Raw genomic sequence first — 57,671 nt, 5'->3', positions numbered from 1 at the left:
TGCTATCAGGTTCCCTCGCTTGTTCTGGACGGCCTCACGGTCGTGGTTTCGCCGCTCATTTCGCTGATGAAAGATCAGGTGGACCAGCTGCTGGCAAACGGCGTGGCCGCGGCCTGTATTAACTCCACTCAAACGCGCGAACAGCAGCAAGAGGTGATGGCAGGTTGTCGTAACGGACAAATTCGCCTGCTCTATATCGCTCCAGAGCGCCTGATGCTGGACAACTTCCTTGAGCATTTAGCGCACTGGAATCCGGTATTGCTGGCGGTGGACGAGGCGCACTGTATCTCCCAATGGGGCCACGATTTCCGTCCGGAATACGCCGCGCTCGGCCAGCTTCGTCAGCGTTTCCCGGCGTTGCCATTTATGGCGCTCACCGCCACGGCGGACGACACCACGCGTCTGGATATTGTGCGGCTGCTGGGTCTGAACGATCCGTTTATTCAGGTCAGCAGTTTTGACCGCCCCAACATCCGCTACATGCTGATGGAAAAATTCAAGCCGACGGACCAGCTGCTGCGTTATGTGCAGGAGCAGCGCGGCAAATCCGGCATTATTTACTGCAACAGCCGCGCGAAAGTGGAAGACACCGCCGCGCGTCTGCAAAATCGCGGCTTTAGCGCGGCGGCCTATCACGCCGGTTTAGAAAACCACATCCGCGCCGACGTGCAGGAAAAATTCCAGCGCGATGACCTGCAAATCGTGGTCGCGACGGTGGCGTTCGGGATGGGGATCAACAAACCGAACGTGCGCTTTGTGGTGCACTTCGACATCCCGCGCAATATCGAATCCTATTACCAGGAAACCGGCCGCGCCGGGCGTGATGGCCTGCCTGCTGAAGCGATGCTGTTTTACGATCCGGCGGATATGGCGTGGTTGCGCCGCTGTCTGGAAGAAAAACCCGCCGGGCAACTGCTGGATATCGAACGCCACAAACTTAACGCGATGGGGGCCTTTGCCGAAGCGCAAACCTGCCGACGTCTGGTGCTGCTCAATTATTTTGGCGAAGGACGCCAGGAGCCGTGCGGCAACTGCGATATCTGCCTCGATCCGCCTAAGCAGTACGATGGCCTGATGGATGCGCGTAAGGCGCTCTCAACCATTTACCGTGTGAATCAGCGCTTTGGTATGGGCTACGTGGTGGAAGTGCTGCGCGGGGCAAATAATCAACGTATCCGCGAAATGGGGCACGACAAGCTGCCGGTTTACGGCATTGGTCGTGAACAGAGCCACGAACACTGGGTGAGTATTATCCGCCAGCTGATTCACCTCGGTTTCGCTACGCAAAATATCGCCCAGCACTCCGCGCTTCAGCTCACTGAGGCGGCGCGACCGGTGCTGCGCGGTGATTTGGCGTTACAGCTTGCCGTTCCGCGCGTTGTCGCGCTCAAACCGCGTGTGATGCAAAAATCCTACGGCGGCAACTACGACCGCAAGCTGTTTGCCAAACTGCGCAAGCTGCGTAAAGCGATTGCCGACGAAGAGAATATCCCGCCGTATGTCGTGTTCAACGATGCCACGCTTATCGAGATGGCCGAGCAGACGCCGCTCAGCGCGGGCGAAATGCTCAGTATCAACGGCGTCGGCACGCGTAAGCTTGAGCGCTTTGGTAAAGAATTCATGGCACTGATTCGTTCTCATGTTGACGGCGATGATGAGGAGTAGTCAGCCAGACTAAAAAGTGCCAGGATGGTCACTCACTGAATAATTTCCCCGCGAGTTAATTATGTTAATGCTATTTCTCACTGTGGCGTTGGTGCACATCGTTGCGCTGATGAGCCCTGGCCCTGACTTTTTCTTCGTTTCTCAGACTGCTGTCAGCCGCTCTCGCAAAGAGGCGATGATGGGGGTGCTCGGTATTACCATGGGCGTCATGGTGTGGGCTGCCGTCGCGCTGCTTGGCCTGAATCTTATCCTCGCGAAGATGGCGTGGCTGCATAACATTATTATGGTCGGCGGTGGCCTGTATCTGTTGTGGATGGGTTATCAGATGCTGCGTGGGGCTTTCAGGAAAGAAGAGACAACCGCACCGGAGCCAAAGGTTGAACTGGCCACGGGCGGACGTAGTTTTATTAAAGGGTTGCTGACCAACCTCGCCAATCCGAAAGCGATTATTTACTTCGGCTCGGTATTCTCACTGTTCGTGGGTGATGATGTGGGCGCTGGCGCGCGCTGGGGAATTTTCCTGCTGATCGTCGTCGAAACCTTCGCGTGGTTCACCATCGTGGCAAGCCTGTTTGCCCTGCCATCCATGCGTCGCGGTTATCAGCGTCTGGCGAAGTGGATCGACGGCTTTGCCGGCGCATTGTTCGCCGGCTTCGGTATTCATCTCATCATTTCTCGTTAAGCATGACGCGCTGACGCTAACAGCGCGCCAACCAGCATAAACAACGAACCAAAGATTTTATTCAGGGCCTTCATCTGTTTAGGCCCTTTAATCCACGCCGCAATCCGCTGTGCCAGCGTCGCATAACCAATCATCACGATAATATCGACAACGATCGTCGTTGTGCCCAACACCACGTACTGCATCACCTGCGGCTGATGCGGAACGATAAACTGCGGGAACAGGGCGGCCAGAAAAACGATGCTTTTGGGGTTGGTCAGGTTCACGAAAACCGCGCGCTTAAACAGGCGACCGCGTGTTTGCGTATGCGCGAGGGTGTTCAGATCAATCGAGCCTGCCGCACGCCACTGCTGGATGCCCAGCCAAATCAGATACGCCGCGCCCGCCCATTTGAGCACTTCAAACGCCAGCACCGAACGCGAGAACAGCGTACCCAGTCCGATCCCCACCAGCACGATGTGAATTCCCAGCCCAGTCTGCAATCCGGCAATAGAGGCGGCCGCGCCGCGATAGCCATGGTTGATGGACGTGGTCATGGTATTAATCGCGCCAGAGCCGGGTGAAAGGCTCAGGATGATGGATGTCAGCAGGTAGGCGAACCACCACTCGAAGGTCATTTGAAACTCCCGAATCGTCTATTTTTATGCCACAATACGCTATTGTTGCGTCATTGTGTGATGCGGCTTGAAAAAACGATATTCCTTGGCTTACAGGGGTGGAAACCCGATGTTTCAGCAGAAAAAGGACTGGGAAACACGCGAGAACGCATTTGCTGCTTTCTCCATGGGGCCGCTGACCGATTTCTGGCGTCAGCGCGAAGAAGCCGAGATTACCGGTGTGGACAACGTGCCGGTGCGCTTTGTGCGTTTCCATGATGAAAAAAACGATCGCGTGATCGTGGTTTGCCCTGGCCGTATTGAAAGTTACGTCAAATACGCTGAACTGGCGTACGACCTTTTCCATCTGGGTTTTGATGTGTTGATTATCGACCATCGCGGGCAGGGTCGCTCCGGGCGGTTGTTATCGGATTCACACCGTGGACACGTGGTGAATTTCAGCGATTATGTCGACGATCTCGCCGCGTTCTGGCAGCAGGAAGTGGCACCGGGCCCCTGGCGTAAGCGCTATATTCTGGCGCACTCCATGGGCGGAGCCATCGCCACGCTGTTTTTACAGCGTCATCCCCATCAGTGCGATGCCATTGCGTTAAGCGCGCCGATGTTTGGCATTGTGATGCGTTTCCCCGACTGGATGGTGCGCCATATTCTTGACTGGGCTGAGGGCCATCAGCGCATTCGTGAAGGCTACGCTATCGGAACCGGGCGCTGGCGCGCATTGCCATTTGCCATTAACGTGCTGACCCATAGCCGGCAACGGTATCGCCGCAACCTGCGTTTTTATGCTGATGAACCGCGGTTGCGCGTGGGCGGACCCACGTACCACTGGGTCCGAGAAGGCATCCGTGCCGGAGAATCGGCGCTGGCAGGGACGGTTAAAAATGATACGCCGACATTACTGATTCAGGCGGAAGAAGAGCGTGTGGTCGACAACCGCATGCATGACCGCTTTTGCGAACTGCGCGCCGCCGCCGGGCATCCCTGTGAAGGGGGAAAACCGTTGGTCATAAAGGGCGCGTACCATGAGATCCTTTTTGAAAAGGACACCATGCGCTCAGTCGCGCTAAACGCCATTGTTGAATTTTTCGACAGGCATAACTGATATTCTATTGAGGTTAAATTTCCCTATGTACCAGGTTGTTGCATCTGACTTAGATGGCACGCTGCTCTCCCCCGACCACACCCTGTCGCCTTATGCGAAAGAGACCTTAAAACTCCTGACCGCTCGTGGTGTGAACTTTGTGTTCGCGACCGGCCGCCACCACGTAGATGTGGGGCAGATCCGCGATAATCTGGACATCAAAGCGTACATGATCACCTCCAACGGCGCGCGCGTGCACGATACCGATGGCAATCTGATCTTCACGCACGATCTCGATCGTGACATCGCCGCCGACTTGTTTGGCGTGATGCATAATAATCCGGAAATCATCACCAACGTTTACCGTAACGACGACTGGTTTATGAACCGTCATCGCCCGGACGAGATGCGTTTCTTTAAAGAAGCGGTCTTCAACTATTCGCTGTACGAGCCGGGCTTGCTTGAGCCTGAAGGCATCAGCAAAGTGTTCTTCACCTGCGCAAGCCATGAAGAGTTACTTCCGCTGGAGCAGGCGATTAATGCGCGCTGGGGCGATCGTGTGAACGTGAGTTTCTCCACGCTGACCTGTCTGGAAGTGATGGCTGGCGGTGTCTCTAAAGGCCACGCGCTGGAAGCAGTGGCAAAACGTATGGGCTACGAGCTGAAAGATTGCATCGCGTTTGGCGACGGCATGAATGATGCTGAAATGCTCTCCATGGCGGGTAAAGGCTGCATTATGGAAAATGCGCACCAGCGTCTGAAAGACATGCACCCGGAGCTGGAAGTCATTGGCACCAACGCCGACAACGCGGTGCCGAACTATCTGCGCAAGCTGTATCTCGATCAGGCGTAATGGACTTAATAAGGGTTTCCTTTTTAGTCAGGAAACCCTTTAGTCATTTTCGTTAACACGCAGCGTTATCAAAGACTTATTTAATCTGCTCGCTTCCGGCACGGGATGATGATTTTCCATCCGTTAACCGCCAATTACCCCCAGTCCAACACCTGCTAAATATCGCTCTTTAACCCTATCCAGGAATTGATAGTCGATATGATTACAGGGGGAGATCACCATCGTTTTCATGGGCATCGAGGGAGTAGCCAGCAGAACTGGACGTAAATCACTGATGTCACTGCCGGGAAACGACTGGAATGGTTCATGCCTTTTCTCGCCTTATAAACTGGGGCAGAAATAGAAATTTAAGAAAAGAACCCGCCCCTTTATCCGAAAAATTAGGAAATTAGTTAAAAAATTGAATAAGAGTATTAAATTAACGTGACTAATATTTTTGAAAGGTTTCGTTATGCTAGATAGTAATGGTTTTTTAACATATAAATTCAGCGCCAGATATACTCAATCACAGTGCGTGAGGCTATTCCCCTCAAATACTTTTCAGCTTAGTTATTCATGTGTTTCACTCATGAAATCGTATGAAAAACTATACAAACTACCGTACTGGGATCAAAACGGGAAATTAATTTCAGAATATAAAAAAGGCGCTACAATCGGCTATGGGCATTTAATTTCCAGTGAAAAAGAATTCGCTAAGTATAAAAAAGGGATAACGGAGTCCCAGGCTGTCATTCTTTTTAAGAATGATATCTACAGTTTTATTCAGACTGTACGTTATGAGATAAAAGAAAAAATAACCCAAAACGAATTTGATGCACTAGTGATGCTTGCATTTAACATCGGTATTTACGCCTTTAAAATCTCATCGATACTCAGGATAATCAACGGTGAATTTTCAGGGGATTTGAAAGAAGCATGGAAATCATACAAGTATACTCAAGGCCGTATCAGTCGAGGTTTAATCAACAGAAGGGATGCCGAAATTAATGTATTTTTTAATGGGGTTTACTTTAAAAAATGAAGATGATTATATTCGTCATGATTTTGTGTTTTCCTTTTTTTTCATACTCAAGTGAAAATTACAGCATAGTTTTAAAAAATGAAAATATGTTAATTATTCTTGATATGAAATGTTCGCCATGTGATATAGAGTGCAACAATATACATTATCGATTGTTTGACATAAAAAAGGGCAATCAAATATCAGGGAAAGCCGAATCAATGAATTCAGGGATAAACAGGAATTTTGTGGGCTATAGATTATTATCAACAAATAAGCGATCTTATCGTTTAAGTGCAAATGCGATTGGCCATTCGTGGGAAATATACACAGAGCATAATTTTGACACGATAGCAGAGGAAAAAATTGATACTGTTTTTGGCGACGGTACATGCCAGCAATGAATTTGGCCGAGAAGAGAGAGTCAACCCGTGTTAAACGCTCTTTATTTACTCAGTTGTCAACCGTCGAGTCCGCTACAATGGAGGCTTATCCTCCTGAGAGAGTCTCATCGTGGCATTACTCATTATCACCACTATCCTGTGGGCGTTTTCCTTCAGCCTGATCGGTGAATATCTTGCCGGACACGTCGACAGCTACTTCTCTGTGCTCATGCGCGTAGGGCTGGCGGCGCTGGTGTTCCTACCGTTCCTGCGCCTGCGTGGGCAAACGCTGAAAACCATTCTGCTGTACATGCTGGTGGGCGCAATGCAGCTCGGCATCATGTATCTGTTCAGCTTCCGCGCTTATGTCTACCTGTCGGTGTCGGAGTTCCTGCTGTTTACGGTGCTGACGCCGCTTTATATCACGCTGATTTACGACCTGCTCAGTAAACGTCGATTACGCTGGGGATATGTGTTGAGCGCGCTGCTGGCGGTGGCGGGCGCGGCGATTATTCGCTACGACAAAGTGAGCGATCACTTCTGGACCGGATTGATGTTCGTCCAGCTCGCGAACATCAGCTTTGCCATCGGGATGGTGGGATATAAACGCCTGATGGAAATCCATCCGATGCCGCAGCATAACGCGTTCGCCTGGTTTTACATGGGGGCGTTCATCGTGGCCGTGGTGGCCTGGTTTATGCTCGGCAACCCGCAAAAACTGCCAACCACAACGCTGCAATGGGGCGTTCTGATCTGGCTGGGCGTGGTCGCCTCGGGGCTGGGATACTTTATGTGGAACTACGGCGCGACGCAGGTTGACGCCGGTACGCTGGGCATCATGAACAACGTTCACGTGCCCGCGGGTCTGTTGGTCAATCTCGCCATCTGGCAGGAGCAACCGCACTGGCCGAGCTTTATTATTGGGGGAACGGTGATCCTGGCTTCGCTATGGGTGCATCGCCATTGGGTCGCTCCGCGCTCCGCACAAACGGAAGATGGTCGCAAGCGTGATTCCGCGTTGAGCGAATAAACGCTTCCGTCACCGGCTGACGCTGCTCGCCATCGCGCACGGCGGCGTACAGTCGGCTCCACAGTCCTTCACCCAGGGTTTTGGTCACCACCAGACCCTGGCGTTCAAAACTTTCCACCACCCAGTGCGGCAGGGCCGCTATGCCCATATTGGCTGCCACCATCTGAATCAACAGTAAGGTGTTATCGACGCTTTTAAGATTCGGGCTGATGCCTGCCGGTTGCAGGAAGTGACGCCAGATATCCAGGCGGCTGCGTTGCACCGGATAGATCAGCAGCGTTTCGCTCGCCAAATCTTCCGGCGTGATACGCGTCTTGACCGCCAGCGGATGATCCGGGGCCAGCACCAGGCGCACTTCATAATCAAACATCGGCGAATAGTGCAGGCCGCTGCGCGGTAAAATATCGGAGGTCATCACCAGATCCAGCTCGCCCTGCTGAAGCGAAGGCTGCGGGTCAAATGTCACGCCCGATTTAAAATCCATCTCAACCTGTGGCCAGTGCTGGCGGAAATTTTCAAGTGCGGGCGTTAGCCACTGAATACAGCTATGGCACTCAATGGCGATGCGCAGGCGCGTTTGCTGCGGCTCATTACAGGACTGTAACGCGCTGGCTATCTGCGGTAAGACCTGATTTGCCAGCTGCAACAAAATCTCGCCCTGCGGCGTAAAGCGCAGCGGCTGACTTTTACGCACAAACAGACGAAAGCCAAGGCGTTGTTCCAGATCGCTGAACTGGTGAGAAAGGGCGGATTGCGTCTGATGCAGGGTAGCCGCAGCCGCTGCGAGTGAACCGCAGTTCCGCAACGCTTGTAGCGTTTTCAGGTGTTTTATCTCGATCATGAAAGTCCTTCACTTCGCCATGAACAATTTGCGCTTGTGGATCATACAGTACATTCACATTATGGATGTGTAAACATCTGGATGGCTAAATAACGAATTCATAAGAGGCAGCGACATGACAATTATTAACCACACCCTCGGTTTTCCTCGCGTTGGCCTTCGCCGCGAGCTGAAAAAAGCACAAGAAAGCTACTGGGCGGGCAACTCCACCCGTGAAGAGCTGCTGGCCGTTGGGTGCGAACTGCGCGCTCGTCACTGGGACCAGCAAAAACAGGCCGGCGTGGATCTGCTGCCGGTGGGCGATTTCGCCTGGTACGACCATGTTCTGACTACCAGCCTGCTGCTTGGCAACGTGCCGGCTCGTCATCAGAACAACGATGGATCGGTAGATATCGACACCCTGTTCCGCCTGGGTCGCGGTCGCGCACCGACCGGCGAGCCAGCGGCAGCCGCAGAAATGACCAAATGGTTTAACACCAACTACCACTACATGGTGCCGGAGTTCGTGAAAGGCCAGCAGTTCAAACTGACCTGGACCCAGATTCTGGATGAAGTAGACGAAGCGCTGGCGCTGGGCCACAAAATTAAACCTGTTCTGCTCGGCCCGGTGACATATCTGTGGCTGGGTAAAGTGAAAGGCGAACAGTTTGACCGTCTCAGCCTGCTGAAAGATATCCTGCCTGTGTATCAGCAGGTTCTGGCGGAACTGGCTAAACGCGGTATTGAGTGGGTGCAAATTGATGAGCCAGCGCTGGTTCTCGAATTGCCGCAGGCGTGGCTGGACGCGTTCAAACCGGCTTACGATGCCCTGCAAGGTCAGGTGAAATTACTGCTGACCACCTATTTTGAAGGCGTCACGCCAAACCTCGACACCATCACCGCGCTGCCGGTACAGGGTCTGCACGTTGACCTGGTTCACGGCAAAGATAATGTGGCTGAGCTGCACACACGCCTGCCTTCTGACTGGCTGCTGTCGGCGGGTCTGGTGAACGGACGTAACGTCTGGCGTGCTGATTTGACCGAAAAATACTCGCAAATCAAAGATATCGTTGGCAAACGTGACCTGTGGGTCGCTTCTTCTTGCTCGCTGTTGCATAGCCCGATTGATCTGAGCGTGGAAACGCGCCTGGATGCGGAAGTGAAAAGCTGGTTTGCCTTCGCCCTGCAAAAATGTGAAGAGCTGGCTCTGCTGCGCGATGCGTTGAACAGCGGTGACACGGCAAAACTGGTTGAATGGAGCGCTCCGATTCAGGCGCGTCGTCACTCTACCCGCGTACACAACGCGGCGGTAGAGAAACGTCTGGCGGCGATCACCGCGAAGGACAGCCAGCGTGAGAACGCCTATGAAGTCCGCGCAGAAGCACAGCGTGCGCGCTTTAATCTGCCTGCGTGGCCAACCACGACAATCGGTTCATTCCCGCAGACCACCGAAATTCGCGGCCTGCGTCTGGACTTTAAAAAGGGCAACCTTGATGCCAGCAACTATCGCACCGGCATCGCTGAACATATCAAACAGGCCATTGTGGAGCAGGAACGTCTGGGCCTCGATGTGCTGGTTCACGGCGAAGCCGAGCGTAACGACATGGTGGAATATTTTGGTGAACACCTGGATGGTTTCGTCTTTACCCAGAACGGCTGGGTGCAGAGCTACGGCTCTCGCTGCGTGAAGCCACCGGTGGTGATTGGCGATGTCAGCCGTCCGGAGGCCATTACCGTTGAGTGGGCGAAGTACGCCCAGTCTCTGACCGACAAGCCGGTAAAAGGCATGTTGACCGGTCCGGTGACCATTCTTTGCTGGTCGTTCCCGCGTGAAGACGTGACGCGTGAAACTATCGCTAAGCAGATTGCACTGGCGCTGCGTGATGAAGTGGAGGATCTGGAAGCGGCAGGCATTGGCATCATTCAGATTGACGAGCCGGCTCTGCGTGAAGGCCTGCCGCTGCGTCGCAGCGACTGGGCAGCGTATCTGGAGTGGGGCGTGGAAGCGTTCCGTATCAATGCCGCTGTGGCAAAGAACGACACCCAGATTCACACGCACATGTGTTATTGCGAATTTAACGACATCATGGATTCCATCGCTGCGCTGGATGCGGACGTGATCACCATCGAAACGTCGCGTTCAGACATGGAACTGCTGGAGTCGTTCGAAGAGTTCGAATACCCGAACGAAATCGGCCCGGGCGTGTACGACATTCACTCCCCGAACGTGCCAAGCGTTGAGTGGATTGAAGCGCTGCTGCAAAAAGCCGCTCAGCGTATTCCGGCAGAGCGTCTGTGGGTCAACCCGGACTGCGGCCTGAAAACGCGCGGCTGGCCAGAAACCCGTGCCGCACTGGCGAACATGGTGAAAGCCGCGCAGAACCTGCGTCAGGCGTAATCGAAAAAGGCCGGGCAATTGCCCGGCCTATGCATGGCCTTCCATTAACCGGCTGATGTGAATACTCAACCACGTCAGTTCATCTTTTGGCAGCGTAAGCTGATATTTATCCTGCACATAATCCCGAATCACCCAGGCAACAGTCATCGCATCAGGGCGATGGCGCATCAACTCCTGATAAAAATCCTCGGTCTCGGTCACCACGATTTTCCCGGCTAATACCCGTTCGGCGAAGTAGCGTAGATGGGTGATAAAACGCATGTAGTTCACCGACTGGGTATCAATTGCTTTGCTAAGTTTATAGCGCACGATTTCCGCAATACGGTTAACCAGTTCGACCTGTTGATGGGCGGTGCTGTCATCATGCTGGCTGCTGGCGTTAATCAGATGGAAGGCAATATTCACGGCTTCGTCTTCCGGCAGCGTAACCGCAAACTGCGCATTCACTTTTTCCCGCGCCTGCATCCCGACGCTGTACTCCTGCGGGTAGTAACGCTTCACTTCCCAGCTCAGTTTATTCAGGATCACCTGCCCGCTGCGGCTGCGCTCCACGGCGAAATGCAAATGTTCGGCGAGGGTAAAAAGCAGTACGGAATTGAGTTTGTCACCGCACTGGCTGCGGGCAAGGGTGAGAATCTCGTGGCTGATATCGAAGAATGCCGCAGGAATCGTATCCGTCAGGGATAAAAAATGGCGGGATTTCAGATCGCTCAGCGGCAGGAACACTTTTTCCACCTGCGCCAGGTCGATCTGCGTGCCGGGTTTGGCGCCAAAGCCAATCCCTTTGCCAAACAGGATCATCTCCCGCTGGTCGTTATCCACCAGCAGCATGCTGTTATTGAGCGATTTTTTTATCGTAATCACGGTTATTCCTGCGGCCTTGCCGGTTAGCTCATGTCAGCGCCATTGCTGGCAATCACTCTCTGGTACCACCAGAAGGAGTCCTTTTTCAGGCGTTCCAATGTGCCGTTGCCCTCGTCATCCTGATCGACATAAATAAAGCCGTAGCGTTTCGACATTTGCGAGGTGCCTGCGCTGATAATATCGATACAGCCCCAGGTGGTGAATCCCATCACATCCACCCCTTCATTAATAGCTGCCAAAGTTTGCTCGAAGTGAGCACGGAAATAGTCGATGCGATAGCTGTCGTGGATTTTGCCGTTCTCGACTGTATCTTTCGCTCCCAGACCGTTTTCAACAATGAAGAGCGGTTTCTGGTAGCGATCGTAAAGCTCAAGCAACGAGATTTTTAACCCTACCGGGTCGATCTGCCAGCCCCACTCTGACGCAGGCAGGTACGGGTTTTTCACACCGAGAATGGTATTACCTGCGGTGCGCTCAACGTCGGCCTGTGTCGATTCGGTCAACGACATGTAGTAGCTGAACGAGACGAAATCGACGGTATGATCTTTTAAAATCTGCTGATCGTCCGCCTGCATCTCGATCTGAATATCCCGGCTCGCCAGATCGCGCAGGATCAGCGGCGGATATTCGCCAAACACCTGCACATCGGCATAGAAATAGTTTTCGAGATTTTTCTTCAGTGTGGCTTCTACGTCTTGCGGACGGCAGCTGTGCGGATAGGTGGTGAGCTTCGTGAGCATGCAACCCACCTGGCTGCCGGGGATTTTAGCGTGGCAATCACGCGTCACCAGCGCGGAAGCGACAAACTGGTGGTGCAGCCCCTGATAAATATCCTGTTTCGCCCGGCCTGGCAGGCTTTTCTCTTCGCGGATACCGGCGGTGGTAAACGGATGGCGATGAATACTGTCGATCTCGTTAAAGGTCAGCCAGTAGCGAACCAGATCTTTATAGCGGTCAAAACAGACGTTACTGAAGCGCACAAACGCGTCGACCACGTTGCGATGCACCCAGCCGTTGTACTTCTCGCTGAGGGCCAGCGGCATTTCGTAATGGGAGAGCGTCACTAACGGTTCGATGTTGTGGCGGCGCAGCTCGCGGAACATCTCCTCATAAAACTGCAGTCCGGCTTCGTCTGGGGCGTCATCTTCTCCGTTGGGGAAAATACGTGACCAGGCGATGGAAATACGCAGCACCTTAAAGCCCATTTCGGCAAAGAGAGCGATATCCTCTTTATAGCGGTGATAAAAATCAATGCCGCGACGCTTTGGGTACAGCTCGTCGTGCCGACCTTCAAAGGCATCCTGAATATTTTCATCTGTCAGTGCCATATGGCCGTCATAATCTTTTAACGACAGATTCGGTTTCCAGGTGATGGCGTCTGCCACTGACGGCCCTTTGCCGTCAACGTTCCATGCCCCTTCGGCCTGATTTGCGGCAATCGCGCCGCCCCATAAAAAACCTTGCGGAAACGGGTGGGATTTATCCATTACACGGACTCCTTAAGCGTCATGATGATATGAGGATGAGGGTTCTTTTCGTCGTTACTGCCTGGTGTCAGCGAGAATCGTTCGCCATTTGTGACAACCATCATCACCACCGGATCGAGTCCGGCAGCGGTGATGGTGTCGAGAGAAAATTCAATCAGCGTGTCGCCGCACTTGACGTGCTGGCCTTCTTTTACCTGTGGCTGGAAACCTTTGCCCTGTAAGGTGATCGTGTCGATGCCAATATGGAAGATCAGTTCCACACCTGCATCGGTGAGGAGACTCAGCGCGTGGCCGCTTTCAAAGACATTCACGACCGTGCCGTCCGCCGGGGCGCGAAGCACACCCTGTGAAGGGATAATGGCGACACCATCGCCCATAATTTTGCGAGAGAACACATCGTCATTGACGTTTTCCAGTGGCACGATCTGCCCCTCAACAGGGCGGGTAAAAGTGAGCTGTGAGTCCATTTCAGGTGCTTTGTCGCGCCACAGAAGCAAGGCGCTAAGAAAAGCGATCGCGAAAGAGAGCCCCGCCCCGGCAAACGCCCAGACGATATTCAGGGGATTATCCGGCGAGACAAACATTGAGATACTGGCAAGGCCCGGCCCAACCAGCGCAAAGGCCTCAATCGCCATCCAGCCGATAAACGCGCCGCCGACCACGCTTCCCAAAATCACGCTGTAAAGCGCCTTTTTGTTCAGCAGCGTGACGCCATAAAGCGCAGGCTCAGTAATGCCAAACAGCGCGGAGATGCCCGCCGAGAACGCGGTGGACTTTAAGACTTTGTCTTTACTTTTTAACGCGATAGCCAGGCAAGCGCCGGATTCAGCAATATTGTGCGCCAGCGAGGCGGGTAAATAGAGCATCTCGCGCCCAAACTGGCTCATCGACGCGACCGCATAAGGCAGCATCGGCTTATGCATTCCGGCGGCGACCATAAACGGCAGCGCTGCGGCGAGCAGTCCCGTCGCCACAAATCCCAGTTTGCCGTAGAGCCACAGAATCACCGTTGCCAGCCCGGCGCCGAGTTCATAGCCCAGCGGGCCCAGAATCAGCAGCGTCACCGGCACTGTCACCAGCAGGGAAAGCATAGGGGAAAGGAAAATCCTCAGCGCGCCGGGAGAGTAGCGATTGAACAGTTTCTCGGTCTGCGCATAAAACAGTACGCAGAGAATGGCTGGGAAGACCTGCGAGGCATACGCCACGTTGCGCAGGTCGAACGACATAAACTCCGCGCCTTCAGCGAGTTGCTTTGTCATCGCCGGTAGCACCATCACCGCCACGGCGGAGACGGCAACCAGTACGTTCACTTTAAGCTTGGTTGCAGTGGTAATCGCCACCAGAATCGGCAGGAAATAGAGCGGGGCGGAGCCAATATTATCCAGCACTTTATAGGTGGAACTCTCGCGGCTTAACCAGCCCAGCACATCCAGCAACAGCAGTAATGATTTCAGGACGCCACCGCCGGCAATGGCCGGAACCAGCGGCTGGAACACGCTAATCACAAAGTCGACGATTTGTGCGCCACGACTGACTTTTGCCGTCGACGTCTGCGAATGGCTCTGCGGTGACCCCACCAGAGATCGCACCGCTTCGTACACCTGAACGACCTCATGCCCGATGATGACCTGACATTGCACATTAATGCGCACGCCCAGCACGCCGTCAATTTTTGCCAGTGCCGCCTCGTTGACTTTGCCGTTGTCATACAGACTGAGTCTTAATCGGGTCGAGCAGTGCTCAATATGTTCAATATTCTCAGCGCCACCGACCTGGGCGATGATGTCCAGTGCTGCCTGCAAATGATTCATGTCTGGCCCCTGTCTCCAGAGCAAAAAAAAAGACCTGAAGCCCATCTCACCCCGGAAGGAGAGATGGGCTTCAGGTCTTGCCTACGGATCGTAGTTACACGCCTGTGCTTTTTATATCGACTAAATTGTGTTTAAAAGTCAAACAGCCGCGCTGCTTCTTGCGCCAATTTGTGAGCGGCTTAACTCTTTTTGGCGCCATATTGCCTGAACCATGCCAGCATACGCTGCCAGCCATCTTTGGCCGATTCTTGATGGTAACTGGGGCGATAATCGGCATTAAAGGCATGGCCTGCCTCGGGATAAACCACAATTTCGGTCTTCGCATTGGCAGCCCGAAGCGCCTGACGCATCGTCTCTACACTCTCCTGCGAAATGCTGGTGTCCTGTCCACCGTAAAGTCCGAGCACCGGCGCATTGAGATCGGTAGCGATATCAACCGGGTGTTTGGGCGAGTTCAGCGTTTTCTCGCCCACCAATTTTCCATACCATGCCACGGCAGCTTTGAGCTGCGGATTGTGCGCGGCATAAAGCCAGCTGATTCGTCCACCCCAGCAAAAGCCGGTCACCAGCAGGCGATGCGGGTCGCCGCCGTTACGGGCGGCCCAACTGGCGACATGATCGAGATCGGCGAGCACCTGGGCGTCCGGCACTTTGCTGACCAGATTGCTGAACAGTGTCGGTATATCGTGGTAGTCATTCGGGTCGCCCTGACGAAAGTACAGTTCTGGCGCAACGGCCAGATACCCTTCCAGCGCGAGGCGACGGCAAACATCGCGAATATGTTCGTGAACGCCAAAAATTTCCTGGACCACGATGACGATCGGCAGCGAACCTTCCGCTTCTTTCGGGCGAGCGTGGTACGCAGGCATATTGTCACCCTGCGAGGGGATCGAGGTTTCGCCAGCCAGTATGGCCTCTTCAGAAGTGGAGACGATGGTCGATGCGAGAGGAGCTGCAGCAGGTGCAAAATGGGTCTTTTGTGTCATGGTATTCTCCGTACCCGTTAGCGCAAAGGTAAATATAGACCTCAAGTTAACAACTCACAGTGCCCGAAACGGGCTATCTTTTGTGCAGCAGCGAACGATATAACTTGTTAATGTGATGTAAATCACTATTTTGTGGTAATTAACTGCAACCATTTTCATTCATGGTGAGGTGTGTCACGAAAATGAGCGTGTTGCTTCTGTAAAGTACCGTTTTACTTCTTCTGACTAACCGACCCACAGAGGAGTCACCTATGTCCAAGTCTGATGTTTTTCATCTCGGCCTCACTAAAAATGATTTACAAGGGGCTACGCTGGCTATCGTCCCTGGCGATCCAGAGCGTGTGGAAAAGATCGCCGCGCTGATGGATAAGCCGGTAAAACTGGCCGCTCATCGTGAATTCACGACCTGGCGCGCAGAGCTGGATGGTAAAGCGGTTATCGTGTGTTCTACCGGTATCGGCGGCCCGTCTACCTCTATCGCTGTCGAAGAGCTGGCGCAGCTGGGCATTCGCACCTTCCTGCGTATCGGCACCACTGGCGCTATTCAGCCGCATATCAACGTCGGCGACGTGCTGGTCACCACGGCCTCTGTACGCCTGGACGGTGCAAGCCTGCACTTTGCACCAATGGAATTCCCGGCAGTAGCGGATTTCGAATGTACTACCGCACTGGTTGAAGCCGCAAAATCTATCGGCGCAACCACGCACATTGGCGTAACCGCTTCTTCAGATACCTTCTACCCGGGCCAGGAGCGTTACGACACCTTCTCTGGTCGCGTCGTGAGCCGTTTCAAAGGCTCAATGGAAGAGTGGCAGTCAATGGGCGTAATGAACTACGAAATGGAATCGGCAACGCTTCTGACCATGTGCGCAAGCCAGGGTCTGCGTGCGGGTATGGTGGCGGGCGTTATCGTTAACCGCACCCAGCAGGAGATCCCGAACGCCGAAACCATGAAGCAGACCGAAAGCCACGCGGTGAAAATCGTGGTCGAAGCGGCTCGCCGCCTGATCTAATCTCCCCTCATTCTGTTAAAGGCCGACACGTTCGGCCTTTTCTTTTTGCGTAGCGCCTCGCAGGAAAACCCTTTCAAACTGGACGTTTATACAGCACAATTCTATTTTGTGCTGGTAATGATTTGATGCAGGGGGCGTAGTGGATATCTCTATCCTGATTTATGCGGTAATTGCACTGGTTGGTGCGGGTATGGGCTGGCTGGCGGCAAGCTATCAGCATGCGCAGCATAAGGCCGATCAACTGGCAGAACGTGAAGAGATCGTTTCAGAGTTAAGCGCGACAAAACAACAGTTTGCTCAGAGCAGTCACTGGCGTGATGAGTGTGAATTACTTAATAATGAACTGCGTAATCTGCGGGATATTAACACCTCATTAGAAGCGGATCTGCGCGAAGTGACCACCCGCCTTGAATCCACCCAACTGCATGCAGAAGATAAAATTCGCCAGATGATCAACAGCGAACAGCGTCTGAGTGAGCAGTTCGAAAATCTCGCCAACCGCATTTTTGAGCACAGCAATCGCCGCGTCGATGAACAAAACCGCCAAAGCCTGAATAGCTTGTTAACGCCGCTGCGTGAACAGCTGGACGGTTTCCGTCGCCAGGTGCAGGACAGCTTTGGTCAGGAGGCGCGCGAGCGCCACACGCTGGCGCATGAAATCCGGAATCTCCAGCAGTTGAATGCGCAAATGGCGCAGGAGGCGGTCAACCTGACGCGCGCCCTGAAAGGCGACAATAAAACGCAGGGGAACTGGGGCGAAGTGGTGCTGACCCGGGTTCTTGAGGCTTCTGGTCTGCGCGAAGGCTACGAGTACGAAACGCAGGTCAGTATCGAAACCGAGACCCGTTCGCGCATGCAACCGGATGTCATCGTGCGTCTGCCGCAGGGTAAGGACGTGGTGATCGATGCCAAAATGACGCTGGTGGCCTACGAGCGTTACTTCAACGCCGAAGATGACTACACCCGCGAATCCGCGCTGCAGGAACACATTGCATCCGTGCGCAACCATATCCGTCTGCTGGGCCGTAAGGATTATCAGCAGTTGCCCGGTCTGCGTTCGCTGGACTATGTGCTGATGTTTATTCCGATGGAACCGGCATTTTTACTGGCGCTTGACCGGCAGCCAGAGCTGATCACCGAAGCGCTGAAAAACAATATCATGCTGGTGAGCCCCACCACGTTGCTGGTGGCGCTGCGCACCATTGCTAATCTGTGGCGCTACGAGCATCAAAGTCGTAACGCGCAGCAAATTGCCGATCGCGCCAGCAAGCTGTACGACAAAATGCGTCTGTTCGTGGATGATATGTCTTCCGTAGGGCAGAGCCTGGATCGCGCGCAAGACAACTACCGTCAGGCGATGAAAAAACTCTCCTCTGGGCGCGGCAACTTGCTGGCGCAGGCTGAGGCATTTCGCACGCTGGGCGTGGAGGTCAAACGCGAGATTAATCCGGAATTGGCTGAACAGGCCACGACTCAGGACGAGGAGTATCGTCTGCGCGATGGCGTAAACGAACATCATTCGGGCCGTGAAGACAATGATTTAGCGGCGAAAGCCTCGCCCGAAATGCAGGCGGAACGATTCTTTCAGGGTGGTTGAATCGTAGGGCAAATGCGCCCAATCTGTTACACTTCACGGACATTTGACTGATTAGCAGGCACTGAGATGGTTGAAGATTCACAAGAAACAACGCACTTTGGCTTTCAGACTGTCGCCAAAGAGCAGAAAGCGGACATGGTGGCCCACGTATTTCATTCCGTGGCGGCAAAGTACGATGTGATGAATGACCTGATGTCATTCGGTATTCATCGCTTGTGGAAGCGTTTCACTATCGACTGCAGCGGCGTTCGCCGTGGTCAAACCGTGCTTGATTTAGCCGGTGGCACAGGTGATTTGACGGCAAAATTCTCCCGTATGGTAGGAGAGACCGGTCGTGTGGTGCTGGCGGATATCAACGATTCCATGCTGAAGATGGGCCGCGAAAAGCTGCGTAACATCGGCGTTGTCGGTAATGTGGAATATGTTCAGGCTAACGCCGAAGCGCTGCCATTCCCGGATAACACCTTCGACTGCATCACCATCTCTTTTGGTCTGCGTAATGTGACCGATAAAGAAAAAGCGCTGCGTTCCATGTATCGCGTATTGAAACCGGGCGGGCGTTTGCTGGTCCTGGAGTTCTCTAAACCGGTTATCGACCCCCTGAGCAAAGCCTACGATGCTTATTCCTTCCACATTTTGCCGCGCATCGGTGAACTGGTGGCAAACGACGCGGAAAGCTATCGCTACCTGGCGGAGTCTATCCGTATGCATCCGGATCAGGATACCTTAAAAGCGATGATGCAGGATGCAGGCCTTGAAAACGTTGAGTATTTCAACCTGACGGCGGGTGTTGTTGCCTTGCATCGTGGCTATAAGTTCTGAGTGGAGGCCTCCATGCCTTTTAAACCCTTAGTCACCGCTGGCATTGAGAATGTCCTTAACGCCTTTTTGTATCGCACGCCTGCGCTCAAAGCAGCCAGGCAGCGACTGAATGGCAAAGTTCTGCGTATCGTGTTGAAAGAGTTTTCGGCACCGCTGGTACTGGTCTTCAGCGAGCGTCAGCTTGATGTGCTGGGCGAGTGGGAAGGTGAGGCTGACTGCTCGGTGATTACTCATATGAGCGTGCTGCCTAAGCTACGTGACCGTCAGCAGTTGACGGCGCTGATTCGCAGCGGCGAGCTGGAAGTTGAGGGCGATATTCAGGTGGTGCAAAACTTCGTCTCGCTGGCCGATCTCGCTGAGTTCGACCCTGCGGAGTTGCTGGCACCGTACATCGGTGATATCGCCGCCGAGGGTATCGGCAAGTTTCTGCGTGGTGGTTCGTCATTTTTGCGCAAAGGCATGCAGCGTCAGCAGCGTTATGCTGCTGAAGTGCTTACCGAAGAGTGGCGCATGGCGCCAGGGCCGCTGGAAGTTGCCTGGTTTGCAGAAGAAACCGCTGCCGTTGAACGTGCGGTTGACGCGCTGTCCAAACGGCTGGAAAAACTGGAGGGCAAATGACGCCTGGTGAAATTCGGCGCCTCTACTTTATTGTTCGCACCTTTTTGAGTTACGGGCTCGATGAGCTTATCCCCAAAATGCGTATCACGCTGCCGCTACGATTTGGGCGGCGGATGTTGTTCTGGATGCCAAATCGTCATACAGAACAGCCGCTGGGCGAGCGCTTGCGTCTGGCGTTGCAGGAACTCGGTCCGGTATGGATTAAATTCGGACAAATGCTCTCTACCCGACGCGACCTCTTTCCGCCGCAAATCGCGGACCAACTGGCCTTACTACAGGATCGTGTTGCCCCCTTTGACGGAGCGCGTGCAAAAAAGCAGATTGAAGAGGCGATGGGAAATATTCCTGTCGAAACATGGTTCGACGACTTTGAGATCAAACCTCTGGCGTCAGCCTCCATTGCTCAGGTGCATACCGCGCGTCTCAAGGAGAACGGCAAAGAAGTTGTGATCAAGGTGATTCGCCCGGATATTCTGCCGGTCATTAAAGCTGATATGAAGCTCATATACCGTCTGGCGCGATGGGTTCCTCGCTTGTTGCCGGATGGTCGTCGCCTGCGCCCGATGGAAGTGGTGCGTGAATATGAGAAAACGCTGATCGATGAGCTGAACCTGCTACGCGAATCGGCAAACGCCATCCAGCTGCGTCGTAACTTCGAAAACAGCCCAATGCTGTATGTACCAGAAGTTTATTCTGACTACTGCAGTGAGAACATGATGGTAATGGAGCGTATCTACGGAATACCGGTGTCGGATGTTGTGGCTCTGGAAAAACAGGGCACTAACATGAAACTGCTGGCCGAACGTGGCGTGCAGGTCTTCTTCACCCAGGTATTCCGCGACAGCTTCTTCCACGCCGATATGCATCCCGGCAATATCTTTGTGAGCTATGAACACCCGGAAGATCCCAAATATATCGGTATCGACTGCGGCATTGTCGGCTCTCTGAACAAAGAGGATAAACGTTATCTGGCGGAAAACTTTATCGCGTTCTTTAACCGTGATTATCGCAAGGTTGCAGAGCTACACGTCGACTCCGGCTGGGTTCCACCTGATACCAACGTCGAAGAGTTCGAGTTTGCTATCCGTACCGTCTGCGAGCCGATTTTTGAGAAGCCTTTGTCAGAAATCTCATTTGGTCATGTTCTGCTGAATCTGTTTAACACCGCTCGACGTTTCAATATGGAAGTACAACCTCAATTAGTTTTACTTCAGAAAACATTACTTTACGTCGAGGGCGTAGGCCGCCAGCTCTATCCTCAGTTAGACTTATGGAAAACAGCGAAACCTTTCCTTGAGTCGTGGATAAAGGATCAGGTTGGTATTCCTGCGCTGGTGCGTTCTTTAAAAGAGAAAGCGCCGTTCTGGATCGAAAAAATGCCGGAGATTCCTGAACTGGTTTACGACAGTTTGCGACAGAGCAAGAATCTTCAGCACAGCATGGATAAAATCACCCGCGAGCTGCAGTCCAACCGCGTGCGGCAAGGGCAGTCGCGCTATCTCTTTGGGATCGGTGCAACGTTGTTGCTGAGCGGCACGCTGCTGCTTATCAATCGTCCGGACTGGGAAATGATGCCCGCCTGGGTGATGGCCGGAGGGCTGGTGGTTTGGCTGATCGGCTGGAGAAAAACGCGCTGAATTTGCGTCGCTATCGCCGGGTTGCATAACGTATAATGCAACCTGATTAATTAATCATCTATCGAGGATGTTGTATGGGTGGTATCAGTATCTGGCAATTGTTAATCATTGCCGTTATCGTCGTGCTGCTGTTTGGCACCAAAAAGCTCGGTTCTATTGGTTCCGATCTCGGCGCGTCCATCAAAGGCTTTAAGAAAGCGATCAGCGATGATGAAGATAAGCAGGAAAAATCCAGCCAGGATGCGGATTTCACGGCTAAATCTCTCGCGGATAAACAAGAAGAAGCCAAAAAGGAAGACGCTAAACGCCACGATAAAGAGCAGGTGTAATTCGTGTTCGACATTGGTTTTGGTGAACTGCTTCTGGTATTTGTGATTGGCCTGATTGTTCTGGGTCCGCAGCGTTTGCCAGTAGCAGTAAAAACCGTCGCGGGTTGGGTGCGCGCGCTGCGTTCCCTGGCGACGACGGTTCAAAATGAACTGGCGCAGGAACTTAAGCTTCAGGAGTTTCAGGACAGCCTGAAAAAGGTTGAGAAGGCGAGTATGGACAATCTGTCGCCGGAGCTGAAAGCCTCAATGGATGAACTGCGTGAGGCCGCAGAGTCGATGAAGCGTTCTTACAGCGTCAACGATCCTGAAAAAGCGAGCGATGAAGCGAACACCATCCGTAATCCGCTGGTGAAAGATAACGAAGCTCAGCGCGAAGGCGTGACGCCTGCCGATGCAGAGCATCAGGCCAGTGCGCCATCGCAAGCCCCTGATCTGCAAGAGCCCGTGCCTGCACAAGAGCCTGTGGTAAAGCATAAAGCCGCAGAAGCAAAAGCCGCCGCGCCCGTTTCCGAATCATCCCCCTCGTCGAGTGATAAAGCGTAAACATGGCTGTAGATGATACTCAACCACTTATTACGCACCTCATTGAGCTGCGTAAGCGTTTGTTAAACTGCATTATTGCGGTTTTCTTGATTTTCTTATGCCTGGTCTATTTTGCTAACGATATCTATCAGGTTGTCTCCGCGCCGTTGATTAAGCAGATGCCGCTGGGCGCCACGATGATTGCCACCGATGTGGCGTCGCCGTTCTTCACCCCGATCAAGCTGACCTTCTGGGTCTCACTCATTGCTTCCGCCCCGGTAATTTTGTACCAGGTTTGGGCGTTTGTGGCGCCTGCGCTGTACAAACATGAGCGTAAGCTGGTGATCCCGCTGCTGGTTTCCAGCTCGTTGCTGTTTTACATCGGCATGGCTTTTGCCTATTTCGTCGTCTTCCCACTCGCCTTTGGCTTCCTGACGCATACCGCGCCGGAAGGGGTTCAGGTGTCGACGGATATCGCCAGCTATCTCAGCTTTGTGATGGCGCTGTTTATGGCGTTCGGCGTGGCCTTCGAAGTGCCTGTTGCGATTGTCTTGCTCTGCTGGATGGGCGTGACCACGCCAGAAGATCTGCGTAAAAAGCGCCCATATATGTTGGTCGGCGCCTTTGTCGTGGGTATGTTGCTGACGCCGCCGGATGTTTTCTCGCAAACGCTACTGGCCATACCGATGTATTGCCTGTTTGAGGTGGGCGTGTTCTTCTCGCGTTTCTATGTAGGCAAACGACGCTCACGGGATGACGAAGAAGATGAGCCTGAAAAGCCGACAGAAGAATAAAACCAGCCGCCCGACAGGGCGGTTGTCATATGGGAGAAAGCATGTTTGATATCGGACTCAACCTGACCAGTTCTCAGTTTGATAAAGACAGAGATGAGGTTGTGGCGCGCGCATTGGCTGCGGGAGTTAACGGGCTCTTGCTGACGGGAACCAACCTCCAGGAAAGTCAGGATGCTCAACGGCTGGCACACACTTTTGATTGCTGCTGGTCAACGGCAGGTGTTCACCCTCACGACAGTAGTCACTGGAACCATGACAGTGCAGAAGTCCTGTATGCACTGGCGAAAACCCCTGAAGTCGTTGCGATAGGTGAATGCGGTCTCGATTTTAACCGCAACTTTTCCACTCCGGACGAGCAGGAAAAGGCGTTTACCGCCCAACTCGCCCTGGCTGCTGAACTGGGAATGCCGGTATTTATGCACTGCCGCGATGCTCATGAGCGTTTTGTTGCATTGCTTGAACCCTGGCTGGATAAACTGCCTGGCGCGGTATTGCACTGTTTTACTGGCTCGCGACAGGACGCTCTGGACTGCCTGAATCGTGGTTTGTATCTGGGGATCACCGGCTGGGTTTGCGATGAACGACGCGGTCTGGAGTTGCGCGATCTGTTACCGGTCATTCCCGCCGATCGGCTGTTAGTCGAAACGGATGCACCGTATCTTTTGCCACGCGATATGCGGCCAAAACCGGCGTCACGACGTAACGAACCGGCTTACCTCGGCCATATCGTTGAACGGATCGCTCACTGGCGTGGCGAAGAGAGACAGTGGCTTGAAGCGCAGACCGATGAAAATGTTCGTCGTCTGTTTGGGGTGGCGTTTTAAACTTTACGGAATTCGGTGTTCTTGACGCTTTGGAGCACCTGCTTATTCAAAAAATTCAGCAATAGCATCGAACGCGCTTCGCCATCTGGCTCTGAAAATATCGCCTGAAATCCCTCGAATGCGCCTTCGGTGATAACGACACTGTCGCCGGGGAAAGGCGTCTCTGGATCGGTGATATCTTCTGGCTGCTTATAGACAGAAAGCTGATGAATCACCGTAGACGGCACCGTTGCCGGATGCGCGCCGAAGCGAACGAAGTGGCTGACACCTCGGGTGGCATTGATGGTGGTGGTGTGGATCACTTCCGGGTCGAACTCAACAAACAGGTAGTTTGGAAACAGCGGTTCGCTGACCATCGTGCGCTTGCCGCGCAGCATTTTTTCAAGCGTAATAACCGGCATCAGACAATTGACTGCCTGACGCTCAAGATGTTCCTGCGCGCGTTGAAGCTGCCCACGTTTGCAATACAGTAAATACCAGGCTTGCATAATCACTCTTCCCTTGGTTTGCGGCGCAAGCATATCAAAACCCTGGCGGGATCGCTAAGGTGATTATAATGGCCTAAAGAAGAAGATGACGTGGAAGTTCACGCTAATTTAACAAAATTACAGCGTCATGATGACGAACGCCGTATAATGAAGCGCTTACAGAGAGGCCATGACTAACTGCATGAAATACCACGATCTACGCGACTTCCTGGCGCTGCTTGAAAAGCAGGGCGAACTCAAACGCATTACGCTTCCTGTTGATCCTTATCTGGAAATGACAGAAATCGCCGACCGCACGTTACGTGCCGGTGGCCCCGCGCTGCTGTTTGAAAATCCGAAAGGTTACTCCATGCCGGTGCTCTGCAACCTGTTCGGCACACCTAAGCGTGTGGCGATGGGTATGGGGCAGGAAGATGTCAGTGCGCTACGTGAAGTGGGTAAACTGCTGGCCTTTCTGAAGGAGCCTGAACCGCCAAAAGGCTTCCGCGATCTGTTCGATAAACTGCCGCAGTTTAAGCAAGTATTAAACATGCCGACTAAACGTCTGCGTGGCGCGCCTTGTCAGCAAAAGATCTTCGAAGGGGATGCCGTCGATCTGACGCGCATTCCGATTATGCAGTGCTGGCCAGAAGATGCTGCGCCGCTGATCACCTGGGGGCTGACCGTCACCCGGGGTCCACACAAAGAGCGTCAGAACCTGGGGATTTACCGTCAGCAGTTGATTGGCAAGAACAAGCTGATCATGCGCTGGCTGTCTCATCGCGGCGGCGCGCTTGATTTCCAGGAGTGGTGTGCTGCGCATCCGGGTGAGCGATTCCCGGTTTCCGTTGCGCTGGGTGCCGATCCGGCGACCATTCTCGGCGCGGTGACCCCAGTCCCGGATACGCTTTCCGAATACGCCTTTGCTGGTTTGCTGCGCGGTACCAAAACCGAAGTGGTGAAATGTATCTCCAACGACCTGGAAGTGCCTGCCAGCGCGGAAATCGTGCTCGAAGGCTATCTTGAACAGGGCGAGCTGGCACCGGAAGGGCCTTATGGAGATCATACGGGATACTACAATGAAATTGATAATTTCCCGGTCTTTACCGTTACCCATATCACGCAGCGCGAAGATGCGATCTATCATTCGACGTATACCGGCCGTCCGCCGGATGAACCTGCTGTATTAGGGGTGGCGTTGAATGAAGTCTTTGTGCCCATTCTGCAAAAACAGTTTCCGGAAATTGTTGATTTCTACCTGCCGCCAGAGGGCTGTTCTTATCGCCTGGCAGTGGTCACCATTAAGAAACAATATGCTGGTCATGCCAAACGCGTGATGATGGGCGTCTGGTCTTTCCTGCGTCAGTTTATGTACACCAAATTTGTTATCGTGTGCGATGACGACGTTAACGCCCGCGACTGGAATGATGTGATTTGGGCCATTACGACGCGTATGGATCCGGCCCGTGACACTGTGTTAGTTGAAAATACACCGATTGATTATCTGGATTTTGCCTCGCCGGTTTCCGGTCTTGGCTCAAAGATGGGACTGGATGCCACCAACAAATGGCCCGGCGAAACTGAGCGTGAATGGGGTCGCCCGATTAAAAAAGATCCTGAAGTGACCGCGCGAATTGACGCAATATGGGACGACCTGGCCATATTGAATAACGGTAAGCCAGAGTCTGACCGTTAAGCCCTATAGACTTCCCGACAGAGAGAGCGAATGACAACCTTAAGCTGTAAAGTGACCTCGGTAGATGCTATCACCGACACCGTATATCGCGTCCGTTTGGTTCCAGAAGCGGCGTTCTCTTTCCGCGCTGGCCAGTATTTGATGGTGGTGATGGATGAGCGCGATAAGCGTCCTTTCTCTATGGCGTCTACGCCTGCAGAGCAGGAATTTATTGAGCTGCATATCGGTGCGTCAGAGCTTAATTTGTATGCCATGGCAGTCATGGATCGCATTCTGAAAGAACGTGAGATTGAGGTGGACATTCCGCACGGTGAAGCGTGGTTGCGTGAAGACGAAAACCGTCCGCTGGTGCTGATTGCGGGCGGGACGGGTTTTTCCTACGTACGCTCCATTCTGCTAACTGCGCTGGCGCGCAATCCAGACCGCGATATCACCATCTACTGGGGCGGGCGTGAAGAGAAACACCTTTACGATCTCTCCGAGCTGGAAGCGCTCAGTGTGACCCATCCCAATCTGCGCGTTGAGCCCGTCGTGGAGCAGCCAGAAGAGGGGTGGCGTGGACGTTCAGGTACGGTTTTGACGGCGGTGTTACAGGATTACGGTACGCTGGCAGAGCATGATATTTATATCGCCGGTCGCTTTGAAATGGCGAAGATAGCCCGCGATCTGTTCTGCAATGAACGTCAGGCGCGTGAAGACCGTCTGTTCGGCGATGCGTTTGCGTTTATCTAAGGTGCGGCTTTTTTTCCTCACTTTAGTCCTCTCCCAAAAGGGGTGAGGGAGCCAATAAAAAACCCGCCCCTGACAGGCGGGAAAAACGGCAACTAAATCATCTATTCTTTTACAGGCCGGGCAGGCGAAATGCCCCCGGCCCACGCATTACACCCGCTCAAATACTGTCGCAATCCCCTGACCCAGGCCGATACACATCGTTGCCAGTCCAAACTGGGCATCTTTGCGTTCCATCAGGTTGATAAGCGTGGTGCTGATACGCGCACCGGAACAACCCAGCGGATGACCTAATGCGATCGCGCCACCGTTGAGGTTGATCTTCTCGTCAATCTGCTCCATCAGCCCCAGATCTTTAATGCATGGCAGGATCTGCGCGGCGAACGCTTCGTTCATTTCAAACAGGTCGATATCGCTGGCCGTCAGACCGGCCTTTTTCAGCGCCAGTTTTGACGCCGGAACCGGACCATAGCCCATAATCGACGGATCGCACCCAACCACCGCCATTGAGCGAATGCGGGCGCGGGGTTGTAAACCTAATTCACGGGCCCGGCTTTCACTCATCACCAGCATGGCTGCTGCGCCGTCGGAAAGGGCGGAAGAGGTCCCCGCCGTTACCGTGCCGGTGACCGGATCAAACGCCGGACGCAGTGCCGCGAGCGCGTCGACCGTGGTTTCCGGACGGATCACTTCATCGTAATAAAACTGTTTAAGAACGCCGTCCGCGTCGTGGCCGCCGGTCGGGAGGATTTCATTTTTAAAGGCGCCCGATTGTGTGGCAGCCCAGGCCCGCGCGTGAGAGCGTGCTGCAAAGGCATCCTGCATTTCGCGGCTGATACCGTGCAGGCGCGAAAGCATTTCGGCGGTCAGCCCCATCATGCCGGCCGCTTTTGCCACGTTGCGGCTCAGGCCTGGATGGAAATCGACGCCGTGATTCATCGGCACATGGCCCATGTGTTCCACGCCGCCAATCATGCAGACCTGCGCATCGCCGGTCATGATCATACGGGCCGCGTCATGCAGCGCCTGCATGGAAGAGCCACACAGACGGTTCACGGTGACAGCCGGAACCGAATGCGGAATTTCCGCCAGCAGTGACGCGTTGCGGGCGATATTAAAACCTTGCTCCAGGGTTTGCTGCACACAGCCCCAGTAGATATCGTCAATCGCTGCCGCTTCGAGCGCCGGATTACGCGACAGCAGACTTCGCATCAGATGGGCGGAGAGATCTTCCGCACGCACGTGACGAAATGCGCCGCCCTTTGAACGGCCCATCGGGGTGCGAATTGCATCGACAATGACAACCTGTTCCATTGTGACTCCTTAAGCCGTTTTCAGCTCGCCGACCGGACGGGCTGGCTCAACTGGTGGATAGTACGGTTCGTTATGGCGTGCTTTCTGACGCAGACCTTCCGGGACCTCATACAGCGCCCCGAGGTGCTGGTAATGCTGAGCCATATCGAGATATTTCGCGCTGCCAACCGTATCGAGCCAGCGGAATGCGCCGCCGTGGAACGGAGGGAATCCGAGACCGTAGACCAGCGCCATATCGGCTTCTGCGGGACTGGCGATGATGCCTTCTTCCAGACAACGCACCACTTCGTTGACCATCGGGATCATCATGCGGGCGATTATCTCTTCGTCGCTGAAATCACGTTTTGCCTGGCTAACGCCAGCCAGCAGATCTTCAACGGCAGCATCGTCCTCTTTCTTCGGCTTGCCTTTGCTGTCTTCTTTATAACGCCAGAAGCCCAGGCCGTTTTTCTGCCCAAAGCGACTGGCGTCGAACAGCGCGTCGATGGCGTCGCGATAATCTTTCTGCATCCGCTGCGGGAAACCAGCGGCCATTACGGCCTGCGCGTGGTGCGCTGTATCAATGCCGACCACGTCCAGCAGATACGCCGGGCCCATTGGCCAGCCAAATACTTTTTCCATCACTTTATCGACTTTGCGGAAATCCGCGCCGTCGCGCAGCAGCTGGCTAAATCCGGCAAAGTAAGGGAACAGCACGCGGTTGACGAAGAAGCCCGGGCAGTCGTTCACCACAATCGGGGTTTTGCCCATTTTGCTGGCCCACGCCACTACTTTGGCGATGGTTTCATCGGAGGTTTTTTCCCCGCGAATCACTTCGACCAGCGGCATACGATGCACCGGGTTAAAGAAGTGCATGCCGCAGAAGTTTTCCGGGCGCTTCAGGACGCTTGCCAGTTCGCCGATCGGAATGGTCGAGGTGTTGGACGCCAGAACCGTATCCGGGCGCACTTTCTCTTCCGTTTCCGCCAGTACCGCTTTTTTCACTTTCGGGTTTTCGACAACCGCTTCGACCACCACGTCCACGCGATCAAAGCCGGTATATTCCAGCGTTGGCTGAATGGTGGATATCACGCCTGCCAGTTTCAAACCGTCAATCTTGCCACGCTCAAGCTGTTTATTGAGCAGTTTGGCCGCTTCGTTCATGCCCAGCGTCAGGGATTTCTCGTTGATATCTTTCATCACTACCGGCACGCCTTTCCAGGCGGACTGATAGGCAATCCCACCGCCCATAATGCCAGCGCCGAGCACCGCCGCGTGTTTTGGCGTCTCAACGTTTTTGGTCAACTGTTTTGCTTTGCCTTTGACGAACTGATCGTTAAGGAAAATGCCAACCAGCGCGCGAGCTTCATTGGTGTGTGCCAGAGGGACAAAGCTTTGATTTTCTAATTTCAGCGCCTCTTCGCGACCAAAGCGCGCAGCGGCTTCGATTGTTTTGACGGCGGTGATCGGTGCCGGATAGTGTTTTCCGGCGGTCTGCATCACCATGCCTTTGGCAATGGTAAAGCTCATGGTGGCTTCGATTTTGCTGAGTTTCAGCGGCTCAAGCTTCGGCTGACGTTTGGCTTTCCAGTCGAGATCGCCATTGATGGCCTGACGCAGAAGACTAATCGCACCGTCGCGCAGTTTTTCCGGCTTCACGATACCGTCAATCAGGCCGATTTTCAGGGCTTGTTCCGCGCTAACATCTTTACCTGCCGCGATGATTTCCAGCGCACTGTCAGCGCCCAGCATACGTGGCATCCGCACTGAACCACCAAAGCCCGGCATGATGCCGAGCCTGGTTTCCGGCAGGCCGATACGCAGATCCGGCGTGGCAAGGCGATAGTCCGTCGCCAGCACGCATTCGCAGCCGCCGCCCAGCGCGTAGCCGTTGACGGCTGAAACCGTTGGAACCGGCAGATCTTCCAGGCGGTTGAACACGCTGTTGGCAAAGTGCAGCCATTGACTGAGCTGTTCTTCGGGCACCTGGAATAATGAAAGGAATTCGGTGATATCAGCGCCGACAATAAAAGCGGCTTTTTCGGAGCGCAGCAGCAGCCCTTTCAAATCAGATTGTTTTTCGAGGACGTCGAGCGCATGGCCAAGACTGGCCACCGTCGCGGTGTCGAGCTTGTTGACTGAGCCGGGGGCATCGAACACCAGTTCGGCGATGCCATCTTCCAGCCAGTCTACGTACAGGGTGTCGCCTTTGTAGAGCATGTCAGTCTCCTGAATCCAGCAATTGGATCTGGTCATACCAGATGAAACCGAGTGTGGGATTTATGTTAATAAAATGCAAATTTATGATTAAGAAATTGCTGCATTGATCACGCTCGGTGGAAATCACGCAGTCGAATTCAGGTGTGCTAAGATGCGAAGATTCGAGGTCAATAAAACGAAAGGAATAACGATGGACTCACTGGCTGCACTTTATAAGAATCATATTGTTACTTTACAGGAACGTACTCGTGATGTGCTGGCGCGCTTTAAACTCGATGCGCTGCTTATCCACTCCGGCGAGCTGGTGAATGTCTTCCTGGATGACCATCCGTATCCTTTCAAGGTAAATCCGCAGTTTAAAGCGTGGGTGCCGGTGACGCAGGTTCCCAACTGCTGGCTGCTGGTGGATGGCGTGAACAAGCCGAAACTGTGGTTCTATCTGCCGGTCGATTACTGGCACAACGTTGAACCGCTGCCGACGAGCTTCTGGACGGAAGAAGTGGATGTTATTGCTCTGCCGAAAGCCGATGGCATTGGCAGCCAGTTGCCTGCTACGCGTGGCAATATCGGGTATATCGGCCCGGTGCCGGAACGGGCGCGGGGTCTGGATATTCCAGCGGATAACATCAACCCGAAAGGCGTGATTGATTATCTGCATTACTACCGTTCATATAAGACCGACTATGAACTTTCCTGCATGCGCGAAGCGCAAAAAACGGCAGTTAATGGCCATCAGGCTGCGCATGAAGCGTTTCTGTCCGGGATGAGTGAGTTTGATATTAACCAGGCTTACCTCACCGCGACCGGCCATCGCGATACCGATGTGCCTTACAGCAATATTGTGGCGCTGAATGAGCATGCCTCTGTGCTGCACTATACAAAGCTGGATCACCGCGTACCGGCCGAGATGCGCAGTTTCCTGCTGGATGCTGGCGCTGAATACAACGGTTATGCCGCCGATTTGACCCGTACCTGGGCGGCGAATGCCGATACGGATTTTGCGCAGCTGATTAAAGACGTGAATGACGAACAACTGTCATTGATCAGCACCCTGAAAGCCGGTACAAGCTACGTCGATTATCACATTCAGTTCCATCAGCGCATCGCGAAGCTGCTGCGTAAGCATCAGATTGTGACGGACATGAGTGAAGAAGCGATGGTCGAAAACGATCTGACCGGGCCATTTATGCCGCACGGTATCGGTCATCCTCTGGGTCTGCAGGTCCACGATGTGGCTGGCTTTATGCAGGATGATACCGGCACGCATTTGGCCGCACCGTCCAAATATCCTTACCTGCGCTGCACGCGCGTGCTGCAACCGCGTATGGTTCTGACCATTGAGCCGGGAATTTACTTTATTGATTCTCTGCTGCAGCCATGGCGTGAAGGGCAGTTCAGCAAGCACTTCAACTGGCAAAAAATCGAAGCGCTGAAGCCGTATGGTGGCATCCGTATTGAAGATAACGTGGTGATTCACGAAAACAGCATTGAGAACATGACGCGAGATCAAAAACTGGCGTGATGGACAGCTGGCTGATACCGGCTGCGCCGGTCATCTTCGTTGAGGAAATCAAGAAAAGCCGCTTTATCACGCTGTTGGCGCATACCGACGGCGTGGAGGCGGCTAAAGCGTTTGTCGAATCGGTTCGGAGCGATCATCCCGATGCCCGCCATCACTGCGTGGCCTGGGTTGCGGGAGCCCCGAATGATTCGCAACAGTTAGGGTTTTCTGACGATGGTGAGCCCGCGGGAACGGCGGGTAAACCGATGCTCTCTCAGTTGATGGGAAGTGGCGTGGGTGAAATCACGGCCGTCGTGGTTCGTTACTACGGCGGCATATTATTAGGAACCGGTGGGCTGGTGAAAGCCTACGGTGGGGGAGTCCAGCAGGCGCTCAATCTGCTTACCACTCTCCGCAAAACGCCACTCACCGAATATACTTTGCTGTGTGATTACGCTCAGTTGTCCGGTATTGAATCGCTGCTGAAACAGTTTAACGGCGTCATTGTCCACAGCGATTATCAGGCGACGGTGCAATTGCGAGTGGCGCTTCCTCAGGCGGAACTGGCGGCTTTTTCAGCAAAACTGGCTGATTTTAGTCGCGGTGCGTTGCAATTACTGCCGATTGAAGAATAATCCCCACCTTACTTTTTGAATACCAAAGGAAACGGCAGAGATGCATTTTCGTGCCATAACCCGAATCGTTGGACTGCTGGTCATACTCTTTTCCGGGACGATGATTCTCCCCGGGCTGGTAGCGCTTATCTATCGGGACGGCGCGGGGCGTGCGTTTACGCAGACCTTTTTCGCTGCGCTGGTGATCGGCTCGATACTGTGGTGGCCAAACCGCCGTGAGAAAGGGGAGCTAAAGTCTCGTGAGGGATTTCTGATTGTCGTCCTGTTCTGGACCGTGCTGGGGAGCGTGGGGGCACTGCCGTTTATCTTTGCTGAACAGCCGAACCTGACTATCACCGATGCCTTCTTTGAATCCTTCTCCGGATTAACAACCACCGGAGCGACAACGCTGGTGGGGCTGGACTCTTTACCGCATGCGATCCTCTTTTATCGCCAAATGTTGCAGTGGTTCGGCGGTATGGGGATCATCGTCCTGGCCGTCGCGATTCTGCCTATACTGGGCGTCGGTGGGATGCAGCTCTACCGGGCGGAGATGCCGGGTCCTCTGAAAGACAACAAGATGCGCCCGCGTATCGCTGAGACGGCAAAAACGCTCTGGTTCATCTATGTGTTGCTGACAGTCGCCTGCGCGCTGGCATTGTGGTTTGCCGGGATGCCCGCGTTTGATGCGATTGGGCACAGCTTCTCGACGATCGCGATCGGCGGTTTCTCAACGCATGATGCCAGTGTGGGTTACTTTGATAGCCCAACCATTAACACCATTATTGCCGTCTTCCTGCTGATTTCCGGTTGTAACTATGGTCTGCACTTCTCTTTATTAAGCGGACGTAGTCTGAAGGTTTACTGGCGTGACCCTGAGTTCAGAATGTTTATTGGGGTGCAGCTGACGCTGGTGGTGGTCTGCACGTCGGTGTTATGGCTCCACGATGTTTACAGCTCGGCAGTGACGACCGTCAATCAGGCTTTCTTCCAGGTAGTGTCCATGGCGACGACGGCAGGGTTTACCACTGACAGCATCGCCCGCTGGCCGTTATTCCTGCCAGTACTGTTGTTGTGCTCTGCATTTATCGGCGGCTGCGCAGGGTCAACGGGTGGGGGATTGAAGGTGATCCGTATTCTGCTGCTGTTCAAGCAGGGCAACCGTGAACTGAAACGTCTGGTACACCCGAATGCGGTTTACAGCATTAAGCTTGGCAACCGTGCGCTGCCGGAACGTATTCTTGAAGCTGTGTGGGGTTTCTTTTCGGCCTACGCACTGGTCTTTATCGTCAGTATGCTGGCGATCATTGCCACTGGCGTTGATGATTTCTCGGCGTTTGCTTCTGTTGTCGCAACGCTCAATAACCTTGGGCCGGGGCTTGGGGTGGTGGCGGATAACTTCGCCAGCATGAATCCGGTAGCGAAGTGGATCTTAATTGCCAACATGCTGTTTGGGCGTCTTGAGGTCTTTACGCTGCTGGTGCTGTTTACCCCAACATTCTGGCGTGAGTAAGGACGTATCTGGTGAAGACTTTAATTTTATTCTCCACGCGTGACGGACAGACACGTGAGATTGCCTCTTATCTGGCCTCTGAATTAAAAGAGCAGGGCATTTATGCCGATGTGGTGAATCTCAATCGTACTGAAGAGATTACCTGGCAGGATTACGATCGCGTGGTGATTGGTGCTTCTATACGTTACGGTCATTTCCATCCGGCGCTCGACCGCTTTGTGAAAAAGCATATGGCTACGCTGAATAGTCTGCCCGGTGCATTCTTTTCCGTGAACCTGGTGGCGCGTAAGCCAGAGAAGCGCACGCCGCAGACGAACAGCTATACGCGCAAGTTTTTGCTGAACTCTCCCTGGCAGCCGGCACTGTGCGCCGTCTTCGCGGGAGCCCTGCGTTATCCACGCTATCGCTGGTTTGACCGCTTTATGATTCGCTTAATTATGAAGATTACGGGCGGAGAAACGGATACCCGTAAAGAAGTGGTCTATACCGACTGGGCTCAGGTGGCCGGTTTTGCACGAGAAATCGCGCAATTAACGGGCGATTCGCGGATTTAATAAACGTAAAGTTTGAAAAATAAGCGAACGAAAACTTTTTTGAAATTTATACTTGTCACCGTCAGAGAACTCCCTATAATGCGCCTCCACTGACACGGAACAACGGCAAGCAAGCCGCCGGGGCAGAAGGGGTTCAGCGATGAACGCCGACAGAGAAAAGCGAAAATAAACGCTTGACTCTGAATGAGGAAAACGTATTATACGGGACCTCGCAACGGTGAGCGAAAGCCGCGTTGCACTGCTCTTTAACAATTTATCAGACAATCTGTGTGGGCACTCAAAGTGACATGGATTCTAAACGTCGAAAGACGCTAAATGAATACCCAAGTCTCTGAGTGAACATACGTAATTCATTACGAAGTTTAATTCACGAGCATCAAACTTAAATTGAAGAGTTTGATCATGGCTCAGATTGAACGCTGGCGGCAGGCCTAACACATGCAAGTCGAGCGGTAGCACAGAGAGCTTGCTCTCGGGTGACGAGCGGCGGACGGGTGAGTAATGTCTGGGAAACTGCCTGATGGAGGGGGATAACTACTGGAAACGGTAGCTAATACCGCATAACGTCGCAAGACCAAAGAGGGGGACCTTCGGGCCTCTTGCCATCAGATGTGCCCAGATGGGATTAGCTAGTAGGTGGGGTAACGGCTCACCTAGGCGACGATCCCTAGCTGGTCTGAGAGGATGACCAGCCACACTGGAACTGAGACACGGTCCAGACTCCTACGGGAGGCAGCAGTGGGGAATATTGCACAATGGGCGCAAGCCTGATGCAGCCATGCCGCGTGTATGAAGAAGGCCTTCGGGTTGTAAAGTACTTTCAGCGAGGAGGAAGGCATTGTGGTTAATAACCACAGTGATTGACGTTACTCGCAGAAGAAGCACCGGCTAACTCCGTGCCAGCAGCCGCGGTAATACGGAGGGTGCAAGCGTTAATCGGAATTACTGGGCGTAAAGCGCACGCAGGCGGTCTGTCAAGTCGGATGTGAAATCCCCGGGCTCAACCTGGGAACTGCATTCGAAACTGGCAGGCTAGAGTCTTGTAGAGGGGGGTAGAATTCCAGGTGTAGCGGTGAAATGCGTAGAGATCTGGAGGAATACCGGTGGCGAAGGCGGCCCCCTGGACAAAGACTGACGCTCAGGTGCGAAAGCGTGGGGAGCAAACAGGATTAGATACCCTGGTAGTCCACGCCGTAAACGATGTCGACTTGGAGGTTGTTCCCTTGAGGAGTGGCTTCCGGAGCTAACGCGTTAAGTCGACCGCCTGGGGAGTACGGCCGCAAGGTTAAAACTCAAATGAATTGACGGGGGCCCGCACAAGCGGTGGAGCATGTGGTTTAATTCGATGCAACGCGAAGAACCTTACCTACTCTTGACATCCACGGAATTTAGCAGAGATGCTTTAGTGCCTTCGGGAACCGTGAGACAGGTGCTGCATGGCTGTCGTCAGCTCGTGTTGTGAAATGTTGGGTTAAGTCCCGCAACGAGCGCAACCCTTATCCTTTGTTGCCAGCGGTTCGGCCGGGAACTCAAAGGAGACTGCCAGTGATAAACTGGAGGAAGGTGGGGATGACGTCAAGTCATCATGGCCCTTACGAGTAGGGCTACACACGTGCTACAATGGCGCATACAAAGAGAAGCGACCTCGCGAGAGCAAGCGGACCTCATAAAGTGCGTCGTAGTCCGGATTGGAGTCTGCAACTCGACTCCATGAAGTCGGAATCGCTAGTAATCGTAGATCAGAATGCTACGGTGAATACGTTCCCGGGCCTTGTACACACCGCCCGTCACACCATGGGAGTGGGTTGCAAAAGAAGTAGGTAGCTTAACCTTCGGGAGGGCGCTTACCACTTTGTGATTCATGACTGGGGTGAAGTCGTAACAAGGTAACCGTAGGGGAACCTGCGGTTGGATCACCTCCTTACCTGAAAGAACCTGCCTTTGTAGTGCTCACACAGATTGTCTGATGAAAAATAAGCAGTAAAAAATCTCTGCAGGCTTGTAGCTCAGGTGGTTAGAGCGCACCCCTGATAAGGGTGAGGTCGGTGGTTCAAGTCCACTCAGGCCTACCAAATTTATCCTGATACTGCGTTGTGAAAAGACTCGCATACTTCAGTATGCTTCGTCATTCCACGCCTTGTCTCAGTCTAAATTACCGGTAATGAGATTTAGTCTTTGCGATGGGGTTATAGCTCAGCTGGGAGAGCGCCTGCCTTGCACGCAGGAGGTCTGCGGTTCGATCCCGCATAGCTCCACCATCCTTTTACTGCTGAAAACAAGAAAACTTCAGAGTGTACCTGAAAAGGTTCACTGCGAAGTTTTGCTCTTTAAAAATCTGGATCAAGCTGAAAATTGAAACGACACACTGTGTCTGTTCTCCGTAATAAGAACAGACAGGCGGTGTGTTCGAGTCTCTCAAATTTTCGCAACACGACGATGTTTTACGAAACATCTTCGGGTTGTGAGGTTAAGCGACTAAGCGTACACGGTGGATGCCCTGGCAGTCAGAGGCGATGAAGGGCGTGCTAATCTGCGATAAGCGTCGGCGAGGTGATATGAACCTTTGACCCGGCGATACCCGAATGGGGAAACCCAGTGTGTTTCGACACACTATCATGTCATGAATACATAGTGGCATGAGGCGAACCGGGGGAACTGAAACATCTAAGTACCCCGAGGAAAAGAAATCAACCGAGATTCCCCCAGTAGCGGCGAGCGAACGGGGAGGAGCCCAGAGTCTGAATCAGCGCGCGTGTTAGTGGAACGGTCTGGAAAGTCCGACGGTACAGGGTGATAGTCCCGTACACAAAAATGCACGCGTTGTGAACTCGAAGAGTAGGGCGGGACACGTGGTATCCTGTCTGAATATGGGGGGACCATCCTCCAAGGCTAAATACTCCTGACTGACCGATAGTGAACCAGTACCGTGAGGGAAAGGCGAAAAGAACCCCGGCGAGGGGAGTGAAAAAGAACCTGAAACCGTGTACGTACAAGCAGTGGGAGCCTACTTGTTAGGTGACTGCGTACCTTTTGTATAATGGGTCAGCGACTTATATTCTGTAGCAAGGTTAACCGTATAGGGGAGCCGAAGGGAAACCGAGTCTTAACTGGGCGTTAAGTTGCAGGGTATAGACCCGAAACCCGGTGATCTAGCCATGGGCAGGTTGAAGGTTGGGTAACACTAACTGGAGGACCGAACCGACTAATGTTGAAAAATTAGCGGATGACTTGTGGCTGGGGGTGAAAGGCCAATCAAACCGGGAGATAGCTGGTTCTCCCCGAAAGCTATTTAGGTAGCGCCTCGTGAACTCATCTTCGGGGGTAGAGCACTGTTTCGGCTAGGGGGCCATCCCGGCTTACCAACCCGATGCAAACTACGAATACCGAAGAATGTTATCACGGGAGACACACGGCGGGTGCTAACGTCCGTCGTGAAGAGGGAAACAACCCAGACCGCCAGCTAAGGTCCCAAAGTCATGGTTAAGTGGGAAACGATGTGGGAAGGCACAGACAGCCAGGATGTTGGCTTAGAAGCAGCCATCATTTAAAGAAAGCGTAATAGCTCACTGGTCGAGTCGGCCTGCGCGGAAGATGTAACGGGGCTAAACCATGCACCGAAGCTGCGGCAGCGACGCTTAGGCGTTGTTGGGTAGGGGAGCGTTCTGTAAGCCGTTGAAGGTGAACTGTGAGGTTTGCTGGAGGTATCAGAAGTGCGAATGCTGACATAAGTAACGATAAAGCGGGTGAAAAGCCCGCTCGCCGGAAGACCAAGGGTTCCTGTCCAACGTTAATCGGGGCAGGGTGAGTCGACCCCTAAGGCGAGGCCGAAAGGCGTAGTCGATGGGAAACAGGTTAATATTCCTGTACTCGGTGTTACTGCGAAGGGGGGACGGAGAAGGCTATGTTAGCCGGGCGACGGTTGTCCCGGTTTAAGCATGTAGGCGGAGAGTTTAGGTAAATCCGGACTCTTATCCAACGCTGAGGTGTGATGACGAGGCACTACGGTGCTGAAGTAACAAATGCCCTGCTTCCAGGAAAAGCCTCTAAGCATCAGGTAACATCAAATCGTACCCCAAACCGACACAGGTGGTCAGGTAGAGAATACCAAGGCGCTTGAGAGAACTCGGGTGAAGGAACTAGGCAAAATGGTGCCGTAACTTCGGGAGAAGGCACGCTGGTGTGTAGGTGAAGTCCCTGCGGACGGAGCTGAAACCAGTCGAAGATACCAGCTGGCTGCAACTGTTTATTAAAAACACAGCACTGTGCAAACACGAAAGTGGACGTATACGGTGTGACGCCTGCCCGGTGCCGGAAGGTTAATTGATGGGGTTAGCCGCAAGGCGAAGCTCTTGATCGAAGCCCCGGTAAACGGCGGCCGTAACTATAACGGTCCTAAGGTAGCGAAATTCCTTGTCGGGTAAGTTCCGACCTGCACGAATGGCGTAATGATGGCCAGGCTGTCTCCACCCGAGACTCAGTGAAATTGAACTCGCTGTGAAGATGCAGTGTACCCGCGGCAAGACGGAAAGACCCCGTGAACCTTTACTATAGCTTGACACTGAACACTGGTCCTTGATGTGTAGGATAGGTGGGAGGCTTTGAAGCGTGGACGCCAGTCTGCGTGGAGCCAACCTTGAAATACCACCCTTTAATGGCTGGTGTTCTAACGTAGACCCGTAATCCGGGTTGCGGACAGTGTCTGGTGGGTAGTTTGACTGGGGCGGTCTCCTCCTAAAGAGTAACGGAGGAGCACGAAGGTTAGCTAATCCTGGTCGGACATCAGGAGGTTAGTGCAATGGCATAAGCTAGCTTGACTGCGAGAGTGACGGCTCGAGCAGGTGCGAAAGCAGGTCATAGTGATCCGGTGGTTCTGAATGGAAGGGCCATCGCTCAACGGATAAAAGGTACTCCGGGGATAACAGGCTGATACCGCCCAAGAGTTCATATCGACGGCGGTGTTTGGCACCTCGATGTCGGCTCATCACATCCTGGGGCTGAAGTAGGTCCCAAGGGTACGGCTGTTCGCCGTTTAAAGTGGTACGCGAGCTGGGTTTAGAACGTCGTGAGACAGTTCGGTCCCTATCTGCCGTGGGCGCTGGAGAATTGAGGGGGGCTGCTCCTAGTACGAGAGGACCGGAGTGGACGCATCACTGGTGTTCGGGTTGTCATGCCAATGGCATTGCCCGGTAGCTAAATGCGGAAAAGATAAGTGCTGAAAGCATCTAAGCACGAAACTTGCCCCGAGATGAGTTCTCCCTGACTCTTTAAGAGTCCTGAAGGAACGTTGAAGACTACGACGTTGATAGGTCGGGTGTGTAAGTGCAGCGATGCATTGAGCTAACCGATACTAATGAACCGTGAGGCTTAACCTTACAACGCCGAAGATGTTTTGGCGAAAGAGACGATATTCAGCTTGATACAGATTAACTGACGCGCGGAGAAGCGTGTCGGTAACAGAATTTGCCTGGCGGCTTTAGCGCGGTGGTCCCACCTGACCCCATGCCGAACTCAGAAGTGAAACGCCGTAGCGCCGATGGTAGTGTGGGGTCTCCCCATGTGAGAGTAGGGAACTGCCAGGCATTAATTAAGTGAAAAGGCCATCCGAAAGGATGGCCTTTTTGCGTTTTTGTCATTTATAAGATCTCTCTGCACAGATGCCAAACTAATCCCCTATCGCCCTACATATACGGTAAACTATCTCCGATTTTGCATCAGGATAGCGTCTATGAATCACACCCTTAAGCCCTGGAATACCTTTGGCATTCAACGCAATGCTAATCACATCGTACGTGCTGAAAATACTCAGCAACTGCTTGATGCGTGGAAAAACGCCACTGAAAATAATGAGCCCGTCCTGATTCTCGGCGAGGGAAGTAACGTTCTTTTCCTTGATGATTTTGCGGGCACGGTCATTATTAACCGCATTATGGGTAAAGATATCAGTGAGACAGACGACAGCTGGCATTTGCACATTGGCGCAGGTGAGAGCTGGCACGGGCTGGTGCAATTCACTCTTGAGAAAGGGATGGCTGGACTAGAAAATCTGGCACTCATTCCCGGTTGTGCAGGATCGTCCCCGATTCAAAATATCGGTGCCTATGGCATTGAATTAAAAAACGTTTGTGAGTATGTCGATTGTATCGAGCTGGCGAGCGGCAAACCCAGTCGACTGACAGCGGAACAATGCCGTTTTGGCTATCGTGACAGTATCTTCAAACATGAATATCAGGATCGCTACGTCATCGTTGCAGTGGGTCTGCGTCTGGCAAAACAGTGGCAACCGATCCTCACATACGGTGATTTGATCCGGCTTGATCCCCAAACGGTGACAGCGCGTGAAGTTTTCGACGCAGTATGTCACATGCGGATGACCAAACTCCCCGACCCCAAAGTGAATGGCAACGCCGGTAGTTTCTTCAAAAACCCGGTGGTGAGCCGCGAGACGGCAACAACGCTGCTCGCAGAATGGCCAAACGCACCGCATTATCCGCAGGCTGATGGCAACGTCAAACTGGCTGCTGGCTGGCTTATCGATCAATGTCAGCTGAAAGGGACAGTGAAAGGGGGCGCTGCGGTTCATCGCCAGCAGGCACTGGTATTAATTAACGAAAACAATGCGACCAGTGAAGATGTGGTCAATCTGGCACATCATGTCCGCCAGCGCGTGGGCGATAAATTTAATGTCTGGCTTGAGCCAGAGGTCCGCTTTATCGGTCGTACTGGTGAAGTAAACGCCGTGGAGACGATTGCGTGAAAGATAACACCGTTCCATTAACCCTGATTAGTATTCTTGCTGACGGCGAATTTCACTCTGGCGAACAGCTGGGTGAACGCCTGGGTATGAGTCGTGCGGCGATTAATAAACACATCCAGACGCTGCGCGACTGGGGTGTTGATGTTTTTACCGTACCGGGAAAAGGCTACAGCCTGCCAGAACCCATTCAGTTACTGGATGAAGAGGTGATTTGCGGTCAGCTTAACCAGGGAAAAGTGACGGTGTTGCCCGTAATCGACTCCACGAATCAGTATTTGTTAGATCGTATTCCGGAGCTCCACTCTGGGGATTGTTGCGTTGCTGAGTATCAGCAGGCGGGGCGTGGACGCCGCGGTCGTAAATGGTTTTCCCCTTTTGGCGCAAATCTCTATCTCTCGATGTTCTGGAGGCTTGAGCAAGGGCCCGCTGCCGCGATCGGTTTAAGCCTGGTGATCGGTATCGTCATGGCTGAAGTTCTCCACGATCTCGGCGCAAATCACGTTCGCGTAAAATGGCCGAACGATCTCTATCTCAAGGATCGTAAACTGGCTGGCATCTTAGTCGAACTAACCGGTAAAACCGGCGATGCAGCGCAAATCGTGATCGGTGCAGGTCTCAATATGGTTATGCGTCAGGTACAGCCGGATATCATTAATCAGGGCTGGATCACCCTGCAGGAAGCGGGCGTCACTATCGATCGTAATACGCTCGCCGTTCGTTTGATTAAAGAACTACGCGACTCGCTGATGCTCTTCGAGCAGGAAGGACTTACACCTTTCCTGCCCCGGTGGGAGAAGCTGGACAACTTTATTAATCGTCCGGTGAAACTGATTATTGGTGATAAGGAAATTTTCGGGATTTCACGCGGTATTAACGCACAAGGTGCGCTCATGCTGGAGCAAGATGGCATTCTGAAGCCATGGGTTGGCGGTGAGATTTCGCTACGAAGTGCCGAATAATTTAAAGCGCCAGGCAGAGGGCTACGTTGCTGTAGTCCTCTCGGATACGTTCACCTTTTCAGTGATTTCACAGAAATCTGGAACGTAAGATTGACAGAATAACCGCTAAAGCCGCATGTGCCTTCCCTCCTCCAGTGGAAGAGGGAAGGCAATGTATCGATGAAACCGTTACTGCGGATACGGCACCCAATCCCCGCCGTTCAGGCGAACATACGGCTTATCCTGGTACTGAATCACTACCGCATTCGCATTCTCTGAGACTTCTGCCGTCTGCGGAAGACCGCTGGTGAGCTGATTCCAGTTCACACTGTCTTCAACAAACAACTTACCGTCCACTGCGCGAGCCACCAGTTCGGAAATCGCCAGATAGCTGCTTGGCTGGGTGATTTCGACAGGCGCACCCTGATGCGGCGTTTTCATGCCGAAGAATTTGATGCCAGCCGGGACGTTGGTGATCGACGGGCTTGGAATATCGCGCAGACCAGAAACCTGCATTCTGTCTCCTTTCAGCGCGCCACCGTGTTCAGGCACAACCACCACCATCACTCTCCGGCCCGACTTCTCAAGCTCGGTGAAGAAGGCATCCAGTTCATCGAAGAATTTCTGCGCCCGGACTTTGTAATCCGCCGTTTTACTCACTCCCGGGTAGTGGTTACCGTCGTGCAGCGGCAACGTATTATAGAACGTTGCGCTGCGCGAATTGTCCTCTTTGCCGACCGTTTGCAGCCAGCGTTGCAACACCGCGGTGTCGTCATAGACCGGCGAGCCGTCGAAGCCCAGCAGCGGAACCGGCAGACCGGTCTGGTCCATCAGCGGCGCATGCATCCCGCCATTTTCACGGACTTCTTTCAGGAAGCCGCCAAAGATGCCGTTGTGGCCGAGCATCAGGTGCTGAGTGAAGCCCAGTTTTTCAAGGTTATCGAACAGATAGCACTGATTACCCGCCGGCTGGTACAGATTCTTATGCGACGGCTGACCACAGCTGGCGCGCAGCAAACGGATCGCCGCCGGGCCACTGTATGAGGTGGCCGAGTTGAAATCTTTGAACTGAATATCAAAATGCGACCACAGCGGATGCGACATCAATCCGGCGGCATCGACGTCGGCCCATGAGAGGGAACAGATGTTAATCACCAGCAGTTCAAAGGGCTGCGCATCGGCAGGGAGCGCAGCCGGGAATTTCGTCTGGCGCTTATCTTCTGCGTTATAGAAGCTCGACAGCCAGGCATTGAGATTGGTGGTGGTCGGTGGCGCGGTCTGCGCCGGAATATCGCCAATGACGGTCGTGGCTCCCGCCGTTGCGACAGTCGGTGCCGCTGTGCCCCCGGTAGTCGTTACGGTATCGGTCGGTTGACCCGCAGGCCACAGGGAGAAACTTGGGCCAGCCAGCGTGAGTACGTTCAGCCAAATCATAATGGCCACCACAAACACCGTCACACGAATCCATTGTGACAGGAAAAGCCACGCAATCAGCAATACGAAAATTGCCCCGATCATCTGCCAGTTAATAAACCGCTCGGTGAGATCGAGAAGATAGCCGCTGCTAAAGCCCGCCACCTGCGAGCCCTGGCTCATCATGCTTTCCGGGCCAGGCAGCCAGGTATCATGCCAGAACAGCGCAAAACCGATCGGCAACGCCGCCCAGTGGCGCAGACGGTGCAGTTTCACGTTGGGAATGGGCATCAACAAAAATGCCATAAACACCAGGTTGAGCAGCGGATGGAAATTCAGGTAGCCCGCCCAGAGCAGACCAAATTTCACCAGAAAATAGAAGTTCCAGCCGGAAAGGCCGCGCCAGTATTGCCAAAGTGGCGAAGGGGCTGAGGCGGTATAGGTAGAATTAGTCATGTTTTCGGTTTGCCTTGACGTGTGAAGCCCGTTTCAATGTTCCGGCTGGTTTAACGTAGCGAGGTTTTGCAAACAGCAATCTCACCGTATCGCGGGTACGGCGTAATGAATGGCGCGCATAGTAGCCAAGCGGGAAGAAGATAATCGCACACAGGATCACCAGCTGAATGATATCGCTATTATTCATGATGACGCTCTCTCCTCGGCATCACTCAGTAAACGAAGCGGCTCCGGCACCCGGCGCCAGGTATGCCCGTCGTGAGTGGCGTTAAGCACCGGTTTTGCATCGCTCGCCTTCAGCAGCGGTTTGCCCCATTGTTCGGGTTCGAGCATCCGCATCTGCACGATTTCAGCGCTGATCAGGTTGTCTTCAAACCAGACCATACGGTTAGAGAAAATATCGCCCGTCGGTAACGGGAAGATGTGGTTAAGGGCGGTATCGAGATCGTTAACCCGGCAGAATGATAAAAACAGCACCAGCCGATTATCGCCAATAGTCATGATATCCCCGGTCCGGTTCGGACGGCATAACGTCAGCGCCTGTTCGATACGTATTCCCGGAACCGGCCGTAACGCGACCATCACCCCTTTACCATTTTCCGGTAACAGCGTGTTGTTCATCATATTGCCGACCGCCTCGCAGAAGGTATCCCATTTCTGGAAGCCGCGCAGTTTCATCGGTTGGGTCATGGAGAGCAAAGTGGAAATGTCCTCAGGCACATGACGATTAAACTGTTGGCCCTGGATGCTCTCTATCAGCGTCAGGCAGCGGGAGAGCGGTGCGTTCCAGGGAATCACCATATTTGCCCCGCATCCCAGCAGCAGACGTTCATCCGTGGCGCGCAGACTGGTGGTATTCTCGCGAACCACTATCTTCAATGCGCTACCGCGCTGACGGCGCAGGGTATGGATCTGCCGGGCAATGGCTTCAATTTGATTATTCTGGGTGAGCGAAAAAACAAGCGTGGCGGCTTGCGTCGTGCGAGCTTCATTAAACAAACTTTCGTTGGTATCAAACAAAGACCAATATTCAGAAAGGGCAGGGGCGCCTTCTAATACTGCGACGTGGCTCAGGATCCTTTTTTCATCGTTGCGCGGCTGAACCACCGTTTCTTCCTGATGCGCTAAATGCCACTCGTCGTCAATATGCCTGAGCGAGAGCTGCTGTCGCGCACTGACGCCTTTTTCATTGCACCAGAAAGCGATATCGTAAAGATGGCTGTCGGCCTGGTAGCGGATACTGGCAAGACCAAAGAGGGAACGATATTCGCTCATTAAAAATGAGAACTGCTTATCATTATTAATACCAGGGTTAACAACCAGCAGCGTACAATTTTGCGCTCGCGCCCATTTATTGGTTTTTTCGAGCCAGCGTTGCAAATTTTCAATCGCAATATTTTGCCATGCGTTATTTGCGCATTTTAGCACCACTAAATAATGTCGCAGATCGATGCTGCATTGAATATCACGGGGCAAAAAGTATAGTCCATTTTCCTCATTGGGCATGGAAAATAAGCGAACTTTATCAGGCCCTTGATCATCAATAAGTCTAATGATTTTTTTAGGATCATCACCCATGGTGACAACCGCAACCTTTGCGTCTTTTGCCTGGGCTGCAATTGTCTGATTTACCAGACTTATGGCATCATCATTGCGATCGGTGTTGATCCACCAGACTCCGCCGGCTGGCATGTGACGCAATTCATCCCATAATGACTGGATACCAATTGAAAATATGGGGTTCACGATGTCCCTCTTTGCGACTAATTTACCTGTATCTCAGTTTACTAGCGAAAGCACAGAAATAAACCTAACATTGAAATTAAAGCGCATCAGATTTAGCATATGAATGAATTTTCGCAGGCAGGAAGCCTCGCTACGTCTGTCGTTCGTTTAGATTTATTAAAGGAATGAAACCAAAATGCATAATAACGAACCAGGAACTCCGGTTGATTCCAGTCTGGGGTACACATTCCAGAACGACTTTTTGGCGTTGAGCCAGGCTTTCTCATTGCCTGAAATAGATTACACCGATATTTCCCAGCGCGAACAGTTGGCGGCAGCGATTAAACGCTGGCCTTTATTAGCTGAGTTTGCCCGTCAACAATAAGGGAGCCATTGATGGCCATACTAGGACTACAGGGCATCCGTGGCGGTGTTGGCACCACGTCAATAACAGCAGCGCTGGGATGGTCATTACAATTGCTCGGTGAATCGGTACTGGTGATAGATGCCTGTCCCGATAATTTGCTTCGCATGTCGTTCAACGTTGATTATGACTGCTCCGAAGGCTGGGCACGCGCGCTTCTCGATGGTCGGGACTGGCGTGATTCCGCGCAACGCTATACTTCGCAGCTCGATATTTTGCCCTTTGGTCAACTGACCGCCAGCGAACAGGAATCGCTGCATGTACGATTTGGTACGCTGGGCTATTTCGCGGATGCGCTGCAGTTATTGCAGGAAAAAAGCCATTACCAATGGATTTTGCTCGATCTGCCGAGCGGCTTTTCACCGCTCACCCGCCAGCTCATTGAACATTGCGATCACACTCTGACTATCGTTAACGCGGATGCCAACTGCCATATTCGCCTCCATCAACAGGCTTTGCCTGCCGGGGCGCATATTCTGATTAACGATTTACGTCTCAACAGTCAAATTCAGGACGACCTGTATCAGGTCTGGCTGCAAAGCCAGCGCCGGTTGCTGCCGATGGTGGTTCACCGCGATGAAGCGTTAGCCGAATGTCTGGCCTCTAAACAACCTCTGGGTGAATACCGCAGCGATTCGCTGGCGGCGGAGGAGATCCTCACGCTGGCGAACTGGTGCCTGCTGCACTACACCGGACGTCCGGAGCCTGCCGGGAGCCATCCATGAGCCGCCTTTCCACCTGGTTACTCATTCCGCCGGTAAACGCGCGCTTAAGCGAGCGATATCGCCATTATCGCCGTCACGGGGCATCTGCTTTTAGCGCCGCGCTGGGCTGTTTCTGGATGATCCTCGCGTGGATGTTTATTCCGCTCGAACACCCGCGCTGGCAGCGCATCCGCGCGCGCCATAGCGAACTCTATCCGCATCTGAATCCCGACCGACCCCGGCCTTTGGATCCCGCACGTTATGCTATTCAGGCGATATGGCTGATCGTTACCGCCGCTAAGCAGAAAAGAACAGAACCGCGCTGGCGCGGTTTTGGCCGTTTCAGGAATCTACGTGGCCGCTATCATCAATGGCTGGAAAATCTGCCCGGGCGGGTCAGCGATCAAACCAGTCACCTGGAATCTCATAAAGAGTTGGGCCATCTCCATCCGGGACTGCGGCGTTTTATTTTGGGAATCATTGTTGTTTTCTCGCTCATATTGGCACTGGTGTGTATTACCCAGCCGTTCAACCCACTGGCGCAGTTCATCTTCCTGATGCTGCTGTGGGGCGTCGCCCTGCTGGTGCGGCGTATTCCTGGGCGATTCTCCGCACTGATGCTGATTGTGCTGTCGTTAACCGTCTCCTGTCGGTATATCTGGTGGCGCTACACCTCTACGCTCAACTGGGATGATCCGGTGAGTCTGACCTGCGGCCTGATTCTGCTGTTCGCCGAAACCTATGCGTGGGTGGTGCTGGTACTGGGTTATTTCCAGGTGGTTTGGCCGCTCAACCGTCAGCCCGTTCCGCTGCCAAAAGACACCAGCCAGTGGCCGACGGTGGACATTTTCGTCCCGACCTACAACGAAGATTTGAGCGTGGTGAAAAACACCATTTATGCTTCGCTGGGCATCGACTGGCCAAAAGATAAGCTCAATATCTGGATTCTGGACGATGGCGGGCGCGAGGAGTTTCATCAGTTTGCCCAAAGCGTTGGGGTGAAATACATCGCGCGTACCACCCACGAACATGCGAAAGCAGGGAATATCAATAATGCGCTGAAGTATGCGACGGGTGAATTCGTCTCCATATTTGACTGTGACCATGTGCCTACCCGCTCTTTCCTGCAGATGACCATGGGCTGGTTCCTCAAAGAAAAACAGCTGGCGATGATGCAGACGCCGCACCACTTCTTCTCTCCGGATCCCTTCGAGCGCAATCTCGGGCGTTTTCGTAAAACGCCAAACGAAGGCACCCTGTTCTACGGGCTGGTGCAGGACGGAAATGACATGTGGGACGCCACCTTTTTCTGCGGCTCTTGCGCGGTCATCCGCCGTAAACCGCTGGATGAAATTGGCGGCATCGCGGTGGAAACGGTCACCGAAGATGCGCACACCTCTCTGCGACTACACCGTCGTGGATATACTTCGGCCTATATGCGCATTCCGCAGGCGGCTGGTCTGGCGACCGAGTCCTTATCGGCGCACATCGGTCAGCGTATTCGCTGGGCGCGCGGGATGGTTCAGATCTTCCGCCTCGACAACCCTTTGTTCGGTAAAGGGCTGAAAATGGCGCAGCGATTGTGTTATCTGAACGCGATGTTCCATTTCCTGTCCGGTATTCCGCGGCTGATCTTCCTGACGGCACCGCTGGCCTTCCTGTTGCTGCATGCGTACATCATCTTTGCCCCGGCGCTGATGATCGCGCTCTTCGTGTTGCCGCACATGATCCACGCCAGCCTGACCAACTCGAAGATTCAGGGCAAATATCGCCATTCGTTCTGGAGTGAAATCTACGAAACGGTGCTGGCCTGGTATATCGCACCGCCTACGCTGGTGGCGCTGATTAACCCGCATAAAGGCAAATTTAACGTCACCGCCAAAGGTGGGCTGGTGGAAGAAGAGTATGTCGATTGGGTCATCTCGCGTCCGTACATCTTCCTCGTGTTACTGAATATCTTTGGCGTGCTGGTGGGGATTTGGCGCTACTTCTACGGCCCGGAAGACGAAGTGTTGACCGTCTTCGTCAGCCTGGCGTGGGTGTTTTATAACCTGATTATTCTCGGCGGCGCGGTCGCCGTGTCGGTCGAAAGCAAGCAGGTTCGCCGGGCGCATCGCGTCGAAATATCCATGCCAGCCGCGATTGCGCGTGAGGATGGACATCTCTTCTCCTGTACCGTCCACGACTTCTCCGACGGTGGCCTGGGTATCAAGATCAACGGTCAGGCCAAAGTACTGGAAGGGCAAAAGGTGAAGTTACTGCTCAAACGAGGCCAGCAGGAATATGTCTTCCCGACGCAGGTTGTGCGCGTGTCGGGGGATGAAGTTGGGCTGCAGCTGATGCCGCTCACCAGGAAACAACATATTGATTTTGTGCAGTGTACGTTTGCCCGCGCGGATACGTGGGCGCTCTGGCAGGACAGCTTCCCGGAAGATAAACCACTGGAAAGTCTGCTGGATATTCTGAAGTTGGGGTTCCGTGGCTATCGCCACCTTGCAGAATTTGCTCCGCCGTCAGTGAAAATAATTTTCCGGTCACTTACCTCGCTGGTTTCCTGGATCGTATCGTTCATCCCTCGTCGTGCCGAGCGGGATGAGACGAAACAACAGCCGGACCCGGTTATGGCTCAACAATGATGATAACGCGATGAAAAGAAAACTTTCCTGGATGTGTGCTGTGGCGGTTGGGATGAGTGCGCTGCCCGCAATGATGGTTCAAGCCGCGCCTGAAAACACGGCTCAAACGCCTGCGCCAACGGTGCCTGTCGTCGCGCAAGCAACCGATCCGGTTGCCACCGCGGCGCCCACGCAAACCGAAAACGTGATGCCAAATCAGCCCACCGAGAGCAACACGCTTCCGGCGACACCGACAGGAGCACAAGCGGTCGGGCAGGTGATGCCGGGTGTGAAAGGGGCGAATGCCCCGATTGTTGCGGATGATGCCCCGTCACGTGATGTGAAATTGACCTTTGCGCAGATCGCTCCGCCTCCGGGGAGCATGATTCTGCGCGGGATCAACCCCAACGGCGGCGTCGAATTTGGTATGCGTAGCGATGAAGTAGTGTCGAACGCGATGCTGAACCTTGAATACACGCCATCGCCGTCATTGCTACCGGTACAGTCACAGCTGAAGGTCTATCTCAACGACGAGTTGATGGGCGTCCTGCCGGTGACCAAAGAGCAATTGGGCAAGAAAACCCTCGCGCAGGTGCCGATCAATCCGCTTTTCATCACCGACTTTAACCGCGTGCGTCTGGAATTTGTCGGCCACTATCGCGACGTATGTGAAAACCCGGCCAGCAGTACGCTGTGGATGGATGTCAGCCGTAGCTCCTCGCTGAGCATGACCTACCAGACGCTGGCGGTGAAAAACGACCTCTCTGCATTCCCGGTACCGTTCTTTGATCCGCGTGATGGCCGTGAGCTGAATCTGCCGATTGTGTTTGCCGGTTCGCCGGATATCGCGCAGCAGCAGGCGGCAACGATCGTCGCCTCCTGGTTTGGTTCGCGATCTGGCTGGCGTGGGCAGAGTTTCCCGGTTCTGTTCGATAAGCTGCCGGACAGAAACGCCATTGTCTTTGCCACCAACGAGAAGCGTCCTGCCTTCCTGCGCGACCACCCGGAGGTGAAAGGGCCGACCGTCGAAATGGTCAATCATCCGGATAAACCGTATGTGAAGCTGTTAGTGGTATTCGGTCGCGACGACAAAGATCTGGTGCAAGCGGCAAAAGGCATTGCGCTGGGGAATGTGTTGTTCCGTGGCAACAGCGTTGCCGTCGGAGAGGTGAAGCCATTACTGGCGCGTAAACCGTATGACGCGCCAAACTGGATCCGCACCGATCGTGCCGTCACCTTTGGTGAACTGAAAACCTATGAAGAGCAGCTTCAGTCCACGGGGCTTGAGCCGTCAGCCATCAATGTGCCGCTGAATCTGCCGCCGGATCTGTATCTGCTGCGCAGTAACGGGATCGATATCAACCTGAACTACCGCTATACCGCGCCGCCAACAAAAGACAGTTCGCGGATGGATATCAGCCTGAACAACCAGTTCCTGCAGTCCTTTGCCCTTACCAGCAGCCAGGACACTAACAAGCTGTTGCTGCGCCTGCCGGTCCTGCAGGGGTTACTGGACGGGAAAACCGACGTTTCTATTCCGGCGCTGAAACTGGGTGCGGTAAACCAGTTGCGCTTCGATTTCCAGTACATGAACCCGATGCCGGGCGGCTCGGTGGATAACTGTATTACCTTCCAGCCGGTGCAGAACCATGTGGTGATCGGTGACGATTCGACCATCGACTTCTCGAAGTATTACCACTTTATCGCCCTGCCGGATCTGCGCGCGTTTGCGAATGCCAGCTTCCCGTTCAGTCGTATGGCCGACCTGTCTGAAACGATTGTTGTGATGCCAAAAACACCTGATGAAGGCCAGGTGGCAACGCTGCTGGATGCCATGGCGTCCGTGGGATCGCAAACAGGCTTACCGGCTATTAACGTCACGTTAACGGACGATGGCAGCCAGATTCAGGGCAAAGACGCCGATATCATGGTGATTGGTAATATTCCCGATAAGCTGAAAGATGATAAACGCATCGATCTGCTGGTGAAGGCAACCGAGTCATGGGTTAACACGCCGCTGCGCCAGACCACTTTCCCGAGCATCATGCCGGATAAAGCGGATCGCGAACCCAGCGTACAAACCTCTATCAGCTCACAAGGCCCGATGGCTGCCATTGTCGGCTTCCAGTCTCCTTACAATGACCAGCGCAGCGTGATTGCTCTGCTGGCGGACAGCCCACGCGGCTACGAATTGCTGAATAACGCGATGAACGACAGCGGCAAACGCGCGGCGATGTTCGGGTCGGTATCCGTGATCCGTGAGTCTGGCGTCAACAGTCTGCGCGTCGGCGACGTTTACTACGTCGGTCATCTGCCGTGGTTCGAGCGCATGTGGTACGCGCTGGCAAACCATCCGGTTCTGCTGGCGGTGTTTGCGGCTATCAGCGTCGTGCTGCTGGCGTGGGTGATGTGGCGTTTGCTGCGAATTATCAGCCGTCGTCGCCTTGATTCGGATCATGAGTAACGGGTGATGAAAGTCTTTCGCTGGTGTGCGATGGCCACGCTGGTTCTGGCGGCAGTGAATGCCCGTGCCGCCTGTAACTGGCCAGCCTGGGAGCAGTTCAAACAGGGCTATATCAGTGAGGATGGACGCGTCATTGATCCCAGCGACGCGCGCAAAATCAGCACCTCTGAAGGGCAAAGTTATGCGTTGTTCTTTGCCCTTGCCGCCAACGATCGCAAGACGTTTGATCGGCTGTTGAACTGGACGAGCGATAACCTGGCTCAGGGTGATTTGGGTCAGCATCTGCCCGCCTGGCTGTGGGGGGAGAAGGACAAAGCGCGCTGGACGATTATCGACAGTAACTCGGCGTCCGATGCGGATATCTGGATTGCCTGGGCGCTGCTGGAGGCGGGACGGCTGTGGAAAGCGCCGCACTATACCGCCACCGGAAAAGCGCTGCTCAAACGCATCGGCAGTGAAGAAGTGGTCAAAGTGCCGGGTCTGGGCCTGATGCTCCTGCCCGGCAAAGTGGGTTTTGCGCAGACGAACGCCTGGCGTTTTAATCCCAGCTATCTTCCGCCGCAGCTGGCCAGTTATTTCACCCGCTTCGGTGCCCCGTGGACCACGCTGCGCGAAACCAATCTGCGCTTGCTGCTGGAGACCGCTCCGAAGGGGTTCTCACCTGACTGGGTGCAATATCAGAAAAATAAAGGCTGGCAACTAAAGCCAGAAAAACCGTTTGTCGGCAGTTACGATGCAATCCGTGTGTACCTCTGGGTGGGCATGATGCACGACCGGGACCCGCAGAAAGCCCGACTGCTGGCACGTTTTAAACCTATGGCGACGCAAACAACGAAAAAGGGCGTGCCGCCGGAGAAGGTGGATATCGCAAGCGGGAAATCCACGGGCGAGGGTCCGGTTGGTTTTTCCGCCTCGCTGCTGCCGTTTTTACAGGACCGCCATGCACAAGCGGTTCAACGCCAGCGTGTCGCCGATCGCTTCCCCGGTAACGACGCCTATTACAGCTACGTACTGACCCTTTTCGGACAAGGATGGGATCAGCATCGTTTTCGGTTCACCGCACAGGGTGAATTACTACCTGACTGGGGCCAGGAATGCGCAAGTTCTCATTAAGTTTACTCAGTTTATCCCTTGGATTGACGCTGATGCCGCTGGCGGAAGCCGCCAATTCCCCGCAGCAAAAACAGCTGCTGGAGCAGGTGCGCCTGGGCGAGGCGACCCAACGCGAAGATCTGGTTCGCCAGTCGCTTTATCGTCTTGAGCTGATCGACCCGAATAATCCGGATGTCGTTGCCGCGCGCTTCCGCTATCTGCTGCGGCAGGGTGATAACGCCGGGGCGCAAAAAGAGCTGGATCGCCTGAAAGGTCTGGCCCCCAGCTCCAGCGCTTATCAAGCCTCGCGCAACGCGATGCTGCTCTCAACGCCTGAAGGGCGTCAGTCGTTACAACAGGCGCGCCTGCTGGCCACAACCGGTCATACGCAGGAAGCGATCGACGCTTACGACAAAATTTTCGCAGGCGCTCCGCCAAACGATGCGCTGGCGACTGAATACTGGACCGTTGTCGCCAAAAATCCGGCTCGCCGCAATGAAGCGATCAATCAACTCAAAGGAATTAATGCGAACAACCCTGGCGATACGGCACTGCAAAACTCGCTGGCGCAACTGCTCTTTCAGAGCGGCCGCCGCGACGAGGGATTTACCGTGCTTCGCCAGATGGCCAAATCAAATGCCGGGCGCGATGCCGCCTCTGATATCTGGTATCAGCAAATCAAAGTCATGCCGGTGAGCAGCGCCAGTGTTCTGGCGCTTCAGGACTATCTGCAGGTGTTCAGCGCGGGCGATAACGTCACCGCCGCGCGCTCGCAGCTTGAAGGACAGCAAAAACAGCTGGCCGATCCCGCTTTCCGCGCGAAGGCCGAAGGGCTTGCCGCCGTGGAAGCAGGACAGGGCGGCAAAGCCGTGGCGGAACTGCAAAAAGCGGTTAGCGCAAACCATGCCGACAGCGAAGCCGTGGGTGCACTGGGACAAGCGTATTCGCAGCGCGGGGATCGCGCTCGCGCCGTGGCGCAATTTGAAAAAGCGATCGCCCTCGATCCGCAGAGCGACAATCTAGGTAAATGGGAAAGTTTGCTGAAGGTAAACCGCTACTGGCTGCTGATCCAGCAGGGCGATACGGCGCTAAAGGCCAATAATGTCGGCCAGGCGGAACGGTATTACCAGCAGGCGAGAAATATCGACAATACCGACAGCTACGCCGTGCTCGGATTAGGCGACGCCGCGGTGGCGCGCAAAGACAACGCGGCAGCGGAGCGTTTTTATCGCCAGGCGTTACGCATGGACAGCGACAACAGCAACGCGGTGCGCGGGCTGGCCAATATCTATCGCGCGGAATCGCCGGAAAAAGCCGACCAGTTTATCCGCTCACTTTCGGCCAGCCAGCGTCGCAGTATCGACGATATCGAGCGCAGCCTGACCAACGACAGATTATCCCGGCAGGCAGAACAGCTGGAGAACGAGGGCAAATTTGCCCAGGCGGCAGAAATTCAGCGACGCCGTCTGGCGCTCTCGCCGGGCGATGTGTGGATTACCTATCGCCTGTCGCGCGATCTCTACAGCGCCGGACAGCGCAGCCAGGCGGACACGTTGATGCGTCAACTGGCCAGCCAAAAACCCGACGATCCGGAACAGGTGTATGCCTACGGTTTATACCTCTCCGGCAACGCGCAGGATCGCGCCGCGCTCGCGCATTTGAATACCCTGCCGCGTGATAAGTGGAACAGTAATATTCAGGAGCTGGCCGACCGGTTACAAAGCGATCAGGTGCTGGAAACCGCCAGTCGCCTGCGCGATAGCGGTCAGGAACGTGAGGCCGAAACGCTGTTACGTCAGCAACCCGCCTCAACGCGCATCGACTTAACGCTGGCGGACTGGGCGCAACAGCGTGGAGATTATGCGTCGGCGAAGACTGCGTATAGCGCTGTTCTGCAACGTGAGCCGCAAAACGAAGATGCGATTCTGGGGCTTGCTGAAGTTTATATTTCTGAAGGTGACAAACAGGCTGCGCGGGCGCAACTGGCGAAACTGCCGGCCGGGCAGAGCGGAGAACCTCCGTCCATCAATATGCAGCGCCGCGTGGCGTTAGCGCAGGCGGAACTCGGCGATACCGCTGCTGCTCAGCAGACCTTTAGCCAACTGGTTCCGCAGGCTAAATCGCAGCCGCCATCTATGGATAGCGCGCTGGTGTTGCGCGATGCGGCAGGCTTCCAGGCGAAAAACGGTCAGCCGCAGCAGGCGCTGGAGACATATAAAGACGCGATGGTGTCATCAGGTGTCACGACCTCACGTCCGCAAGACAATGACAGCTTTACCCGCTTGACGCGCAATAATGAGCAAGACGACTGGCTGAAACGCGGCGTGCGCAGCGATGCTGCCGATCTTTACAAGCAGCAGGATGTGAACGTTACGCTACAGCATGACTACTGGGGCTCCAGCGGAACGGGCGGCTATTCCGATCTGAAAGCACATACCACCATGCTACACGTTGACGCGCCGCTGGCCGATGGCCGGATGTTCTTCCGCAGCGATATGGTGAATATGGACGCCGGGTCATTTGACACCAGCGGTGGTACTTACGATCCAAAATGGGGCACCTGTGCGTCAACGCCGTGTAGCGGCAACACCAGCCAGAAACAAAATGGCGCGAGTGTGGCGGTGGGCTGGCAAAATAAAACCTGGGAAATGGATCTCGGCACCACGCCAATGGGCTTTGATGTCGTCGATGTGGTCGGTGGTTTGAGCTACAGCAACGATCTCGGCCCGATTGGTTATACGCTGAATGCCCATCGTCGCCCGATCTCAAGTTCACTGCTGGCCTTTGCCGGACAAAAAGATCCGAATACCGGAACGACCTGGGGCGGCGTGCGAGCCACAGGCGGTGGAGTGAGCGTCAGTTACGATAAAGGCGAAGCAAACGGCGTCTGGTCGAGCCTGAACATGGACTCTTTACAGGGTAAAAACGTCGAGGATAACTGGCGTATCCGCTGGATGACCGGTTATTACTACAAACTTATCAATGACGATAATGAGCGCCTGACGGTTGGTCTGTCCAATATGGTCTGGCATTACGATAAAGATCTCAGCGCCTACTCGCTGGGACAGGGCGGCTATTATAGCCCGCAGGAGTATGTCTCCTTCGCGCTGCCGGTCACCTGGCGTAAACGCACCGAAAACTGGTCATGGGAGCTGGGAGGATCAGTCTCCTGGTCGCATTCCAAAACCAAAGACGGGATGCGTTATCCGATTCAGGGTCTGATTCCAGACGATCACTACGACGCGGATAATAATCTGATGTATTCCGACAAGCGGGAACCTGAGGAAGGCAGCAGTTCGTCCGGGACCGGTTATACCGCCAGAGCCATTATTGAGCGTCGTGTGACCTCGAACTGGTTTGTCGGGATGGGCGTCGATATTCAGGAGGCAAAAGACTATACCCCGAGCCATGCGCTGATTTATGTGCGCTACTCTGCGGCGGGATGGCAGGGTGATATGGATTTACCGCCACAACCGCTTATTCCTTATGCGGACTGGTAGCCGGAATTATCTTTAATCGGCCTGTTAGCCTCTCTTAAATTCGACGCAATCGGGTATACTCTGGCTGCAATAGGGTAACGTTTTGTTACCCTATGCTTCGGGTTTTGTGGAGAGTCAATTTGCGTGTCAGCCGTTCTTTAACGATCAAACAAATGGCGATGGTCTCTGCCGTCACTATGGTGTTTGTATTCATCTTTTGCGTCATTTTGCTGTTTCATTCTGTACAGCAGAATCGCTACAACACGGCTTCGCAACTGGAAAGTATTGCCCGATCGGTCCGTGAACCGCTTTCCGCCGCCATTCTAAAAGGGGATATCCCCGAAGCAGAGACCATCATCAAGCGCATTCAGCCAGCGGGCATCGTCAGTCGCGCCGATGTGGTCTTGCCGAATCAGTTCCAGGCCTTGCGGATGAGCTTTATCCCCGAGCGCCCGGTACCGATGATGATCATGCGGCTGTTTGAGCTGCCGGTGCAAATCTCGCTGCCGCTCTATTCGCTGGAACGGCCCGCTAACCCGCAGCCTTTGGCTTATCTGGTGCTACAGGCGGATGCCTATCGCATGCATAAGTTTGTGATGAGCTGGATATCAACGTTAGTAACCACTTACTTACTTTTAACGCTGATCCTCACTGTCGCGCTGACCTGGTGTATCAACCGGCTGATTGTTCATCCGTTGCGCAAAATTGCCCGTGAGCTGGATAATCTCTCGCCGCAGGACCAGGTGGGTCATCAACTGCCGCTACCGCGCCTGCATCATGACGATGAAATCGGCATGCTGGTGCGCAGCTACAACATTAATCAGCAACGTTTACTGCGCCATCATGATGAGCTGAACATCAATGCGACCCGCTTCCCGGTGTCGGAATTGCCGAATAAAGCCTTCCTGATGGCTCTGCTGGAACAAACCGTCGCACGGCAGCAAACCACCGCGCTGATGGTCGTAGCCTGTGAAACGCTGCAGGATACCGCTGGCGTGCTGAAAGAGAGCCAGCGCGAAATGCTGCTGTTAACGCTGGTGGAAAAAATGAAATCGGTACTGGCCCCGCGCATGGTATTGACTCAGGTGAGCGGCTACGATTTTGTGATTCTTGCGCACGGCGTCAAAGAGCCGTGGCATGCCATCACATTAGGTCAGCAAGTACTTACTGTTATTAATGAGCGCCTG

The 57,671-nt window shown here is 53.8% G+C and carries 43 protein-coding genes, 2 tRNA genes and 3 rRNA genes (2 of these 48 cut by a window edge); 36 read left to right on the top strand and 12 right to left on the bottom strand.

Annotated elements, in window-relative coordinates:
• Together recQ and rhtC are read left to right on the top strand one after the other, a co-directional pair.
• On the top strand, positions 1-1,665 hold the 3' portion of the coding sequence (recQ, locus tag SOM82_RS19955) for an ATP-dependent DNA helicase RecQ (RefSeq protein ID WP_320461488.1). The gene continues 165 nt to the left of window position 1, outside the view; the window shows 1,665 of its 1,830 coding nt (coding positions 166-1,830); its start codon lies off the left edge, out of view; it ends in the stop codon at positions 1,663-1,665.
• 61 nt (positions 1,666-1,726) lie between these two features.
• Positions 1,727-2,347 carry a threonine export protein RhtC gene (gene rhtC / locus SOM82_RS19950; RefSeq protein ID WP_154128920.1) on the top strand — a complete coding sequence of 207 codons (621 nt, stop codon included), beginning with the start codon at positions 1,727-1,729 and terminating at the stop codon, positions 2,345-2,347.
• Here rhtC and rhtB read toward each other — a convergent pair.
• Entirely contained in the window at positions 2,344-2,964 is a 621-nt protein-coding gene (gene rhtB, locus SOM82_RS19945; protein ID WP_154128919.1) for a homoserine/homoserine lactone efflux protein, read from the bottom strand. The two genes, rhtC and rhtB, sit on opposite strands and share 4 nt — an antisense overlap.
• Positions 2,965-3,073: 109 nt before the next feature.
• Here rhtB and pldB point away from each other — a divergent pair, with 109 nt between their 5' ends.
• The 4 genes from pldB to SOM82_RS19925 all read left to right on the top strand — a co-directional run bounded on the left by pldB (position 3,074) and on the right by SOM82_RS19925 (position 7,311).
• Positions 3,074-4,066: a lysophospholipase L2 gene (gene pldB, locus SOM82_RS19940; RefSeq protein ID WP_320461487.1), complete on the top strand. Its 993-nt coding sequence runs from the start codon at positions 3,074-3,076 to the stop codon at positions 4,064-4,066.
• Positions 4,067-4,091: 25 nt separating this feature from the next.
• Complete coding sequence (gene yigL, locus SOM82_RS19935; protein ID WP_320461486.1) at positions 4,092-4,898, top strand: sugar/pyridoxal phosphate phosphatase YigL; 807 nt, start codon at positions 4,092-4,094, stop codon at positions 4,896-4,898.
• Positions 4,899-5,466: 568 nt separating this feature from the next.
• Positions 5,467-5,919, top strand: coding sequence for a glycoside hydrolase family protein (locus SOM82_RS19930; protein WP_501083536.1), 453 nt, complete (start codon positions 5,467-5,469; stop codon positions 5,917-5,919).
• 492 nt (positions 5,920-6,411) lie between these two features.
• A complete protein-coding gene (locus SOM82_RS19925; RefSeq protein ID WP_320461483.1) occupies positions 6,412-7,311 on the top strand; it encodes a carboxylate/amino acid/amine transporter in 900 nt (299 codons plus the stop codon).
• Here the strand turns inward: SOM82_RS19925 and metR are convergent.
• The gene (gene metR / locus SOM82_RS19920; protein WP_154128916.1) at positions 7,199-8,152 is read right to left on the bottom strand and encodes an HTH-type transcriptional regulator MetR; all 954 of its coding nucleotides are present in this window, start codon (positions 8,150-8,152) and stop codon (positions 7,199-7,201) included. The genes SOM82_RS19925 and metR overlap by 113 nt on opposite strands.
• Before the next feature lie 115 nt (positions 8,153-8,267).
• On the opposite strand from metR, the gene metE reads away from it, so the two are divergent.
• Positions 8,268-10,529 carry a 5-methyltetrahydropteroyltriglutamate--homocysteine S-methyltransferase gene (gene metE, locus SOM82_RS19915; protein ID WP_320461482.1) on the top strand — a complete coding sequence of 754 codons (2,262 nt, stop codon included), beginning with the start codon at positions 8,268-8,270 and terminating at the stop codon, positions 10,527-10,529.
• A gap of 27 nt (positions 10,530-10,556) precedes the next feature.
• On the opposite strand, the gene SOM82_RS19910 is transcribed toward metE, so the two are convergent.
• From SOM82_RS19910 to SOM82_RS19895, 4 genes are all read right to left on the bottom strand, one after another.
• Complete coding sequence (locus SOM82_RS19910) at positions 10,557-11,393, bottom strand: PRD domain-containing protein (RefSeq protein WP_320461481.1); 837 nt, start codon at positions 11,391-11,393, stop codon at positions 10,557-10,559.
• Between the two features lie 23 nt (positions 11,394-11,416).
• The gene (locus tag SOM82_RS19905) at positions 11,417-12,880 is read right to left on the bottom strand and encodes a glycoside hydrolase family 1 protein (RefSeq protein WP_320461480.1); all 1,464 of its coding nucleotides are present in this window, start codon (positions 12,878-12,880) and stop codon (positions 11,417-11,419) included.
• Positions 12,880-14,691, bottom strand: a complete 1,812-nt coding sequence (locus SOM82_RS19900; protein WP_320461479.1) for a beta-glucoside-specific PTS transporter subunit IIABC — start codon at positions 14,689-14,691, stop codon at positions 12,880-12,882. Before SOM82_RS19900 ends, SOM82_RS19905 begins: the two co-directional genes overlap by 1 nt.
• Positions 14,692-14,870: 179 nt before the next feature.
• Positions 14,871-15,677 (bottom strand): dienelactone hydrolase family protein, encoded by an 807-nt coding sequence (locus tag SOM82_RS19895; protein ID WP_320461478.1) that lies wholly within the window; start codon positions 15,675-15,677, stop codon positions 14,871-14,873.
• Positions 15,678-15,928: 251 nt separating this feature from the next.
• Between SOM82_RS19895 and udp the strand changes: the two genes are divergently transcribed.
• The 9 genes from udp to tatD all read left to right on the top strand — a co-directional run bounded on the left by udp (position 15,929) and on the right by tatD (position 23,833).
• The gene (gene udp / locus SOM82_RS19890) at positions 15,929-16,690 is read left to right on the top strand and encodes a uridine phosphorylase (protein WP_154128911.1); all 762 of its coding nucleotides are present in this window, start codon (positions 15,929-15,931) and stop codon (positions 16,688-16,690) included.
• Between the two features lie 139 nt (positions 16,691-16,829).
• Positions 16,830-18,287 carry a DNA recombination protein RmuC gene (gene rmuC, locus SOM82_RS19885; protein ID WP_320461477.1) on the top strand — a complete coding sequence of 486 codons (1,458 nt, stop codon included), beginning with the start codon at positions 16,830-16,832 and terminating at the stop codon, positions 18,285-18,287.
• Positions 18,288-18,353: 66 nt separating this feature from the next.
• The gene (ubiE, locus tag SOM82_RS19880; RefSeq protein WP_154128910.1) at positions 18,354-19,109 is read left to right on the top strand and encodes a bifunctional demethylmenaquinone methyltransferase/2-methoxy-6-polyprenyl-1,4-benzoquinol methylase UbiE; all 756 of its coding nucleotides are present in this window, start codon (positions 18,354-18,356) and stop codon (positions 19,107-19,109) included.
• Between the two features lie 12 nt (positions 19,110-19,121).
• Positions 19,122-19,727 (top strand): ubiquinone biosynthesis protein UbiJ, encoded by a 606-nt coding sequence (gene ubiJ, locus SOM82_RS19875; RefSeq protein ID WP_154128909.1) that lies wholly within the window; start codon positions 19,122-19,124, stop codon positions 19,725-19,727.
• Positions 19,724-21,364 carry a ubiquinone biosynthesis regulatory protein kinase UbiB gene (ubiB, locus tag SOM82_RS19870; protein ID WP_154128908.1) on the top strand — a complete coding sequence of 547 codons (1,641 nt, stop codon included), beginning with the start codon at positions 19,724-19,726 and terminating at the stop codon, positions 21,362-21,364. The genes ubiJ and ubiB overlap by 4 nt, the downstream gene beginning before the upstream one ends.
• Positions 21,365-21,438: 74 nt before the next feature.
• Positions 21,439-21,693 carry a Sec-independent protein translocase subunit TatA gene (tatA, locus tag SOM82_RS19865; protein WP_154128907.1) on the top strand — a complete coding sequence of 85 codons (255 nt, stop codon included), beginning with the start codon at positions 21,439-21,441 and terminating at the stop codon, positions 21,691-21,693.
• Positions 21,694-21,696: 3 nt separating this feature from the next.
• Positions 21,697-22,236, top strand: coding sequence for a Sec-independent protein translocase protein TatB (tatB, locus tag SOM82_RS19860; protein ID WP_320461476.1), 540 nt, complete (start codon positions 21,697-21,699; stop codon positions 22,234-22,236).
• Positions 22,237-22,238: 2 nt separating this feature from the next.
• Positions 22,239-23,009: a Sec-independent protein translocase subunit TatC gene (gene tatC / locus SOM82_RS19855; RefSeq protein ID WP_154128906.1), complete on the top strand. Its 771-nt coding sequence runs from the start codon at positions 22,239-22,241 to the stop codon at positions 23,007-23,009.
• A gap of 41 nt (positions 23,010-23,050) precedes the next feature.
• Positions 23,051-23,833: a 3'-5' ssDNA/RNA exonuclease TatD gene (gene tatD, locus SOM82_RS19850; protein WP_320461475.1), complete on the top strand. Its 783-nt coding sequence runs from the start codon at positions 23,051-23,053 to the stop codon at positions 23,831-23,833.
• On the opposite strand, the gene rfaH is transcribed toward tatD, so the two are convergent.
• A complete protein-coding gene (gene rfaH, locus SOM82_RS19845; protein WP_154128959.1) occupies positions 23,830-24,321 on the bottom strand; it encodes a transcription/translation regulatory transformer protein RfaH in 492 nt (163 codons plus the stop codon). The two genes, tatD and rfaH, sit on opposite strands and share 4 nt — an antisense overlap.
• A gap of 169 nt (positions 24,322-24,490) precedes the next feature.
• Here rfaH and ubiD point away from each other — a divergent pair, with 169 nt between their 5' ends.
• On the top strand, positions 24,491-25,996 hold the full coding sequence (gene ubiD / locus SOM82_RS19840; RefSeq protein WP_154128904.1) for a 4-hydroxy-3-polyprenylbenzoate decarboxylase: 1,506 nt from the start codon (positions 24,491-24,493) through the stop codon (positions 25,994-25,996).
• 30 nt (positions 25,997-26,026) lie between these two features.
• Positions 26,027-26,728, top strand: a complete 702-nt coding sequence (fre, locus tag SOM82_RS19835) for an NAD(P)H-flavin reductase (protein WP_320461474.1) — start codon at positions 26,027-26,029, stop codon at positions 26,726-26,728.
• Positions 26,729-26,875: 147 nt separating this feature from the next.
• Here the strand turns inward: fre and fadA are convergent, their stop codons facing one another.
• The gene (gene fadA, locus SOM82_RS19830) at positions 26,876-28,039 is read right to left on the bottom strand and encodes an acetyl-CoA C-acyltransferase FadA (RefSeq protein WP_320461473.1); all 1,164 of its coding nucleotides are present in this window, start codon (positions 28,037-28,039) and stop codon (positions 26,876-26,878) included.
• A 9-nt stretch (positions 28,040-28,048) separates the two neighbouring features.
• Positions 28,049-30,238, bottom strand: coding sequence for a fatty acid oxidation complex subunit alpha FadB (gene fadB, locus SOM82_RS19825; protein ID WP_320461472.1), 2,190 nt, complete (start codon positions 30,236-30,238; stop codon positions 28,049-28,051).
• A gap of 190 nt (positions 30,239-30,428) precedes the next feature.
• Between fadB and pepQ the strand changes: the two genes are divergently transcribed.
• From pepQ to birA, 11 genes are all read left to right on the top strand, one after another.
• On the top strand, positions 30,429-31,760 hold the full coding sequence (gene pepQ, locus SOM82_RS19820) for a Xaa-Pro dipeptidase (protein WP_320461471.1): 1,332 nt from the start codon (positions 30,429-30,431) through the stop codon (positions 31,758-31,760).
• A complete protein-coding gene (locus tag SOM82_RS19815) occupies positions 31,760-32,374 on the top strand; it encodes an IMPACT family protein (RefSeq protein ID WP_154128958.1) in 615 nt (204 codons plus the stop codon). Before pepQ ends, SOM82_RS19815 begins: the two co-directional genes overlap by 1 nt.
• Positions 32,375-32,414: 40 nt before the next feature.
• Positions 32,415-33,866, top strand: coding sequence for a Trk system potassium transporter TrkH (trkH, locus tag SOM82_RS19810; RefSeq protein WP_154128899.1), 1,452 nt, complete (start codon positions 32,415-32,417; stop codon positions 33,864-33,866).
• An 11-nt stretch (positions 33,867-33,877) separates the two neighbouring features.
• Entirely contained in the window at positions 33,878-34,420 is a 543-nt protein-coding gene (hemG, locus tag SOM82_RS19805; RefSeq protein WP_320461470.1) for a menaquinone-dependent protoporphyrinogen IX dehydrogenase, read from the top strand.
• Positions 34,421-34,804: 384 nt separating this feature from the next.
• A 16S ribosomal RNA gene (locus tag SOM82_RS19800) occupies positions 34,805-36,344 on the top strand.
• Positions 36,345-36,415: 71 nt separating this feature from the next.
• Positions 36,416-36,492: transfer RNA gene (locus SOM82_RS19795), tRNA-Ile, on the top strand.
• A gap of 110 nt (positions 36,493-36,602) precedes the next feature.
• Positions 36,603-36,678, top strand: a tRNA-Ala gene (locus tag SOM82_RS19790).
• Positions 36,679-36,885: 207 nt separating this feature from the next.
• Positions 36,886-39,792: ribosomal RNA gene (locus SOM82_RS19785) — 23S ribosomal RNA — on the top strand.
• Between the two features lie 91 nt (positions 39,793-39,883).
• Positions 39,884-39,999: ribosomal RNA gene (gene rrf / locus SOM82_RS19780) — 5S ribosomal RNA — on the top strand.
• The 16S, 23S and 5S rRNA genes sit together here with 2 tRNA genes alongside, the layout of an rRNA operon.
• A gap of 146 nt (positions 40,000-40,145) precedes the next feature.
• Entirely contained in the window at positions 40,146-41,174 is a 1,029-nt protein-coding gene (murB, locus tag SOM82_RS19775; protein ID WP_154128205.1) for a UDP-N-acetylmuramate dehydrogenase, read from the top strand.
• Positions 41,171-42,133, top strand: coding sequence for a bifunctional biotin--[acetyl-CoA-carboxylase] ligase/biotin operon repressor BirA (gene birA, locus SOM82_RS19770; RefSeq protein WP_320461030.1), 963 nt, complete (start codon positions 41,171-41,173; stop codon positions 42,131-42,133). Before murB ends, birA begins: the two co-directional genes overlap by 4 nt.
• 168 nt (positions 42,134-42,301) lie before the next feature.
• Here birA and bcsG read toward each other — a convergent pair whose 3' ends face one another.
• The 3 genes from bcsG to bcsE are packed head-to-tail and all read right to left on the bottom strand — an operon-like array spanning position 42,302 to position 45,727.
• A complete protein-coding gene (bcsG, locus tag SOM82_RS19765; protein ID WP_320461029.1) occupies positions 42,302-43,981 on the bottom strand; it encodes a cellulose biosynthesis protein BcsG in 1,680 nt (559 codons plus the stop codon).
• Entirely contained in the window at positions 43,974-44,168 is a 195-nt protein-coding gene (bcsF, locus tag SOM82_RS19760; RefSeq protein ID WP_123429835.1) for a cellulose biosynthesis protein BcsF, read from the bottom strand. Before bcsF ends, bcsG begins: the two co-directional genes overlap by 8 nt.
• Positions 44,165-45,727 (bottom strand): cellulose biosynthesis c-di-GMP-binding protein BcsE, encoded by a 1,563-nt coding sequence (gene bcsE, locus SOM82_RS19755; protein WP_320461028.1) that lies wholly within the window; start codon positions 45,725-45,727, stop codon positions 44,165-44,167. Before bcsE ends, bcsF begins: the two co-directional genes overlap by 4 nt.
• A 175-nt stretch (positions 45,728-45,902) precedes the next feature.
• Here bcsE and bcsR point away from each other — a divergent pair, with 175 nt between their 5' ends.
• From bcsR to hmsP, 7 genes are all read left to right on the top strand, one after another.
• Positions 45,903-46,091, top strand: a complete 189-nt coding sequence (bcsR, locus tag SOM82_RS19750; protein WP_154128201.1) for a cellulose biosynthesis protein BcsR — start codon at positions 45,903-45,905, stop codon at positions 46,089-46,091.
• A gap of 11 nt (positions 46,092-46,102) precedes the next feature.
• Positions 46,103-46,855, top strand: a complete 753-nt coding sequence (gene bcsQ, locus SOM82_RS19745) for a cellulose biosynthesis protein BcsQ (protein WP_320461027.1) — start codon at positions 46,103-46,105, stop codon at positions 46,853-46,855.
• Positions 46,852-49,470, top strand: coding sequence for a UDP-forming cellulose synthase catalytic subunit (gene bcsA, locus SOM82_RS19740; protein WP_154128197.1), 2,619 nt, complete (start codon positions 46,852-46,854; stop codon positions 49,468-49,470). The genes bcsQ and bcsA overlap by 4 nt, the downstream gene beginning before the upstream one ends.
• A 10-nt stretch (positions 49,471-49,480) precedes the next feature.
• On the top strand, positions 49,481-51,913 hold the full coding sequence (gene bcsB / locus SOM82_RS19735) for a cellulose biosynthesis cyclic di-GMP-binding regulatory protein BcsB (RefSeq protein WP_320461026.1): 2,433 nt from the start codon (positions 49,481-49,483) through the stop codon (positions 51,911-51,913).
• A 6-nt stretch (positions 51,914-51,919) separates the two neighbouring features.
• Complete coding sequence (gene bcsZ / locus SOM82_RS19730; protein ID WP_320461036.1) at positions 51,920-53,026, top strand: cellulose synthase complex periplasmic endoglucanase BcsZ; 1,107 nt, start codon at positions 51,920-51,922, stop codon at positions 53,024-53,026.
• A complete protein-coding gene (gene bcsC, locus SOM82_RS19725; RefSeq protein WP_320461025.1) occupies positions 53,008-56,505 on the top strand; it encodes a cellulose synthase complex outer membrane protein BcsC in 3,498 nt (1,165 codons plus the stop codon). Before bcsZ ends, bcsC begins: the two co-directional genes overlap by 19 nt.
• A 119-nt stretch (positions 56,506-56,624) precedes the next feature.
• A protein-coding gene (hmsP, locus tag SOM82_RS19720; RefSeq protein ID WP_320461024.1) for a biofilm formation regulator HmsP crosses the window boundary here: on the top strand, positions 56,625-57,671 show its 5' portion. The gene runs 939 nt beyond the window's last position; 1,047 of the gene's 1,986 nt are visible here — the first part of the coding sequence; the start codon lies at positions 56,625-56,627; the stop codon falls past the right edge of the window.

The organism is Lelliottia sp. CFBP8978 (genome assembly GCF_034046055.2).
Classification (GTDB): domain Bacteria; phylum Pseudomonadota; class Gammaproteobacteria; order Enterobacterales; family Enterobacteriaceae; genus Enterobacter.
This window is presented reverse-complemented; position numbering and strand designations above follow the sequence as displayed.

What these genes read in the sequence shown, in the direction of transcription:
- murB (WP_154128205.1), top strand. Translation starts at nt 40,146, where the DNA reads ATGAATCACACCCTTAAGCCCTGGAATACCTTTGGCATTCAACGCAAT.
- rhtC (WP_154128920.1), top strand. Translation starts at nt 1,727, where the DNA reads ATGTTAATGCTATTTCTCACTGTGGCGTTGGTGCACATCGTTGCGCTG.
- bcsB (WP_320461026.1), top strand. Translation starts at nt 49,481, where the DNA reads ATGAAAAGAAAACTTTCCTGGATGTGTGCTGTGGCGGTTGGGATGAGT.
- bcsG (WP_320461029.1), bottom strand. Translation starts at nt 43,981, where the DNA reads ATGACTAATTCTACCTATACCGCCTCAGCCCCTTCGCCACTTTGGCAA.
- ubiB (WP_154128908.1), top strand. Translation starts at nt 19,724, where the DNA reads ATGACGCCTGGTGAAATTCGGCGCCTCTACTTTATTGTTCGCACCTTT.
- bcsC (WP_320461025.1), top strand. Translation starts at nt 53,008, where the DNA reads ATGCGCAAGTTCTCATTAAGTTTACTCAGTTTATCCCTTGGATTGACG.
- fre (WP_320461474.1), top strand. Translation starts at nt 26,027, where the DNA reads ATGACAACCTTAAGCTGTAAAGTGACCTCGGTAGATGCTATCACCGAC.
- ubiJ (WP_154128909.1), top strand. Translation starts at nt 19,122, where the DNA reads ATGCCTTTTAAACCCTTAGTCACCGCTGGCATTGAGAATGTCCTTAAC.
- SOM82_RS19895 (WP_320461478.1), bottom strand. Translation starts at nt 15,677, where the DNA reads ATGACACAAAAGACCCATTTTGCACCTGCTGCAGCTCCTCTCGCATCG.
- ubiD (WP_154128904.1), top strand. Translation starts at nt 24,491, where the DNA reads ATGACTAACTGCATGAAATACCACGATCTACGCGACTTCCTGGCGCTG.
- pldB (WP_320461487.1), top strand. Translation starts at nt 3,074, where the DNA reads ATGTTTCAGCAGAAAAAGGACTGGGAAACACGCGAGAACGCATTTGCT.
- bcsR (WP_154128201.1), top strand. Translation starts at nt 45,903, where the DNA reads ATGCATAATAACGAACCAGGAACTCCGGTTGATTCCAGTCTGGGGTAC.
- bcsA (WP_154128197.1), top strand. Translation starts at nt 46,852, where the DNA reads ATGAGCCGCCTTTCCACCTGGTTACTCATTCCGCCGGTAAACGCGCGC.
- tatA (WP_154128907.1), top strand. Translation starts at nt 21,439, where the DNA reads ATGGGTGGTATCAGTATCTGGCAATTGTTAATCATTGCCGTTATCGTC.
- tatC (WP_154128906.1), top strand. Translation starts at nt 22,239, where the DNA reads ATGGCTGTAGATGATACTCAACCACTTATTACGCACCTCATTGAGCTG.
- SOM82_RS19930 (WP_501083536.1), top strand. Translation starts at nt 5,467, where the DNA reads ATGAAATCGTATGAAAAACTATACAAACTACCGTACTGGGATCAAAAC.
- metR (WP_154128916.1), bottom strand. Translation starts at nt 8,152, where the DNA reads ATGATCGAGATAAAACACCTGAAAACGCTACAAGCGTTGCGGAACTGC.
- rhtB (WP_154128919.1), bottom strand. Translation starts at nt 2,964, where the DNA reads ATGACCTTCGAGTGGTGGTTCGCCTACCTGCTGACATCCATCATCCTG.
- trkH (WP_154128899.1), top strand. Translation starts at nt 32,415, where the DNA reads ATGCATTTTCGTGCCATAACCCGAATCGTTGGACTGCTGGTCATACTC.
- SOM82_RS19900 (WP_320461479.1), bottom strand. Translation starts at nt 14,691, where the DNA reads ATGAATCATTTGCAGGCAGCACTGGACATCATCGCCCAGGTCGGTGGC.
- bcsZ (WP_320461036.1), top strand. Translation starts at nt 51,920, where the DNA reads ATGAAAGTCTTTCGCTGGTGTGCGATGGCCACGCTGGTTCTGGCGGCA.
- bcsF (WP_123429835.1), bottom strand. Translation starts at nt 44,168, where the DNA reads ATGAATAATAGCGATATCATTCAGCTGGTGATCCTGTGTGCGATTATC.
- rfaH (WP_154128959.1), bottom strand. Translation starts at nt 24,321, where the DNA reads ATGCAAGCCTGGTATTTACTGTATTGCAAACGTGGGCAGCTTCAACGC.
- yigL (WP_320461486.1), top strand. Translation starts at nt 4,092, where the DNA reads ATGTACCAGGTTGTTGCATCTGACTTAGATGGCACGCTGCTCTCCCCC.
- SOM82_RS19905 (WP_320461480.1), bottom strand. Translation starts at nt 12,880, where the DNA reads ATGGATAAATCCCACCCGTTTCCGCAAGGTTTTTTATGGGGCGGCGCG.
- pepQ (WP_320461471.1), top strand. Translation starts at nt 30,429, where the DNA reads ATGGACTCACTGGCTGCACTTTATAAGAATCATATTGTTACTTTACAG.
- tatD (WP_320461475.1), top strand. Translation starts at nt 23,051, where the DNA reads ATGTTTGATATCGGACTCAACCTGACCAGTTCTCAGTTTGATAAAGAC.
- metE (WP_320461482.1), top strand. Translation starts at nt 8,268, where the DNA reads ATGACAATTATTAACCACACCCTCGGTTTTCCTCGCGTTGGCCTTCGC.
- SOM82_RS19815 (WP_154128958.1), top strand. Translation starts at nt 31,760, where the DNA reads ATGGACAGCTGGCTGATACCGGCTGCGCCGGTCATCTTCGTTGAGGAA.
- ubiE (WP_154128910.1), top strand. Translation starts at nt 18,354, where the DNA reads ATGGTTGAAGATTCACAAGAAACAACGCACTTTGGCTTTCAGACTGTC.
- bcsQ (WP_320461027.1), top strand. Translation starts at nt 46,103, where the DNA reads ATGGCCATACTAGGACTACAGGGCATCCGTGGCGGTGTTGGCACCACG.
- udp (WP_154128911.1), top strand. Translation starts at nt 15,929, where the DNA reads ATGTCCAAGTCTGATGTTTTTCATCTCGGCCTCACTAAAAATGATTTA.
- fadA (WP_320461473.1), bottom strand. Translation starts at nt 28,039, where the DNA reads ATGGAACAGGTTGTCATTGTCGATGCAATTCGCACCCCGATGGGCCGT.
- fadB (WP_320461472.1), bottom strand. Translation starts at nt 30,238, where the DNA reads ATGCTCTACAAAGGCGACACCCTGTACGTAGACTGGCTGGAAGATGGC.